This window comes from Halomonas shengliensis (genome assembly GCF_900104135.1).
In the GTDB taxonomy this organism is placed as follows: domain Bacteria; phylum Pseudomonadota; class Gammaproteobacteria; order Pseudomonadales; family Halomonadaceae; genus Halomonas; species Halomonas shengliensis.
On the sequence record NZ_FNIV01000010.1, the window covers coordinates 1 to 55,720 of the forward strand.

Annotated in this window: 53 protein-coding genes (1 of these 53 cut by a window edge); 26 read left to right on the forward strand and 27 right to left on the reverse strand. The window is 69.1% G+C overall.

The annotated features are described in order from the left end of the window. From BLP95_RS13240 to BLP95_RS13260, 5 genes are all read left to right on the forward strand, one after another. Positions 1–264 (forward strand): FAD-binding protein (locus BLP95_RS13240; protein ID WP_218118544.1); only part of this gene is annotated, 264 nt, incomplete at its 5' end. 228 nt (positions 265–492) lie between these two features. Next, on the forward strand, positions 493–2,703 hold the full coding sequence (locus BLP95_RS13245) for an OsmC domain/YcaO domain-containing protein (protein ID WP_089680155.1): 2,211 nt from the start codon (positions 493–495) through the stop codon (positions 2,701–2,703). A gap of 220 nt (positions 2,704–2,923) precedes the next feature. Continuing rightward, positions 2,924–3,988 carry an efflux RND transporter periplasmic adaptor subunit gene (locus tag BLP95_RS13250; RefSeq protein WP_089680157.1) on the forward strand — a complete coding sequence of 355 codons (1,065 nt, stop codon included), beginning with the start codon at positions 2,924–2,926 and terminating at the stop codon, positions 3,986–3,988. Continuing rightward, positions 3,985–7,026 carry an efflux RND transporter permease subunit gene (locus tag BLP95_RS13255; protein ID WP_089680159.1) on the forward strand — a complete coding sequence of 1,014 codons (3,042 nt, stop codon included), beginning with the start codon at positions 3,985–3,987 and terminating at the stop codon, positions 7,024–7,026. The genes BLP95_RS13250 and BLP95_RS13255 overlap by 4 nt, the downstream gene beginning before the upstream one ends. A gap of 48 nt (positions 7,027–7,074) precedes the next feature. Continuing rightward, positions 7,075–8,991 carry an ABC transporter ATP-binding protein gene (locus tag BLP95_RS13260; RefSeq protein WP_089680161.1) on the forward strand — a complete coding sequence of 639 codons (1,917 nt, stop codon included), beginning with the start codon at positions 7,075–7,077 and terminating at the stop codon, positions 8,989–8,991. On the opposite strand, the gene BLP95_RS13265 is transcribed toward BLP95_RS13260, so the two are convergent. Beyond that, on the reverse strand, positions 8,986–9,456 hold the full coding sequence (locus tag BLP95_RS13265; RefSeq protein ID WP_052004270.1) for a universal stress protein: 471 nt from the start codon (positions 9,454–9,456) through the stop codon (positions 8,986–8,988). The genes BLP95_RS13260 and BLP95_RS13265 overlap by 6 nt on opposite strands. After that, positions 9,428–11,047, reverse strand: a complete 1,620-nt coding sequence (locus BLP95_RS13270) for a BCCT family transporter (protein ID WP_089680404.1) — start codon at positions 11,045–11,047, stop codon at positions 9,428–9,430. Before BLP95_RS13270 ends, BLP95_RS13265 begins: the two co-directional genes overlap by 29 nt. 219 nt (positions 11,048–11,266) lie before the next feature. Between BLP95_RS13270 and BLP95_RS13275 the strand changes: the two genes are divergently transcribed. The 4 genes from BLP95_RS13275 (at position 11,267) to BLP95_RS13290 (ending at position 14,077) form a co-directional block, all read left to right on the forward strand. Next, positions 11,267–11,722 carry an aminoacyl-tRNA deacylase gene (locus tag BLP95_RS13275; protein WP_023006721.1) on the forward strand — a complete coding sequence of 152 codons (456 nt, stop codon included), beginning with the start codon at positions 11,267–11,269 and terminating at the stop codon, positions 11,720–11,722. Between the two features lie 166 nt (positions 11,723–11,888). Beyond that, the gene (locus BLP95_RS13280; protein WP_089680163.1) at positions 11,889–12,572 is read left to right on the forward strand and encodes a DNA-3-methyladenine glycosylase I; all 684 of its coding nucleotides are present in this window, start codon (positions 11,889–11,891) and stop codon (positions 12,570–12,572) included. 117 nt (positions 12,573–12,689) lie between these two features. Further along, positions 12,690–13,256, forward strand: coding sequence for a tellurite resistance methyltransferase TehB (tehB, locus tag BLP95_RS13285; RefSeq protein WP_089680165.1), 567 nt, complete (start codon positions 12,690–12,692; stop codon positions 13,254–13,256). 95 nt (positions 13,257–13,351) lie between these two features. After that, a complete protein-coding gene (locus tag BLP95_RS13290) occupies positions 13,352–14,077 on the forward strand; it encodes an aspartate/glutamate racemase family protein (RefSeq protein ID WP_089680167.1) in 726 nt (241 codons plus the stop codon). 132 nt (positions 14,078–14,209) lie between these two features. Here the strand turns inward: BLP95_RS13290 and BLP95_RS13295 are convergent, their stop codons facing one another. Further along, a complete protein-coding gene (locus tag BLP95_RS13295) occupies positions 14,210–14,599 on the reverse strand; it encodes a tyrosine-type recombinase/integrase (RefSeq protein WP_342670389.1) in 390 nt (129 codons plus the stop codon). Between BLP95_RS13295 and BLP95_RS13300 the strand changes: the two genes are divergently transcribed. Together BLP95_RS13300 and BLP95_RS13305 are read left to right on the forward strand one after the other, a co-directional pair. Beyond that, positions 14,598–15,590, forward strand: coding sequence for an IS30 family transposase (locus BLP95_RS13300; protein ID WP_089680406.1), 993 nt, complete (start codon positions 14,598–14,600; stop codon positions 15,588–15,590). The genes BLP95_RS13295 and BLP95_RS13300 overlap by 2 nt on opposite strands. 38 nt (positions 15,591–15,628) lie before the next feature. Next, positions 15,629–16,264, forward strand: coding sequence for a hypothetical protein (locus BLP95_RS13305; protein WP_176760294.1), 636 nt, complete (start codon positions 15,629–15,631; stop codon positions 16,262–16,264). Positions 16,265–16,423: 159 nt separating this feature from the next. Here the strand turns inward: BLP95_RS13305 and BLP95_RS13310 are convergent, their stop codons facing one another. The 8 genes from BLP95_RS13310 to BLP95_RS13345 all read right to left on the reverse strand — a co-directional run bounded on the left by BLP95_RS13310 (position 16,424) and on the right by BLP95_RS13345 (position 25,625). Continuing rightward, on the reverse strand, positions 16,424–17,323 hold the full coding sequence (locus BLP95_RS13310) for a hydroxymethylglutaryl-CoA lyase (protein WP_089680171.1): 900 nt from the start codon (positions 17,321–17,323) through the stop codon (positions 16,424–16,426). 4 nt (positions 17,324–17,327) lie between these two features. Further along, the gene (locus tag BLP95_RS13315; RefSeq protein ID WP_089680173.1) at positions 17,328–19,379 is read right to left on the reverse strand and encodes an acetyl/propionyl/methylcrotonyl-CoA carboxylase subunit alpha; all 2,052 of its coding nucleotides are present in this window, start codon (positions 19,377–19,379) and stop codon (positions 17,328–17,330) included. Next, the gene (locus BLP95_RS13320; protein WP_089680175.1) at positions 19,376–20,224 is read right to left on the reverse strand and encodes an enoyl-CoA hydratase-related protein; all 849 of its coding nucleotides are present in this window, start codon (positions 20,222–20,224) and stop codon (positions 19,376–19,378) included. The genes BLP95_RS13315 and BLP95_RS13320 overlap by 4 nt, the downstream gene beginning before the upstream one ends. 15 nt (positions 20,225–20,239) lie before the next feature. Further along, on the reverse strand, positions 20,240–21,847 hold the full coding sequence (locus BLP95_RS13325; RefSeq protein WP_089680177.1) for a carboxyl transferase domain-containing protein: 1,608 nt from the start codon (positions 21,845–21,847) through the stop codon (positions 20,240–20,242). A 10-nt stretch (positions 21,848–21,857) separates the two neighbouring features. After that, positions 21,858–23,027: an isovaleryl-CoA dehydrogenase gene (locus tag BLP95_RS13330; RefSeq protein ID WP_089680178.1), complete on the reverse strand. Its 1,170-nt coding sequence runs from the start codon at positions 23,025–23,027 to the stop codon at positions 21,858–21,860. A 278-nt stretch (positions 23,028–23,305) separates the two neighbouring features. Further along, entirely contained in the window at positions 23,306–24,142 is an 837-nt protein-coding gene (locus BLP95_RS13335) for an ABC transporter substrate-binding protein (protein WP_218118545.1), read from the reverse strand. Positions 24,143–24,198: 56 nt separating this feature from the next. Continuing rightward, positions 24,199–24,924: an ATP-binding cassette domain-containing protein gene (locus BLP95_RS13340; protein ID WP_089680180.1), complete on the reverse strand. Its 726-nt coding sequence runs from the start codon at positions 24,922–24,924 to the stop codon at positions 24,199–24,201. After that, a complete protein-coding gene (locus tag BLP95_RS13345) occupies positions 24,921–25,625 on the reverse strand; it encodes an ABC transporter permease (RefSeq protein WP_089680182.1) in 705 nt (234 codons plus the stop codon). Before BLP95_RS13345 ends, BLP95_RS13340 begins: the two co-directional genes overlap by 4 nt. 125 nt (positions 25,626–25,750) lie before the next feature. Between BLP95_RS13345 and BLP95_RS13350 the strand changes: the two genes are divergently transcribed. After that, positions 25,751–26,629 carry a helix-turn-helix transcriptional regulator gene (locus BLP95_RS13350; protein WP_089680184.1) on the forward strand — a complete coding sequence of 293 codons (879 nt, stop codon included), beginning with the start codon at positions 25,751–25,753 and terminating at the stop codon, positions 26,627–26,629. Between the two features lie 222 nt (positions 26,630–26,851). After that, positions 26,852–27,229, forward strand: a complete 378-nt coding sequence (locus tag BLP95_RS13355; RefSeq protein ID WP_089680186.1) for a group I truncated hemoglobin — start codon at positions 26,852–26,854, stop codon at positions 27,227–27,229. Between the two features lie 49 nt (positions 27,230–27,278). Here BLP95_RS13355 and BLP95_RS13360 read toward each other — a convergent pair whose 3' ends face one another. The 3 genes from BLP95_RS13360 to BLP95_RS13365 are packed head-to-tail and all read right to left on the reverse strand — an operon-like array spanning position 27,279 to position 29,130. Then, the gene (locus BLP95_RS13360) at positions 27,279–27,752 is read right to left on the reverse strand and encodes a LabA-like NYN domain-containing protein (RefSeq protein WP_089680188.1); all 474 of its coding nucleotides are present in this window, start codon (positions 27,750–27,752) and stop codon (positions 27,279–27,281) included. Positions 27,753–27,799: 47 nt separating this feature from the next. Then, positions 27,800–27,925, reverse strand: coding sequence for a hypothetical protein (locus BLP95_RS17190; RefSeq protein WP_281187381.1), 126 nt, complete (start codon positions 27,923–27,925; stop codon positions 27,800–27,802). Further along, a complete protein-coding gene (locus tag BLP95_RS13365) occupies positions 27,922–29,130 on the reverse strand; it encodes an MFS transporter (RefSeq protein WP_089680190.1) in 1,209 nt (402 codons plus the stop codon). Before BLP95_RS13365 ends, BLP95_RS17190 begins: the two co-directional genes overlap by 4 nt. Before the next feature lie 200 nt (positions 29,131–29,330). On the opposite strand from BLP95_RS13365, the gene BLP95_RS13370 reads away from it, so the two are divergent. Further along, the gene (locus BLP95_RS13370; protein ID WP_089680191.1) at positions 29,331–29,522 is read left to right on the forward strand and encodes a hypothetical protein; all 192 of its coding nucleotides are present in this window, start codon (positions 29,331–29,333) and stop codon (positions 29,520–29,522) included. Positions 29,523–29,530: 8 nt separating this feature from the next. Here the strand turns inward: BLP95_RS13370 and BLP95_RS13375 are convergent, their stop codons facing one another. The 13 genes from BLP95_RS13375 to BLP95_RS13435 all read right to left on the reverse strand — a co-directional run bounded on the left by BLP95_RS13375 (position 29,531) and on the right by BLP95_RS13435 (position 44,049). Beyond that, positions 29,531–29,908, reverse strand: a complete 378-nt coding sequence (locus BLP95_RS13375) for a Na+/H+ antiporter subunit G (protein WP_245678761.1) — start codon at positions 29,906–29,908, stop codon at positions 29,531–29,533. Further along, positions 29,905–30,174 carry a K+/H+ antiporter subunit F gene (locus BLP95_RS13380; RefSeq protein ID WP_089680193.1) on the reverse strand — a complete coding sequence of 90 codons (270 nt, stop codon included), beginning with the start codon at positions 30,172–30,174 and terminating at the stop codon, positions 29,905–29,907. Before BLP95_RS13380 ends, BLP95_RS13375 begins: the two co-directional genes overlap by 4 nt. After that, entirely contained in the window at positions 30,171–30,677 is a 507-nt protein-coding gene (locus BLP95_RS13385) for a Na+/H+ antiporter subunit E (protein WP_089680195.1), read from the reverse strand. The genes BLP95_RS13380 and BLP95_RS13385 overlap by 4 nt, the downstream gene beginning before the upstream one ends. After that, a complete protein-coding gene (locus tag BLP95_RS13390) occupies positions 30,674–32,197 on the reverse strand; it encodes a monovalent cation/H+ antiporter subunit D (protein ID WP_089680197.1) in 1,524 nt (507 codons plus the stop codon). Before BLP95_RS13390 ends, BLP95_RS13385 begins: the two co-directional genes overlap by 4 nt. Then, entirely contained in the window at positions 32,194–32,532 is a 339-nt protein-coding gene (locus BLP95_RS13395) for a Na+/H+ antiporter subunit C (protein WP_089680199.1), read from the reverse strand. Before BLP95_RS13395 ends, BLP95_RS13390 begins: the two co-directional genes overlap by 4 nt. After that, positions 32,532–35,327: a monovalent cation/H+ antiporter subunit A gene (locus BLP95_RS13400; RefSeq protein ID WP_089680201.1), complete on the reverse strand. Its 2,796-nt coding sequence runs from the start codon at positions 35,325–35,327 to the stop codon at positions 32,532–32,534. The genes BLP95_RS13395 and BLP95_RS13400 overlap by 1 nt, the downstream gene beginning before the upstream one ends. Positions 35,328–35,472: 145 nt before the next feature. Beyond that, positions 35,473–36,582: a pyridoxal phosphate-dependent aminotransferase gene (locus BLP95_RS13405; RefSeq protein ID WP_089680203.1), complete on the reverse strand. Its 1,110-nt coding sequence runs from the start codon at positions 36,580–36,582 to the stop codon at positions 35,473–35,475. A 29-nt stretch (positions 36,583–36,611) separates the two neighbouring features. Continuing rightward, on the reverse strand, positions 36,612–37,541 hold the full coding sequence (locus BLP95_RS13410) for a DMT family transporter (RefSeq protein WP_089680205.1): 930 nt from the start codon (positions 37,539–37,541) through the stop codon (positions 36,612–36,614). 8 nt (positions 37,542–37,549) lie between these two features. Next, the gene (locus BLP95_RS13415) at positions 37,550–38,944 is read right to left on the reverse strand and encodes an FAD-binding oxidoreductase (RefSeq protein ID WP_089680207.1); all 1,395 of its coding nucleotides are present in this window, start codon (positions 38,942–38,944) and stop codon (positions 37,550–37,552) included. A 31-nt stretch (positions 38,945–38,975) separates the two neighbouring features. Next, the gene (locus BLP95_RS13420) at positions 38,976–40,589 is read right to left on the reverse strand and encodes an ABC transporter ATP-binding protein (protein ID WP_089680209.1); all 1,614 of its coding nucleotides are present in this window, start codon (positions 40,587–40,589) and stop codon (positions 38,976–38,978) included. 21 nt (positions 40,590–40,610) lie between these two features. Further along, positions 40,611–41,447 carry an ABC transporter permease gene (locus BLP95_RS13425; protein WP_089680210.1) on the reverse strand — a complete coding sequence of 279 codons (837 nt, stop codon included), beginning with the start codon at positions 41,445–41,447 and terminating at the stop codon, positions 40,611–40,613. After that, the gene (locus BLP95_RS13430) at positions 41,444–42,421 is read right to left on the reverse strand and encodes an ABC transporter permease (protein ID WP_089680211.1); all 978 of its coding nucleotides are present in this window, start codon (positions 42,419–42,421) and stop codon (positions 41,444–41,446) included. The genes BLP95_RS13425 and BLP95_RS13430 overlap by 4 nt, the downstream gene beginning before the upstream one ends. Positions 42,422–42,495: 74 nt before the next feature. Continuing rightward, on the reverse strand, positions 42,496–44,049 hold the full coding sequence (locus BLP95_RS13435) for an ABC transporter substrate-binding protein (protein ID WP_089680213.1): 1,554 nt from the start codon (positions 44,047–44,049) through the stop codon (positions 42,496–42,498). Positions 44,050–44,208: 159 nt separating this feature from the next. On the opposite strand from BLP95_RS13435, the gene BLP95_RS13440 reads away from it, so the two are divergent. The 12 genes from BLP95_RS13440 to BLP95_RS13495 all read left to right on the forward strand — a co-directional run. Further along, complete coding sequence (locus BLP95_RS13440; RefSeq protein ID WP_089680216.1) at positions 44,209–44,913, forward strand: GntR family transcriptional regulator; 705 nt, start codon at positions 44,209–44,211, stop codon at positions 44,911–44,913. A gap of 126 nt (positions 44,914–45,039) precedes the next feature. After that, a complete protein-coding gene (locus tag BLP95_RS13445) occupies positions 45,040–45,834 on the forward strand; it encodes an AraC family transcriptional regulator (RefSeq protein WP_089680218.1) in 795 nt (264 codons plus the stop codon). 147 nt (positions 45,835–45,981) lie between these two features. Then, positions 45,982–47,049 (forward strand): TRAP transporter substrate-binding protein DctP, encoded by a 1,068-nt coding sequence (gene dctP / locus BLP95_RS13450; RefSeq protein WP_089680220.1) that lies wholly within the window; start codon positions 45,982–45,984, stop codon positions 47,047–47,049. Positions 47,050–47,151: 102 nt separating this feature from the next. After that, positions 47,152–47,703, forward strand: coding sequence for a TRAP transporter small permease (locus BLP95_RS13455; RefSeq protein WP_023006746.1), 552 nt, complete (start codon positions 47,152–47,154; stop codon positions 47,701–47,703). Continuing rightward, positions 47,700–48,974, forward strand: a complete 1,275-nt coding sequence (locus BLP95_RS13460; RefSeq protein WP_089680222.1) for a TRAP transporter large permease — start codon at positions 47,700–47,702, stop codon at positions 48,972–48,974. Before BLP95_RS13455 ends, BLP95_RS13460 begins: the two co-directional genes overlap by 4 nt. 31 nt (positions 48,975–49,005) lie before the next feature. Continuing rightward, positions 49,006–50,040, forward strand: a complete 1,035-nt coding sequence (locus BLP95_RS13465) for a histone deacetylase family protein (RefSeq protein ID WP_089680224.1) — start codon at positions 49,006–49,008, stop codon at positions 50,038–50,040. Positions 50,041–50,066: 26 nt separating this feature from the next. Continuing rightward, entirely contained in the window at positions 50,067–50,423 is a 357-nt protein-coding gene (locus tag BLP95_RS13470) for a RidA family protein (RefSeq protein ID WP_089680226.1), read from the forward strand. Position 50,424: 1 nt separating this feature from the next. After that, positions 50,425–51,366, forward strand: coding sequence for a bifunctional Delta(1)-pyrroline-2-carboxylate/Delta(1)-piperideine-2-carboxylate reductase (gene lhpI / locus BLP95_RS13475; RefSeq protein WP_089680228.1), 942 nt, complete (start codon positions 50,425–50,427; stop codon positions 51,364–51,366). After that, a complete protein-coding gene (locus BLP95_RS13480) occupies positions 51,363–52,496 on the forward strand; it encodes a class II histone deacetylase (RefSeq protein ID WP_089680230.1) in 1,134 nt (377 codons plus the stop codon). Before lhpI ends, BLP95_RS13480 begins: the two co-directional genes overlap by 4 nt. Beyond that, entirely contained in the window at positions 52,493–53,461 is a 969-nt protein-coding gene (locus tag BLP95_RS13485; protein WP_089680232.1) for a branched-chain amino acid transaminase, read from the forward strand. The genes BLP95_RS13480 and BLP95_RS13485 overlap by 4 nt, the downstream gene beginning before the upstream one ends. A gap of 62 nt (positions 53,462–53,523) precedes the next feature. After that, positions 53,524–54,549, forward strand: a complete 1,026-nt coding sequence (locus BLP95_RS13490; RefSeq protein WP_089680234.1) for an Lnb N-terminal periplasmic domain-containing protein — start codon at positions 53,524–53,526, stop codon at positions 54,547–54,549. Between the two features lie 118 nt (positions 54,550–54,667). Then, positions 54,668–55,720, forward strand: partial view of a hypothetical protein gene (locus BLP95_RS13495; protein WP_089680237.1) — the 5' portion only. 69 nt of this gene lie beyond the right edge of the window; only the first 1,053 of its 1,122 coding nucleotides appear in the window; the start codon lies at positions 54,668–54,670; its stop codon lies beyond the right edge, outside the window.

Consider the following 55,720-nt stretch of genomic DNA (forward strand, 5'->3'; position numbering starts at 1 on the left):
GCCATCGGCGCCTCCCGCGCCGCGGTGGACGCCGGCTTCGTGCCCAACGACATGCAGGTGGGTCAGACCGGCAAGATCGTCGCCCCCGAGCTCTACATCGCCGTGGGCATCTCGGGCGCCATCCAGCACCTGGCGGGTATGAAGGACTCCAAGGTGATCGTCGCCATCAACAAGGACGAGGAGGCGCCGATCTTCCAGGTGGCCGACTATGGCCTGGTCGCGGATCTCTTCGAGGCGCTGCCGGAGCTCGAGCAGAAGCTGTAAAGGCGACCTTCCCAGGCGTCGTAACGAAGGCCGGCTCCCTCTGGGGCCGGCCTTCTGCGCAATGACCGTTTCAAAGGCTGTGGTTTTAATCGTGTGCAAGTGGCGCCAGGAAGAGATCTTGGGTGGCAGGAGCTGTGGTTGCTTTAGTGAGCCTGCATGACGAACGGCGGTCAAAGCCGCATAATGTCAGGTTTCGTTCGCCCACGCCCAACGCTCCCCCGGTGCCCCATGGAAATCAAGGTCAACTATCTCGACAACCTCCGCCTGGAGGCCAAGTTCGACGACTTCACGGTCATCTCCGACCAGCCCATCCGCTACAAGGGCGACGGCTCGGCGCCGGGGCCCTTCGACTACTTCCTGGCCTCCTCGGCGATGTGCGCGGCCTACTTCGTCAAGGTCTACTGCAACGCGCGTGACATCCCCACCGAGAACATCCGGCTGTCGCAGAACAACATCGTCGACCCGGAGAACCGCTACAAGCAGGTGTTCAAGATCCAGGTGGAGCTGCCGGAGGACATCTCCGACAAGGATCGCCAGGGCATCCTGCGCTCCATCGACCGCTGCACCGTGAAGAAGGTGGTGCAGGAAGGCCCCGACTTCGACGTCGAGGTGGTGGAGAACATCGACGAGGACGCCCAGGCGCTGCTGATGGGGGTGCCCAAGGGGGCCGAGCGCGGCGAGGGCACCTGGATCGAGGGCAAGGACCTGCCGCTGGAGCAGACCATCGCCAACATGTCGGGGATGCTGGCCGAGCTCGGCATGAAGATCGAGATCGCCTCCTGGCGCAACATCGTGCCCCACGTCTGGTCGCTGCACATCCGCGACGCCGCCTCGCCGATGTGCTTCACCAACGGCAAGGGCGCCACCAAGGAGAGCGCGCTGTGCTCGGCGTTGGGCGAGTTCATCGAGCGCCTCTCCTGCAACTTCTTCTACAACGACCAGTTCTTCGGCGAGGCGATCGCCGACGCCGAGTTCGTCCACTACCCGGACGAGAAGTGGTTCCAGCCGGGGCCAGACGACGCCCTCCCCGAGGGGATCCTCGACGCCCACACCCGCGAGATCTACGACCCCGAGGGGGAGCTTCGCGGCTCGCACCTGGTCGACACCAACTCCGGCCGGGCGGATCGCGGCATCGTCTCGCTGCCCTTCGTGCGCCACTCCGACGGCGAGACCGTCTACTTCCCCTCGAACCTGATCGAGAACCTCTACCTCAGCAACGGCATGAGTGCCGGCAACACCCTGGCCGAGGCCAAGGTGCAGTGCCTCTCGGAGATCTTCGAGCGGGCGGTGAAGAAGCAGATCATCGAGCAGGAGCTGGTGCTGCCCGATGTGCCCGAGGAGGTGCTGGCGCGCTACCCCGAGATCGTCGAGGGCATCGCGGCGCTGGAGGCCCAGGGCTTCCCGGTACTGGTCAAGGATGCCTCGCTCGGCGGCCAGTTCCCGGTGATGTGCGTCACCCTGATGAACCCCAGGACCGGCGGGGTCTTCGCCTCCTTCGGCGCCCACCCCAGCTTCCATGTGGCCCTGGAGCGCAGCCTCACCGAGCTGCTCCAGGGGCGCAGCTTCGAGGGGCTCAACGACTTCCCGGCGCCCACCTTCAACTCCCTGGCGGTCACCGAGCCCAACAACTTCGTCGAGCACTTCATCGACTCCTCCGGGGTGATCTCCTGGCGCTTCTTCAGCGACAGCGCCGACTTCGACTTCTGCGACTGGGACTTCTCCGGCAGCAATGCGCAGGAGGCCGAGGCCCTGTTCGGCATCCTCGACGAGATGGAGCTGGAGGCCTACGTGATGATCCACGAGGACCTCGGCGCGCCGGTGTGCCGCATCCTGGTGCCGGGCTTCTCGGAGGTCTACCCGGTGGAGGACCTGGTGTGGGACAACACCAACATGGCGCTGGACTACCGCGAGGAGATCCTCAACCTGCACCGCCTCGACGATGACCAACTGGCCGACCTGCTGGAGCGCCTGGAGGAGAGCCAGCTCGACGAGCACATGACCATCATCAGCCTGATCGGCATCGAGTTCGACGAGAACACCGAGTGGGGCCAGCTCACCATCCTCGAGCTCAAGCTGCTGATCGGCCTGGCCCTGGGCCGCCACGAGGAGGCCCTGGAGCGGGTCGAGATGTTCCTGCAGTTCAATGACAACACCGTGGAGCGCAACCTCTTCTACCAGGCGGTGCAGGCGGTGCTGGAGATCGTGCTGGACGACGAGCTCGACCTCGACGACTTCCGCCGCAACCTCGGGCGCATGTTCGGCGAGGCGACCATCGAGGCGGTGATCGGCTCGGTGCAAGGGAGTGTGCGCTTCCACGGCCTCACGCCCACCGGCATGGACCTGGCGGGGCTGGAGAAGCACCAGCGGTTGATCGAGAGCTACAGGAAGCTCCACGCCCACCGCGCCGCCCGGGCCGGGATGGCCGGCACGCGCCCCTAGCCAGGCGTGACCCGGGGGCGGCACGACAGGCGCTCTCCGGGTTGCCGGGAATGCCGGAAGGCGTCTGCGGCCGAATGTCCCGCTGTCGCGAGGGGAAAGATCGTTTAAAGTGTGCGTTTGAACCCCGGGTGGCACTCCCTGTGGTCGGCCTCGTCCCCTAGGTCGAGCCTTGCTCTGGCGTCCGCACGGGGTAGTGCCACCGTCGCGACAAGGATGCTCGATGCGCTACCTCCCCTTCTGCTCGCTGTTGATGCTGCTGCTGGTCGGCTGCCAGGAACCGGCCTCCGAGTCCCCGGCGCAGGCGGACGCCCGCCTGGTCAGGATGGCCCCGCTCACCGCCGATGCCGCCACCACCCTGTCGCTGACCGGGGTGCTGCGCGCCCGCTACGAGACGCCCCAGGCCTTCGAGGTCGGCGGCCAGATCGCCACGCGTCATGTCGACGCGGGGCAGCGGGTGACCCAGGGCGAGGTACTGTTCACCCTCGACCCCAGCGACCTGGAGGAATCCCTGGCTGCCGCACGGGCGGAGCTGGCCGCGGCCGAGGCGTCGCTCGAGGTCGCCGAGGCGGAGCTGTCTCGCGCCGAGCGGCTCCTGGCCAGGGACTACTTCAGCCAGCAGGCGTTCGAGCGTGCCGAGCTCGGCGTGCGCGAGTCGGCTACCCGCCGCGACGCCGCCGCGGCCCGGTTGGCCCAGGCCCGCAATGCCCTGGAGGATGCCACCCTGCGTGCCGAGGCCGACGGCATCCTGATCGAGGTCAGCGGTGAGCCGGGGCAGGTGGTGGGCGTCGGCCAGGCGGTCGCCACCCTGGCCCAGGCGGGGCCGCGGGAGGTCGAGGTCCACTTCCCCGCCCGCGTGCGTCCGCCCGAGGCCGGCGAGCTGCTGGCGGGCGAGCGCCGCCTTCCCCTGAGCCGCCGCGAGGTGGCGGGGGCCGTCGACCCGGCCAGCCGCACCTGGCGCGCGCGCTATCGTCTCGAGGCGCCGCTCGACGAGTACCGGCTTGGGGATGTGGTCCAGACGCGCTTCACCCTGGAGGAGGCGCCTCCGCAGGCCCGTTTCCGGGTGCCCATCGCGGCCCTGGACGAGCGCGGCGAGGGGCCAAGGCTGTGGCGGATCGTCGAGGGCGAGGCGCAGCCGCTGCCGGTGACCCTGCATCGCATGACCCGCGAGCACGCCTGGGTCAGCGGCGAGGGGCTTGAGACGGGCCAGACGGTGATCGGCCTGGGCACCCACCTGCTTACCCCGGGCATGGCGGTGCGGGCGCTGGGCGAGGAGGGCTCGGAGTGAGCTTTCCCAACCTCTCGGCGCTGGCGGTGCGCGAGCGGTCCGTCACCCTGTTCTTCCTGTTGATCTCGCTGTTGGCCGGCCTCTACGCCTTCGCCTCCATGGGGCGGGCGGAGGACCCGGACTTCACCGTGCGGGTGATGATGGTCTCGGCGGCCTGGCCCGGCGCCTCGCCCAAGGAGATCCAGCAGAGCGTGGTCGACCCGCTGGAGAAGCGCATCCAGGAGGTCGAGGACCTCTACCGCATCGAGACCACCATCCGTCCCGGGCGCGCCGACCTCAAGGTGGAGTTCGAGGACGACACCGCCGCCGAGGTCATGGAGCAGCGCTTCTACCAGGTGCGCCGGCGGATGCAGGATGCCGCGCCCCACCTGCCCGAGGGGGTGGTGGGGCCGCTGATCAACGAGGACTTCGGCGACGTCTACTTCTCGCTGGTCGCCCTGAGCGCACCGGGACTGCCGATGCGCGAGCTGGTCCGCGAGGCGGAGGCGATCCGCGATCGCCTGCAGCGCGTGGCGGGGGTCAACAAGGCGCAGGTGCTGGGCGAGCGCGAGGAGCGCATGCATCTCGACTTCGACCTGGCCCGGCTGCAGGGCCTGGGCGTCTCCTCCCAGGCGGTCTTCGAGGCCATCGAGGCGCACAACCGCCTGCTGCCCGCCGGCAGCGTGGACAGCGAGGGGCCGCGCCTCTTCCTGCGGGTCGATCACGACCTCTCGGAGCCCGAGGCCCTGGCCGAGGTGCCCATCCGCATCGGCGAGCGGCTGGTTCGCCTGGGCGACATCGCCGAGGTCTCCCGTGGCTACGAGGACCCGCCGAGCTACCTGGTGCGTGCCTTCGGCGAGGAGGCGCTGCTGCTGGGCGTGGTGATGGAGGATGGCGTCAACGGCCTGGCCTTCGGCGAGCGCCTCGACGCCTTCTGGGCGCAGGAACGCGAGCGCCTGCCGTTGGGCATGTCGCTCGACGTGATGACCAACCAGGCCGACGCCATCGCCGGCGCCGTCAACCTCTTCCAGGTGAAGTTCCTGGTCGCCGTGGTGGTGGTGATGCTGGTCACCATGCTGGCGGTGGGGCTGCGCGCCGGCATCGTGGTGGGCATCGCCATCCCGGTGACCCTGGCGCTCACCTTCGTGGCCATGCTGGCCATGGGCATCAACCTCGACCGCATCACCCTCGGCGCGCTGATCATCGCCCTAGGGCTGCTGGTCGACGATGCCATCATCGCCATCGAGATGATGATCGTGAAGATGGAGGAGGGCTGGGACCGCCTCGCCGCCGCCTCCCACGCCTGGAAGGTCACCGCGGCACCGATGCTGTTCGGCACCCTGGTCACGGTGGCCGGCTTCGTGCCCATCGGCTTCGCCCGGTCGGCGGTGGGGGAGTACGCGGGCAACATCTTCTGGGTGCTGGGCATCGCGCTTACGCTGTCGTGGATCGTGGCCGTGGTGTTCACCCCCTACCTCGGCGTCAAGCTGCTGCCCGAGCAGCAGGCGACCCATGGCCAGCATGAGGCCTACCAGTCGCGCGGCTATCGGCGCCTGCGCGGGGTGATCCGCACCTGCGTGCGCTTCCGCAAGAGTGTGGTGGCGGTAACGCTGGCGCTGCTGGTGGCCGCCGTGGCGGGCATGGCCGGGCCGGTGGAGAAGCAGTTCTTCCCCAGCTCCGACCGCCCCGAGGTCCTGGTCAGCGTCTATCACCCCCAGGGCACGGCCATCGGCGCGACCGACGCTACCACCCGGCGTCTCGAGGCGCTGATCCATGAGGCCGAGGGGGTCGAGTCGCTCTCCGCCTATGTGGGGGCCGGCGCGCCGCGCTTCTTCATCTCCGCCAACCCCGAGCAACCCAACCCGGCCTTCGCCAAGCTGATCGCCGTGACGCAAGGTGTCGAGTCGCGCGAGCGGCTGATCGAACGGCTCGAGGCGCGCATCGCGGCCGGCGACTTCCCCGAGGCGCGGGTGCGCGTGGAGCGGCTACTCTACGGTCCGCCCGTGGAGTGGCCGGTCACCATCCGGGTGGTGGGCGACGATGCCGACCGCCTGCGCCAGATCGGCCATGAGGTGCGCGAGGTGATCGCCGCCAACGAGGCCACCCGGGACCCGCACCTGGAGTGGGACGAGCGGGCGCCGCGGCTGCACCTGGCGCTCGACCCCCACCGCCTGCGGTTGATCGGCCTGACCCCGGACGAGGTGGCGCGCCAGCTGCAGTTCCAGCTGGATGGCATCACCATCACCGAGCTTCGCGACGGCATCCGCCTGGTGCCCGCCGTGGGGCGCGGGGCCGCCCGGGACATCGAGGAGGTGCAGAGCCTGGAGGTGGTCAACCGCGACGGCCGCCGTGTGCCGCTCACCCAGTTGGGGGAGCTGGAGACAGTGTACGAGGAGCCGGTGATCCGGCGGCTCGACCGCGAGCCCTTCCTGGCCGTCAACGCCGATATCCAGGGCGCCCAGCCCAACGACGTGACCCAGGCGGTATGGGAGGCGCTGGGCGAGGTGCGCGAGAAGCTGCCTGCCGGCTACCGGCTGGAGATCGGCGGCTCGGTGGAGCAGTCGGACAAGGCCGAGGCCTCGATCCAGGCGCTGCAGCCGCTGATGGTGGTGCTGATGCTGATCTTCATCATGCTGCAGATGCGCTCCTTCGCCGGCACCTTCATCGTGGTGGCCACCGCCCCGCTGGGGCTGATCGGTGCGGTGGCCGCCCTGCTGCTGTTCCAGCAGCCGTTCGGCTTCGTGGCCACCCTGGGGCTGATCGGCCTGGCGGGGATCCTGATGCGCAATACCCTGATCCTTACCCAGCAGGTGGCGGACAACGCCAGGGACGGGATGGCGATGTTCGATGCCGTGGTGGAGGCGGCCGTGCAGCGCGCCCGCCCGGTGATCCTCACCGCCCTGGCGGCGATGCTGGCCTTCATCCCGCTGACCCTGGACAGCTTCTGGGGGCCGCTGGCCTATGTGCTGATCGGCGGCGTGGCCGTCGGCACCCTGATCACGCTGCTGTTCGTGCCGGCGCTCTATGCGCTCTGGTACCGCATCGCACCCCGGGCGTAACCTTGACCTCGGGACCCGTCGCGCTCCCCCCGACAACGGACTGCCGCCATGCTTCGCTCTTGCCTTCATGCCCTCTTTCGCCGCTTCGAGACCCTGGTGGACCCCTACCCGGCGGGCCGGCCCGGCACGCCGCCGCGGGGGCTCTTCGCCTTCATCCTGCACTTCTCGCGGCCGGTGTTGCCGCTGCTGGTCGTGATGTCGCTGCTCACCGCCCTGGTCTCGGCGGCGGAGGTGGTCTTCTTCGGCTACATGGGCGACCTGGTGGACTGGTTGGCCACCGCCGAGCGCGAGGGCTTCTTCGCCGAGTACGGCTGGCGCCTGGCCGGCATGGCGGCGCTGGTGGTGGTCGGCCTGCCGCTGATCACCCTGCTGCAGGCGCTGGTGACCCACCAGAGCATCTTCGGCAACTACCCGATGATCGGCCGCTGGCTGGCGCACCGCCACATGCTGGGCCAGAGCCTGGCCTTCTACCAGGACGAATTCGCCGGGCGGGTCTCCCAGAAGGTGATGCAGACGGCGCTGGCGATCCGCGAGACGGTGATGAAGCTGATGGACCTGATGGTCTACGTCATCGTCTACTTTGCCGGCGCCATGCTGCTGATGGGCGGCGCCGAGCCCTGGCTGATGCTGCCGCTGGTGCTGTGGCTGGTCGGCTATCTCGCCATCATGCGGGTCTTCGTGCCGCGCCTGCGTCGGGTCTCCATGGAGCAGGCCGACGCCCGGGCGGTGATGACCGGGCGCATCGTCGACAGCTACAGCAACATCCAGACCATCAAGCTGTTCGCCGACACCCGCCGCGAGCAGGCCTATGCCCGCGACGCCATGGAGGGCTTCATGACCACGGTGCATCGCCAGATGCGCCTGGCCACCGGCCTCACCGTCAGCCTGACCCTGCTCAACTCGCTGCTGCTGGCCGGGGTGGCGGCCATGGCCATCGGCGCCTGGTACCTGGAGGCGGTGTCGCTGGGCGTCATCGCCGTGGCCATCGCCTTGGTGATGCGCATCCGCTTCATGTCCAACTGGATCCTGTGGGAGGTGGCGAGCCTGTTCGAGAACATCGGCACCGTGCAGGATGGCATCAACACCATCGCCCGGGAGCCCGCGGTGACCGACGCCCCCGACGCCGGCGAGCTCGCCGTGCCCCATGGCGAGATCCGCTTCGAGGCGCTGCGCTTCGGCTACGAACGCCCGGACGGCCCAGCGAAGCGGTTTGTCGATAGAGAGGGCCGTAGGGTCTTCGATGGCCTGGAGCTGACCATCGCCCCGGGCGAGAAGGTGGGGCTGATCGGCCGCTCCGGCGCCGGCAAGTCGACGCTGGCCAACCTGCTGCTGCGCTTCTACGACCTGGAGGGCGGACGCATCCGGATCGACGGCCAGGACATCGCCGGGGTGACCCAGGAGTCGCTGCGTCGAAGCATCGGCATGGTCACCCAGGACACCTCGCTGCTGCATCGCTCGGTGCGCGACAACATCCGCTACGGCAGCCCGGAGGCCAGCGAGGCGCAGATCCGGGAGGCGGTGCGCCGCGCCCATGCCGACACCTTCATCGACGACCTGGTGGACCTGCAGGGGCGCCGCGGCCTGGATGCCCACGTCGGCGAGCGCGGTGTGAAGCTCTCCGGCGGCCAGCGCCAGCGCATCGCCATCGCCCGGGTGCTGCTCAAGAACGCCCCCATCCTGGTGCTCGACGAGGCCACCTCGGCGCTGGACTCCGAGGTGGAGGCGGCGATCCAGGAGCAGCTCTACACCCTGATGGAGGGCAAGACGGTGATCGCCATCGCCCACCGCCTCTCCACCATCGCCATGCTCGACCGCCTGGTGGTGATCGACGAGGGGCGTATCGTCGAGAGCGGCACCCACCGCGAGCTGCTGGCGCGAGACGGCCTCTACGCCGCCCTGTGGCGCCGCCAGTCCGGCGGCTTCATCGGGGTGGAGGTCGACGGAGAAGCCGTCGGCGCCTCATGAACGAGGTGCCGACCCCTCGTCGCCGTGCGGGTCGGCCTTCTCCAGCGCGGGGAGCACCAGCACCCGGCACGGGGCGTTGACCGCCACATACTCGACGGTGGCGCGGCGCAGGGGCCAGCGGCCGCTGCTTCCACGGGACACCAGCACCATCAACTCGGCGCCGAGCTGGGCCGCCAGGCCCACCAGCTTCTCGCCGGCGTTGCCCGCCACCACATGCAGGCTGGCCTCGCGATCCAGGGGCAGGTACTTGCGCACCAGCAGGTCCAGCGTCTTGTGTACCTCCGCCTCCTTCTCCTCGGGGGCCTCGCCGGTCACGTGGGGGAAGAAGCCTCCACCGCCGGGGTGGTAGACGCTGGCCAGGTGGAGCTCGCCGTCCTCGGCGAGCATCTCCATGGCGGCGGCGATGGCGCACTTGCCCTCGCCATCGTCTTCCGGGTCAATGGCGAGCAATAGTTTCCGGTACATCAGCGGTCTCCTGTGTGGTCGCAGCGGTGCCCTCGACCTCGGGCAGGGCCCTGCCCTGGACCAGGTCATCCACGCCGTAGCCGCGATAGTCCGCCCGCAGGGTCCTGAACAGCGCGATCGCCATGAAGGCCAGCAGAATGCAGAACGGCAGGCCCAGGGCGGTGATCACATTCTGCAGGGCGTCCAGCCCGCCGGCCAGCAGCAGCGTGGCGGCGATGCCTCCCTGGGCGGCGGCCCAGAAGATCCGCTGGCGCACCAGGGAGGGCTGGTCGTCGCGCCGGGTCAGCATGTCGATCACCAGGGAGGCGGAGTCCGACGAGGTGGTGAAGAAGATCACGATGATGGCCACGCTCAGCGCCGAGGCCACACTGGTCAGGGGCAGTCCCTCCAGGAAGGCGAAGATGGCCACCGAGGGATCCTGCTGTACCTGGGCCGCCAGCGCTGCCTGGCCGCTCATCTCCGCCTGGATGGCGGATAGCCCGAAGATGCCGAACCACACCAGCGTGAAGGCCGTGGGGGCGAACAGCACGCCACCCACGAACTCGCGAATGGTCCTGCCCCGGGAGATGCGGGCGATGAAGATGCCCACATAGGGCGCCCAGGAGATGGTCCACGCCCAGTAGAACAGGGTCCACTGGCGCTGCCAGTCGCTCTCCCGGAAGGTTTCCGTCCAGAAGGCTAGCCAGGGCAGGGTGCCGAGGTAGGCGCCCACGCTCTGAACCATGCCCTCGGCGATGAACACCGTGGGGCCGACCAGCAGCACGAAGCCCAGTAGCAGCATGGCCAGCACGATGTTGACCTGGGAGAGGCGGCGAACGCCCTTGTCCAGCCCCAGGGCCACCGAGGTGGCGGCGATGCCGGTGATCACGGTGATCAGGGCGAGCTGGACCAGCGCGCTGGAGGGCACGCCGAACAGGTAGCCCAGGCCGCTGTTCAGCTGCAGGGTGCCCAGCCCCAGCGAGGTGGCGACCCCGAACAGGGTGCCCAGCACCGCGATCACGTCGATCGCCCAGCCCCAGGGGCCGAAGGCCCGCTCGCCCAGGATCGGGTAGAAGAGGCTGCTGATGCGCATCGGCAGGCGATGGCGGTAGGCGAAGTAGCCGATCGCCAGGCCGGGCATGGCGAAGATGGTCCAGGTGTGCAGGCCGAAGTGGTAGAGGGCGATGGTCATGGCATCGCTTGCCGCCTGTTCCGAGCCTGGGGTGACGCCGTCGAAGGGTGGGGCGGCGAAGTGGGAAATCGGCTCCGCCACGCCCCAGAACATCAGGATGGTGCCGATGCCGGCGGCGAACAGCATGGTGAACCAGGTCAGGTTGGAGTAGTCGGGCCGGCTGTCGTCGGCGCCCAGGCGGATGTTGCCGTAGCGACTGACGGCGAGCGCCAGCAGGAAGATCAGCAGGGCGCTGACGGCGAGGATGTAGAACCAGCCCAGGTGACCGGCGACCCAGCCGGTGAGCAGGCCGAAGCTCTCGGCGACGGCCGCGTCGAAGGGGATCGCGATGGCCACGAAGAGCATCGCGATGCCGGCCGAGGTGAAGAACACACCGGGGATGGTCTGGAGCCCGAGCCGACGCTGTAGCCATGTCAGCACACGCGCCTCCATTGCGTTGGTCAATGCCGATGGCGGAGCCTCCACGCTAGCATAGGGCGTGAGTCGCTGCAGGCGAGTGCCGCCCAGCCCGGGCCATCGAGGAACGGTCCTACGGCACGCGGGGTTGGACCAGTCGATCCGTGAAGCCCGCCGCTGCGATGCTGACTACCCTTGTAGAGATAGCAGTGCTCTGTCGCAGCAACGAGAAAGGTGAACGCCATGTCCATGGAGCGAGTGAGACAGCATCTCGATGAACAGAACATCAAGTATTCCATCCTGCAGCACTCTCCCGCCTATACCGCGCAGGAGGTCGCCGAGTCCGTCCATGTGACCGGCAGGCACTTCGCCAAGTGCGTGATGGTGAAGATCGACGGACGGCTGGCGCAGGTGGTGCTGCCGGCACCCGATCAGGTGGACCTCACGCGCATGGCGCACTCCGTCGGCGCAACATCCGTCGAGCTGGCCAGGGAGGAGGAATTCAAGGAGAGTTTCCCGGATTGCGAAGTCGGCGCGATGCCGCCCTTCGGTAACCTTTTCGGGATGGAGGTATTCGTCTCCCCGCATCTGACCGCCGCCGATCGCATCGCCTTCAATGCCGGCAGCCACACCGACGTCATGCAGCTGTCCTTCGGGGACTTCCAGCGGCTCGTGGATCCCATCGAAGTGGCGTTGTGATGGTGGCCGGACCTGCTCGCCGTCTCGGTCTGCGGCTACCGGAGCTTGCCAACGAGTGAGATACTGGCGGCCTCGCCGACTCTGAATGGCTCCGCCATGGTGCAATGGCGCGCTCGGAGGAATGTCTTGACCCGGCATGGGTCGGCACAGGCTGAAAGGAACAGACATGGCACTGGACTACGGATGGCTCCACGATACCGTGCGCCGGCGTTTCGACTCCGACGCCGCCATGGAAGCCTTCCTGCCCCGGGCGCTTGCGCCCGACGAACTCAAGGGGCTGGGGGATGACCGCTACCTCTCCGCCATGAGCCGGCGGGTGTTCCGCGCCGGCATGCAGCACTCGGTGGTGGATGCCCGCTGGACCGCCTTCGAGGCGGCCTTCTGGGGCTTCGTGCCCGAGACCCTGGTGCTGCTCACCCCGGAGCAGATCGAAGGCTTTATGCAGGATGAGCGCCTGATCCGCCATCGCACCAAGCTGCAGACCATCCCCCGCAACGCCCAGTTCATCCTGGATATTCGCCAGGAGCAGGGCGGAAGCTTCGGCGCGTTCATCGCCGACTGGCCGGGCACCGACATCGTCGGCCTGTGGCGCCTGCTGGCCAGGCGTGGCGCGCGCCTGGGCGGGCGCTCCGCCGCCGGCTTCCTGCGCCTGGTGGGCAAGGACACCTTCCTGCTGACTAGCGATGTGGTGGCCCGCCTTGTCGCCGCCGGCATAGTCGACCGCTCGCCCAGCAGCCAGCGCGACCTGCAGCGGGTGCAGGAGACTTTCAACGAACTGCACCAGGCCTCTGGCAGGCCGCTGTGCCAGCTCTCGGCGATGCTCTCCTTGAGCATCAACCCCCGCTTCTAGCGCACGCCGACCAGGCGCTGACCCGAGCGATCCTTCGCGGTGTTGCCTGCTACGGTTTCGCTGCGCCCTGAAAAGAGTAAAATCAATGCTCTTTATGGAAAGGCAGGGGGAGATACGATGTCGTCTGATCTGAACAGCCGTTATGGCCTGAATCCCGCGCACAGTGAAGTGGTCGAGACATGCCGGCTGGTGGCGCCGTGCCGCGCCCTGGACATGGGCTGCTCCAACGGGCGCAATGCCCTCTACCTGAGCCAGCTCGGCTTCGACGTGACCGCGGTGGATAACAACCCCGGCGCCATCGACATGCTGCAGCAGATCGTCGGCTGCGAGGGGATCGAGAATATCGACGCCCAGGTGTACGACCTCAATCGTGCCGCCCTGGACACGGACTACGGGCTAATCGTCTGCACCGTCACCCTGATGTTCCTCGACCCGTCGCGTGTCGAGGCGGTGATCGCCGACATGCAGGCGCACACCCTGCCCGGCGGCTACAACACCATCGTCTGCGCCATGGATACTCAGGCCTACCCCTGCCCGGTTGGCTTCCCCTTCACCCTCGGTGAAGGGCAGCTGCGCGAGGCCTACGCGGGATGGGAGCTGGTCAAGTACAACGAGGATGTGGGCACCATGCACAATGGCGCGAGCTTGCAGTTCGCCACCCTGCTGGCGCGCAAGCCCGAGTAGCCCCACCAGGCCCCGAGTCACTCAACGGTTCGGGGCCTTGCCTTGAGGCGCCTTCCTGCATAACGCTCTGGGGGTCGGGTCAAGGAGGGGAGAGGATGAAGACCATAGGGCTGATCGGCGGCATGAGCTGGGAATCGACCCAGACCTACTACCGGCTCATCAACCAGGGCGTGAAGGCCCGCCTGGGCGGGCTGCACTCCGCCAAGTTGGTGCTCTACAGCGTGGACTTCGCCGAGATCGAGGCGCTGCAGCGCCGCGGCGACTGGGCGGCAACGGCACAGATTCTCGGTGAGGCGGCCCGCTCCCTGGCGGCGGCCGGCGCCAACTTCCTGGTGCTGTGCACCAACACCATGCACAAGGTCGCCCCGCAGCTCGAGCAGGCCGTGGCGATCCCCCTGCTGCATATCGCCGATGCCACGGCCAATGAGCTGCACCGCCAGGGCGTGACCCGGGTGGGGCTGCTCGGCACCCGCTTCACCATGGAGCAGGCCTTCTACCGCGAGCGCCTGGAGGCGCAGGGCATCCAGGTGCTGACTCCCGACGCCGCCCAGCGCGAACGGGTCCACACCGTCATCTACGACGAGCTGTGCCGCGGCGAGATCCGCACCGACTCCAGGGCCGACTATCTCGAGATCGTGGGCTCGCTGGCCGGGCAGGGCGCCCAGGGCGTCATCCTCGGCTGCACGGAGATCGGGCTGCTGATCGAGGCCGACGATACGGACGTTCCCCTCTTCGACACCACCGCTATCCACGCCGAACAGGCGGTGGAAGCGGCGCTTGCGACCAAACTTGACTTTGCAACCCCGCAACGGCTCACATAGGCTCTGCTAATGAATCTCCAGCAGGGAGCCAGGAAGGCACACCGCGACACCCAAGGACTACCGCATGGATGGCTGCAAGTCTGAACATGCCTAGGTAGGGGCGGTAGCATGTCTCGGCTCCCAAATACACCCTCACCCAAGAGGGCTTCTTACGCCTGCAAATCCCTTGCCCAACACATGAGTATAGATTTGAGTCGTTTCCACGCTCTTATGGCCGAGCAACTCCTGTACCGTGCGGATATCCGTGCCCTGGTTCAGCAGCTGAGTGGCGAAACTGTGCCGGAGGGTATGGCAAGAGCCTGGACGGGTAAGTGAAGCAGCACGCATGGCCTGTCTCACCGCTCTTTGCACCGCTGATAGATGGATATGATGTAGCACGACCTTGCCGGTTTCATCGAAGCAAGGGCGGCTGGAGGGACCTGGATTCATAGAATAACCGCAGCACTTTGTACTGCACGGTAGAGGCAGGAGGGCCAGCGCCGGTACCCTTCTCGGCTCACCGACCAAAGTGATGCAGAGCATGGGATACCGACAGCTGACCCAGACCCAACGATACCAGATCCACGCCCGCTATGACTTGGGCATCAGCCAGCGTCAGATCGGCAGGGAGCTGGGCATCCATAGCAGCACAATCAGCCGTGAGCTGCGCCGCAACGCCACCGCCAGTGGATACGAACCAGAGCAGGCGCAGCTCCGTAGTGATCACCGGCGTCGCACCGCCTGGAAGTGGACGAAGCGCTTACCTAGCATGATCTCCGCCGTCGCCGGCAGGCTGCGTGAGGAGTGGAGTCCCGAGCAGATCAGTGGCTTCATCGCGCCCCTGGCGGGAGTCAGCGTGAGCCACCAGTGGATCTATTCCTTGATCTGGGATGACAAGGCCCGCGGCGGTGACCTCTGGCAACACCTCCGCCAGCCCAAGCGCCGCAGCAAGCACCGTGCCCAGGCCAAGAGCGCAGGGCTCGGCAAGATTCCCAACCGCGTGGGCATCGAGCACCGCCCAAATGAGGTCAATGCCCGGCGCTTCATCGGCCACTGGGAGGGCGACACCGTGATCCAGGGCCACAAGCAATCAGGGCTGGTTACGCTGGTCGAGCGGCGTAGCGGCTACCTGCTGGCAGCACGGCTGCCCAGGATCTCGGCAGAGCTGACGAAAGCGGCCACGATCCGCCTGCTGAAGCCTCGCCGGGGTGCTGTCCAGACCATCACGCTGGACAATGGCTCTGAATTCGCCGACCACGAGACCGTGGCCAAGGCGGTGACAGCAACGACGTACTTCTGTGATCCCTACTGCTCCGGGCAGCGTGGGACCAACGAGAACACCAATGGCCTGCTACGGCAGTACTTCCCCAAGGGAACGGATTTCCGCCAGGTCACCGATGCCGAGTTGCGCAAGGTGGTCAAGAAGCTGAATGACCGCCCGCGAAAACGGCTCGGCTATCGGACACCGGCACAGGTGTTCCTGGGGGAATACTCAGGGGCCCTGAATACCGCAGGTGCTGCGCTTATTGCTTGAATTCAGGAGTTAACCGTTTCTTCCAGCATTGGGTAAGGATGCTTGAGGACGAGCTAAAGGAAAAAGAACAGACCATCATCGAAATAATGGCCCGGCTCGATTTGCAAGACGAAAAAATCCAAGATCGCATCGAAAGCAGAGAATACCAATCGCTTCTCAAGAAAACATTCCGAGAATGGTCAGGTGCTGAAAGCGAAGACAAGAGGGAATATATCAGAAATATCCTCGCCAATGCTGCTGCGTCAGAGGTGTCTAGTGACGATGTTGTCCGTCTCTTCATTGACTGGATAAAACTCTACTCAGAGCTGCATTTTCGGGTAATCGCTGCAGTTTATAACTCAGCAGGCATTACTCGTGGAGAGATATGGCGAAAGATTGGGAAGGGCAAAGTCCGGGAGGATTCTGCAGATGCTGATCTGTACAAATTACTATTCCGTGACTTAAGCACGGGTGGGGTTGTACGACAACATCGCGAAACCGATTATCATGGCAATTTCATTCAAAAACGGCCTCAGAAGAAATCACGCGGCAGTGGGCCAAAGCCAATGAAATCAGCATTCGATGAAGAAGATCAATATGAGTTAACCGAACTGGGTCAACAACTCGTCCACTATGCAATGACAGATCTCCCTGTTCGAATTGAGTATGACCCTGAGTTTACGGATACGGAGTAGTGTGGCTAATGACTCGTAACAAAGCCAAGCACGGCGACAGCTTTTTCGTTGCGGCTTCGCCTCCACTACAAAGCTGCGCGTGTTGGCGGCGTTAAACCGCCCACAAACAAAGCCCCGAGTCAGTCACCTGGCTCGGGGCTTTGTTTGTGGGCGTTGCGATTACTTGGCGGCCAACGCCACCCCTACCTTGGAGCGGTTGGGCCGACCGATGGCCTGGGTAATCCAGGTGCCGGTGGCGGCCAGGGCGTCGAGGTCGATGCCGGTCTCGATGCCGAGGCCGTTGAGCAGGTAGATCACGTCTTCGCTGGCCACGTTGCCGGAGGCGCCCTTGGCGTAGGGGCAGCCGCCGAGGCCGGCGACGGAGCTGTCCACCACCGCGATGCCTTCCTCCAGTACCGCGTAGAGGTTGGCCAGCGCTTGGCCGTAGGTATCGTGGAAGTGGGCGGCGAGCTGGGCCATGGGCACCTCGTGGCTCACCGCCTCGAGCATGCGCTTGGCCTTGAGAGGGGTGCCCACGCCGATGGTGTCGCCGAGCGACACCTCGTAGCAGCCCATCTCATAGAGCGCCTTGCTCACTTCGGCCACCTTGGCGGGGGCGATCTCGCCCTCGTAGGGGCAGCCCAGCACGCAGGAGACGTAGCCGCGCACCCGCACGCCGGCCTGCTGTGCGCGCTCGAGCACCGGCTCGAAGCGGGCGAGGGACTCGGCCACCGAGCAGTTGATGTTCTTCTGGGAGAAGGCCTCGGAGGCGGCGCCGAACACCGCGACCTCCTCGACGCCGCACTCCAGCGCCGCTTCCAGCCCCTTGAGGTTGGGGGTCAGCGCCGCGTAGGTCACGCCGTCGCGGCGGGTGATGCCGGTCATCACCTCGCGATGGTCGGCCATCTGCGGTACCCACTTGGGCGAGACGAAGCTGGCCGCCTCGATGTAGCGGATGCCGGCCGCGCCCAGGCGGTCGATCAGTGCCAGCTTGGTGGCGGTGGTGATCGGCTCGGGCTCGTTCTGCAGCCCGTCGCGAGGGCCGACCTCGACCAGGCGGACGTGTTTCGGGAATGCCATCGTCTTACTCCTCCGCGGCGAATTCGAGCAGCACGTCGCCCTGGCCCACGGTGTCGCCGGCGGCGAAGTGGAAGCTCTCCACGTGGCCATCGGCGGGGGCGGCCATGGTGTGCTCCATCTTCATGGCCTCCATCACCATCAGCGGCATGCCTTTCTCCACCTTCTGGCCCGGCTCCACCAGCAGCGCCACCACGGTGCCGTGCATGGGCGCGGTGAGGGTGGATTCCGCCTCGTGCTGGCCGTGGTCGATGGCGTCGATGCGGCGCCAAAACAGGCGGGTCTCGCCGGCGGCGTCGGCCATCACCACCACGCCGTTGTCGGCCAGGCGTGCCTGCAGGCGGCGGCGGTGGCCGTTGAGGGTGACCGCCACGGCGTCGCCCTCCAGGTGCTGGATGCGCGCGGTGAGGGTCTCGTCACCGATCACCAGTTGCCAGGGATCGGCGTCGGTCTCGCGGCGGCCCTCCACGATCACCACGTCCTCGGCGTCCGGCGCCTGGGCGCGGGTCAGGTCATGGCCGGTGGCGCACAGCGCGAGGCGGATGGTGTGGGGGGCGTTGAGGCGGAAGCCGTCGTGGCGGTCCCAGGGGGAGTCGCTCTCGCATTCCCGGGAGAGCTGCTTGAGGCCGATCAGCGCCGCGGCGGCGTAGGCCTCGGTGGTGACCTCGCGTGGGGCGAACAGGGTCGCCTCGTGCTTCTCGATGAAGCGGGTGTCGAGCTCGCAGCCCTTGAAGGCGGGGTGCGTGGCCAGGCGCTGCAGGAAGGCGCGGTTGGTGACCACGCCCTGCACGTCGAGGGCGGCCAGCGCGCGGTTGAGGGTGGCCAGCGCCTGGTCGCGGTCGGCGCCATGGACGATCAGCTTGGCGAGCATCGGGTCGTAGTGCATGGAGACGGCGTCGCCGCTCTCCACGCCGCTGTCCAGGCGCACCTTGTCGGCATCCAGGCCGGCGCCTTCCAGGTCCAGGGCGAAGCGGGTCAGGGTGCCGGTGGCGGGCAGGAAGTCCTGCTCCGGGTCCTCGGCGTAAAGGCGCGCCTCGAAGCTGTGGCCGGTGATGGTCAGCTCGTCCTGGGCCAGGGGCAGCCGCTCGCCCATGGCCACGCGCAGCTGCCACTCCACCAGGTCCTGGCCGGTGATCATCTCGGTGACCGGGTGCTCCACCTGCAGGCGGGTGTTCATCTCCATGAAGTAGAACGACCCGTCGGCATCCAGCAGGAACTCCACGGTGCCGGCACCCACGTAGCCGATCTCGCGGGCGGCGCGCACCGCGGCCTCGCCCATCTCGCGGCGCAGTTCGGCGGTCATGCCCGGGGCCGGGGCCTCCTCCAGCACCTTCTGGTGGCGGCGCTGCACGGAGCAGTCGCGCTCGAACAGGTAGACGCCGTTGCCGTGGCTGTCGCAGAACACCTGGACCTCGACGTGGCGCGGCTGGGTCAGGTACTTCTCGATCAGCATGCGCTGGTCGCCGAAGGCGGCCTGGGACTCGCGGCGGCAGCCGTCGAGGGCGGCCTGGAAGTCGGCGGCGGATTCCACCACGCGCATGCCCTTGCCGCCGCCGCCGGCGCTGGCCTTGAGCAGCACCGGGTAGCCGATCTTGTCGGCCTCGGCCTTGAGCAGGGCGTCGTCCTGGTCGTCGCCGTGGTAGCCCGGCACCAGCGGCACGCCGGCGTGGTGCATGCGCGCCTTGGCGGCGGACTTGTCGCCCATGGCGGCGATGGCCGAGGCGGGCGGGCCGACGAAGGTGATGCCGGCCCTCTCCAGGGCGTCCACGAAGGGGCCGTTCTCGGAGAGGAAGCCGTAGCCGGGGTGGATGGCGCCGGCGCCGGTGCGGCGCGCGGCCTCGATCACCGCCTCGACCTTGAGGTAGCTGTCGCGGGCGGCGGCGGGGCCCAGGCGCACGGCCTCGTCGGCCTCGCGCACGTGGCGGGCGTTGGCATCGGCGTCGGAGTAGACGGCCACGGTGCGCAGGCCCATGGCGCGGGCGGTGCGCATCACCCGGCAGGCGATCTCGCCGCGGTTGGCGACCAGCAGGGTGTCGAACTTGTTCGGATCGGTAGTCATGAGCGGGGCTCCGCGTCGGAAGGACGGTCGTGTGGCGCAGAGGGCTGGGTCCAGGCGGGGCGGCGCTTCTCGAAGAAGCTGGCCAGGCCCTCCTGGCCTTCATCGCTGACGCGCAGCTCACTGATCACCGTGCAGGTGTGCTCGCGGGTGGCATCAGAATCGGGGGCCCGGGCGACCTCGGCGAGCAGCGCCTTGGTGGCGCGCTGGGCCTGGGGCGAACCGGCCAGCAGGGTCTCGAGCATGGCGGACACGGCGTCGTCGAGCGCCTCAGGCGCGACCACCTGGTGGGCCAGGCCCAGGGCCAGGGCGGTGGGGGCGTCCATCACCTCGGCGGAAAGCGCGTAGCGGCGCATCTGGCGCGAGCCGATGGCGCGCTGCACATAGGGGCTGATCACCGCCGGGGAGAGGCCGATCTTCACCTCGGAGAGGCAGAACCTGGCTTTCTCGGAAGCGACGACGATGTCGCAGCAGGCGGCAAGGCCCACGGCGCCGCCGAAGGCGGCCCCCTGCACGCGGCACAGGGTGGGGCAGGGCAGGGTGTCGAGGCCGTGCATCAGGGCGGAGAGCTTGCGCGAGTCGGCCAGGTTGCCGTCGAGGTCGTACTCGACCATGCGCTTCATCCAGTTGAGGTCGGCCCCGGCGGAGAAGCTCTTGCCCTCGGAGCCCAGCACCACCACGCGCACCTCGCCGGAGGCGGCAGCGGCATGCAGCCGCTCCAGATGAGCGTTGAGCTCGGCGATCAGGTGGTCGTCGAAGGCGTTATGGACCTCGGGGCGCTCCAGCGTCAGCCAGGCGACACCGCGCTCGTCGAGCTCCAGCCGGGAGAAGGTCTCTTGTGTTGCCATGGTGGAAGTCCTCCCTTACATCCGGAACACGCCGAATTTCGTTTCCTCGACCTCGGCGTTCATGGCCGCGGCGAGCGACAGGCCCAGCACGTCGCGGGTCTGGGCGGGGTCGATGACCCCGTCGTCCCACAGCCTGGCGCTGGCGTAGTAGGGGTGGCCCTGATGCTCGTACTGCTCGCGGGTGGGCGCCTTGAAGGCTTCCTCTTCCTCCGCCGACCACTCGCGGCCTTCGCGCTCGATCTGTTCGCGCTTGACCTGGGCCAGCACGCCCGCCGCCTGCTCGCCGCCCATCACCGAGATGCGCGCATTCGGCCACATGAACAGCAGGTTGGGGTCGTAGGCGCGGCCGCACATGCCGTAGTTGCCGGCGCCGAAGCTGCCGCCGATCAGCACGGTGAACTTGGGCACCTTGGCGCAAGCCACCGCGGTGACCAGCTTGGCGCCGTGCTTGGCGATGCCCTCGTGCTCGTACTTGGAGCCCACCATGAAACCGGTGATGTTCTGCAGGAAGATCAGCGGGATCTTGCGCTGCGCACACAGCTCGATGAAGTGGGCGCCCTTGACCGCGGACTCGGAGAACAGCACGCCGTTGTTGGCGACGATGCCCACCGGGTAGCCGTGGATATGCGCGAAGCCGGTGACCAGGGTGTCGCCGTAGTAGCGCTTGAACTCGTCGAAGTCGGAGTCGTCGACGATGCGGGCGATCACCTCGCGCACGTCGTAGGGCTTCTTGAGGTCGGTGCCGACGATGCCGTAGAGCTCGCCCGGGTCGAGGCGCGGGGCCCTGGGCTCCTGCATCCTGAGCTGGCCGCGCTTCTGCCAGTTGAGCCGCGAGACGCTGGCGCGGGCCAGCTGCAGGGCGTGGGCGTCGTTCTCGGCGTAGTGGTCGGCCACGCCACTCTTCTTGGCGTGGACGTCGGCGCCGCCCAGGTCCTCGGCGCTGATGCTCTCGCCGGTGGCGGCCTTCACCAGGGGCGGGCCGCCCAGGAAGATGGTGCCCTGCTCGCGCACGATGATCGACTCGTCGGCCATGGCCGGCACATAGGCGCCGCCGGCGGTGCAGGAGCCCATCACCACGGCGATCTGCGGGATGCCCTCGGCGGAGAGGGTGGCCTGGTTGTAGAAGATGCGCCCGAAGTGGTCGCGGTCCGGGAAGACCTCGTCCTGGCGGGGCAGGAAGGCGCCGCCGGAGTCGACCAGGTAGATGCACGGCAGGCGGTGCTTGCGGGCGATCTCCTGGGCGCGGATATGCTTCTTCACGGTGAGCGGGAAGTAGGTGCCGCCCTTGACGGTGGCGTCGTTGGCGACGATCACGCACTCGACGCCCGAGACGCGGCCGATGCCGGTGACCACGCCGGCGGCGGGCACCGCGGAGTCGTAGACCTCATGGGCGGCCAGCGCCGAGAACTCCAGGAAGGGGGAGCCCTCGTCGATCAGGTGGTCGATGCGGTCGCGCACGAACAGCTTGCCGCGGCTCTCGTGGCGGGCGCGGGCCTTCTCGCCGCCGCCCTGGGCGATGGCGGCGGTCAGCTCGCGCAGCTTCGCCACCTCGGCGCGCATCGCCGCCTCGTTGGCCTGGAAGCCCTCGCTGCGCGGGTTGATCTGGGTGCTCAGAGTGGCCATCGGTAACCCCTTACTTGGACTCGTTGAACAGCTCGCGGCCGATCAGCATGCGGCGGATCTCGCTGGTGCCGGCGCCGATCTCGTAGAGCTTGGCGTCGCGCAACAGGCGGCCGGTGGGGTACTCGTTGATGTAGCCGTTGCCGCCCAGCAGCTGGATGGCGTCCAGCGCCACCTGGGTGGCCTTCTCGGCGCAGTAGAGGATCACGCCGGCGGCGTCCTTCCGCGAGGTCTGGCCGCGGTCGCAGCCGGCCGCCACGGCATAGAGGTAGGCGCGGCAGGCGTTCAGGGTGGTGTACATGTCGGCGATCTTGCCCTGCACCAGCTGGAACTCGCCGATGGACTGGTTGAATTGCTTCCGCTCGTGGACGTAGGGCACCACGATGTCCATGGCGGCCTGCATGATGCCGATGGGGCCGGCGGCCAGCACGGTGCGCTCGTAGTCCAGGCCGCTCATCAGCACGCGTACGCCCTTGCCGACCTCGCCGAGCACGTTCGCTTCCGGCACCTCGCAGTCCTCGAACACCAGCTCGCAGGTGTTGGAGCCGCGCATGCCCAGCTTGTCGAGCTTCTGGGCGGTGGAGAAGCCGGGCATGCCCTTCTCGATGATGAAGGCGGTGATGCCCTTGGAGCCCGCCTCGGGGTCGGTCTTGGCGTAGACCACCAGCACGTCGGCGTCGGGGCCGTTGGTGATCCACATCTTGTTGCCGTTGAGGATGTACTTGTAACCCTCCTTGCGGGCGCGCAGCTTCATGGAGACCACGTCGGAACCGGCGCCCGGCTCGGACATGGCGAGCGCCCCGACGTGCTCGCCGCTCATCAGCTTGGGCAGGTACTTGGCCTTCTGCTCGGCATTGGCATTGATCTTGAGCTGGTTGACGCAGAGGTTGGAGTGGGCGCCGTAGGAGAGGCCCACCGAGGCGCTGGCCCGGGAGATCTCCTCCAGGGCGATGCAGTGCGCCAGGTAGCCCATGCCGGTACCGCCATCCTCCTCGGAGACGGTGATGCCGAGCAGGCCCATGTCGCCGAACTTCTGCCAGAGGTCGTTGGGGAACTCGTTCTTCTCGTCGATCTCGGCGGCGCGCGGGGCGATCTCGTCGCGGGCGAAGGCGTTGACCTGCTCGCGCAGCATGTTGAGCTCTTCGTCGAGGCCGAAGTCGAGGGGCTTGTAGGGCGTATGCATGGGCGGAACTCCGTTCTTCTCGTGCGTGCTGATCGTGGGCGGTGGCGCCGTTCATGCCGCCAGCTGGCGGGCGCGACGGTGGCGCACACGTCGGCCAGTCGGGGGTAGTGAACCGTGATGGCACAAGACTAGGATAGGTTTACGTTAACGTAAAGTGCAGCTGGCGCCGTGTTCGACGAATGGTGTAGAGGCTAAGGGCGGAGGGCGAGGCAGGCCCGGCGAGACCAAAAAAGGGGCGGCCCGATGGTCGCCCCAAGTGAGGAGAGGGTGGGAAAGGGTTATTCGGCGTTGGGGAAGAACAGCTGCTGGCCGTTCACGGTGAAGTCACCGATGGCCTGCTGGCCTTCCGCAGAGAGCAGCCACTGGTGCCACTGCTCGGCCAGATCGTGCTTGAGGTGCGGGTGGCGCTCCTCGGAGATCAGGAGGCTGCCGTACTGGTTGAAGAGGGCCTCGTCGCCCTCGAACAGCAGCTCTAGGTTCTGGGGGTTCTCGAAGGCCACCCAGGTGGCGCGGTCGCTCATCACGTAGGCGTCCATGCCGGCGGCGGTGTTGAGGGTGGGGCCCATGCCGCTGCCGAGTTCGCGGTACCACTCGCCGCCCGGCTCGACGCCGGCGGCCTCCCACAGGCGCAGCTCGGCGCGGTTGGTGCCGCTGTCGTCACCGCGGGAGGCGAAGGGCGCCTCGGCCTCGGCGATCAGCTGCAGCGCCTCGGCGACGGTCTCGGCATCCGCGATGCCGGCCGGGTCGCCGCCGGGGCCGATAATCACGAAGTCGTTGTACATGACGTTGGCGCGCTCGGTGCCGTAGCCCTCCTCGACGAAGCGCTCCTCGCCGGCGGTGTCGTGGACCAGCAGGCTGTCGGCATCGCCGCGGCGGGCGATCTCGAAGGCCTGGCCGGTGCCCACGGCCACCACGCGCACCTCGATGCCGGTCTTGTCGGTGAACTGCGGGATGATGGCGTCGAACAGTCCCGAGTTCTCGGTGGAGGTGGTGGAGGCCAGGGTGATGTACTTCTCGCCATCCTCACTCTCGCTGCCCTGGGCGTGGGCCTGGGCGGCCATCGAGAGCCCCAGGATGCCGATGGCGGTGAGGGCGATGCGTGTCTTGTGGTGCATGGTCGCTTCCTTGTTATGACGGGACATGGAGTGCCGGTGGGATTCGGAGCGCCGGGCTAGAGCACCAGCTCTCCGCGGATGAAGGCCCGCGCCTCCCTCGAGGCGGGGGCCGTGAAGAAGGTGGCGGCGTCGCCGTGCTCGATCAGCCGCCCGGCGTTGAGGAACAGCACCTCGTCCGCCAGGCGCCGGGCCTGGTGCAGGTCGTGGCTGCTCATCAGGATGCGCGTGCCGCGGCGATGGAACTCTTGCACCGCATCCTCCACCGCCTGGATGGCGGCGGGGTCCAGCGCCGAGGTGGGCTCGTCGAGGAACAGCACCTCGGGGTCGAGCAGCCAGGCCCGGGCCAGCGCCAGGCGTTGCTGTTCGCCGCCGGAGAGCACCCGTGCCGGGCGTTTCTCCAGCGCCGCCAGGCCGAAGCGCTCCAGCGCCTCGCGGGCGCGGGTGCGTCGCTCGGGGCGTGGCGTGCCGTTCACCGCCAGGGCGTAGGTGAGGTTGGCCAGCGCCGAGCGCTTGAGCAGCACCGGGCGCTGGAACACCATCGCCTGGCGCGGGGTGCGCCCCTGCCAGTCCACCCGGCCCGCCGAGGGGGCCAGCAGGCCGTGGGCCAGGCGCATCAGCAGGCTCTTGCCGGCGCCGTTGGGCCCCATCACCAGGGTGCGTCGGCAGCCGGTGAGGCGCAGGTCCAGCGGGCCCAGCAGGCGCTGGCCACGGTGGGTGAAGGTGACGCCCTGCAGCTCGAGCGGCGGTGTCCCGGTGAGGGTCGGGGTGGCCATGTCGTTCATCCCAGCCTCCTCCGCGATGTCTCGCCCACCAGGTAGGCGCCGGCGTTGACCAGCGCCACCAGCCCCAGCAGCACGATGCCCAGCCCCAGCGCCAGCGGCAGGTCGCCCTTGCTGGTCTCCAGCACGATGGCGGTGGTCATCACCCGGGTGACGCCGTCGATGTTGCCGCCCACGATCATCACCGCCCCCACCTCGGCGCTGGCGCGCCCGAAGCCGGCGAGCACCACCGTGACCAGCCCCAGGCGGGCGTCCCACAGCAGGGTGGGGATCATGCGTAGCCGTGAGAGCCCCAGGGAGGTGAGCTGCTCTCGATACTCGTGATGCAGCTCCTCTACCTGCTGGCGCGCCAGGGCGGCGATGATCGGCAGCACCAGTACCACCTGGGCCACCACCATGGCGGTGGGGGTGAAGAGCAGCCCCAGCTCGCCCAGCGGCCCGGCGCGGGAGAGGAGCAGGTAGACACACAGCCCCGCCACCACCGGCGGCAGGCCCATCAGGGCGTTGAGGGCCACCACCACGGCGCCGTGGCCGGGGAAGCGCCACAGCGCCAGCGCCGCGCCGAGCGGCAGGCCCACCAGGGTGGCGATCGCCACGGCGGTCAGCGATACCCGCAGCGACAGGGCCACGATGCCCAGCAGGTCGGGATCGAGGCCGAGGATCAGGTCGAGGGCGGTGGCGAAGGCGCCGGCGTCGCTGGCCATGGGGGTCTCCATCAGTTAACTGGCATCTTGTGCGTTACCAAGGCAGACTTCATCCAACGATGGAATTCATGCAGCCATATGCCACTGAATGCACCTTCGGTCGCTATTTCCCTTGAGGAGTCGCCGTGCACGCCTACCTGACCACCGCCGAGGTGGCCGACTACCTGCGCCTCAAGGAGCGCAAGGTCTACGATCTGGTTCGCCAGGGGGAGCTTCCCTGCGTGCGGGTGACCGGCAAGCTGCTGTTCCCGCGCCAGAGCATCGACCTGTGGCTGATGAACCATCTGGAAGGTGATCAGGCCTCGGCACGCCCGGTGCCGGTGGTGCTGGCCGGCAGCCAAGACCCGCTGCTGGAGTGGGCGGTGCGCGAGAGCGGCTCCGAACTGGCGCTACTCTGCCAGGGCAGCGGCGATGGCGTGCGCCGCCTGCTGGCCGGCCAGGCCATGCTGGCCGGGCTGCACCTGCTGGACGACGAGACCGGCCGCTACAACGAACCGGCCCGCCTGGGGCTCGCCGGGATGCGTGACCTGGTGCTGGTGCGCTGGGCGATACGGCGTCAGGGCCTGCTGCTGGCGCCGGGCAATCCGCTGGGCATCCGGCGCCTGGCGGACCTGGCGCGCCCCGGGGTGCGCGTCGCCCACCGCCAGCCCGATGCCGGGGCGAGCCGGCTGCTGGAGTGGCTGCTCTCCCGGGCCGGCCTGCCCGCGGAGCGCCTCGACTGGGCGCCGCATCCCGCGCTTTCCGAGGACGACCTGGCCCTGGCGGTGCGCCAGGGCGAGGCGGATGCGGGCGTGGGGGTGGAGGCGGCGGCCCGGCGCCAGGGGCTCGACTTCCTGCCCCTGCATGAGGAGTGCTTCGACCTCGCCCTGCGCCGGCGCAGCTATTTCGAGCCGCCGGTGCAGCGGCTGCTCGCCTTCGCCCGCGAGCCCCGCTTCATCGAGCGCGCCGAGGCACTGGGCGGCTACGACCTCCAGGAACTGGGCCGGGTGGTCTATAACGCCTGACACAGATACGGACACGGACCTCGGGCCGGGTGCGGCCGATGCAAGACGATCCGCCGGGATGTTGCCTGCTTTTCATTTGACCCAGGTGCATAGAGAGCCACGCTCAAGTGAGACCCAGCGCTACGGATCGGGATGCCATGGCAGGCAAGGCGTGAAGGGAAGGTGACGCGAAGGAGAACCCCACCCTGATCAGCATGGCGCCGATGGGTCGGGAGGTGTGAGATGAGTGATACAACCCTGTACCAGCGCCTGGGCGGCGACAGCGGCATCGCCGCCCTGGTGGAAGACATCGTCGAGGCGCATCTGCAGAACCCAGCCATCCAGGCCCGCTACCTGCCGGCCAAGGACGACCCGGCCCACTTCGAGGAGCTGAAGGGACACCTGCGCGACTTCCTCTCCGCCGGCAGCGGCGGCCCGGCGACCTACCGCGGCAGGAACATGCTGGAGGCGCACCGTGGCATGAACGTCAACGAGGTTGAATACATGGCCGTGCTCGACGATATCCAGCGCGTGCTGGAGCGCCATGGCGTGGACGAGCCGACCCGCCAGGAGATGCTCGGCATCACCTACTCGCTCAAGGACGAGATCCTGCACGTCTGACGAAGCTGACGTGCGCCGCGTGCCCGGCGCCTCAGGGCGTCGGGCATCCCTACATCAGCAGGTCGCCCTCCAGGGGCACGAAGCGCGTGGCCGACTGGATCAGGGCGCTGGCGGTGAGGGCGGGCACCCCATAGACCTCGACCTCCACGCCATGCTCCTGGCGCAGGGCGTCCGCCAGCAGCGCGAAGTCTCCGTCGCCGGAGGCAAGCACCACCACGTCGACGTCGTCGGCATGCTTCACCGCGTCCAGGGTGATGCCCACGTCCCAGTCGCCCTTGGCCGAGCCGTCGGCCCGCTGGATGAAGGGCTTGAGCCTCACCTCGAAGCCGATCCCGCGCAGGATGTTCTGGAACTGGCGCTGCTTCGCGTCGCCGCGATCGATGGCATAGGCCAGCGCCTTGACCACCCGGCGATCCCGGGTGGCCCGGGCCCACAGGGCGTTGTAGTCGATATGGCGCCCATAGGCGTGGCGCGCGGTGTAGTAGAGGTTCTGCACATCCACCAGCAGCAGTACGCTCTGCATGACGGGACTCTCTTGGCAGGAGGGTGGCAGCGGGACGGGCCTGGCGGTCAGCACAGGCGGCTGCCGAGCAGCAGCAGGGCGCCGTCGAGACGGTGCCAGCCCCACCATACCAGCGCCAGGGCGGCGGCGGTGACCAGCGCCGCGGTCAGGCGCAGGGCCAGTCGACGGCTCATGCCTGCGCCTCCCGGGGCACGCCGCGCGTCACCGGGGCCTCGCTGATCCACCAGTGCAGCGCGGCGGCCACCACCCCGAGCAGGATGGCGAGCTTCCAGACCACGTCGTAGTCGCCCTGCAGGTCGTAGAGCAGCCCGCCCAGCCAGACCCCCATGAAGGAGCCGAGCTGGTGGAAGAGGAAGACGATGCCACCCAGCATGGAGAGGTGCTGCACGCCGAACACCGAGGCGACGATGCCGTTGGTGAGCGGCACCGTGGAGAGCCACAGCAGGCCCATGGCGATGCCGAATATATAGGTGCTGGCGGGGCTCAGCGGTGCCATCAGGAAGAGGCTGATGACCAGCGCCCGGGTGAGGTAGATGCCGCTCAGTAGTCGGGGCTTGGCATAGCGGCCACCCAGCCAGCCGGCGGTATAGGTGCCGGCGATGTTGAACAGGCCGATCAGCGCCAGGGTGGTGCTGCCCACCTGGACGGCGATGCCGTTGTCGTAGAGGTAGCCCGGCAGGTGCACGCCGATGAACACCACCTGGAAGCCGCACACGAAGAAGCCCAGGCAGAGCAGCCAGAAGCCGCGATGATTGGCGGCCTCGTTGAGCGCCGCCCCCAGGCTGATGTCGCTGGCGGCCTTGGCCGAGGGGCGGTCGCGCAGCATCAGCCCCAGCGGCAGCATCAGGGCGCCGATGGCGGCCATGGCGAGCAGCGCCGCCGACCAGCCGAGCCACTCCAGCAGCCCCAGGGTGCCGGGCAGCATGGCGAACTGGCCGAAGGAGCCGGCGGCGCTGACGATGCCCATGGCCATGCTGCGCTTCTCCGGGGCCACGGCGCGGCCCACCGCACCCAGCACCACCGAGAAGGTGGTGCCGGAGAGCCCCAGGCCGATCAGCACCCCGGCGGAGAGCGTCATGCCCAGCGCCGACTCCGAGAGCCCCATGAACAGCAGTCCCAGCGCGTAGAGCGCCCCCCCGGCCACCACCACCCGGGCAGCGCCGAAGCGGTCCGCGAGGGCGCCGGCGAAGGGCTGGGAGAGGCCCCACAGCAGGTTCTGGATGGCCAGGGCGAAGGCGAAGACCCCGCGGCCCCAGCCGAGCTCGGCACTCATGGGCTCAAGGAAGAGCCCGAAGCCGTGGCGCAGGCCCATGGCCAGGGTCACCACCAGGCTGCCGAGCACGAGGATCATCAGGGAGTGGCGGCGCAGTGAATCCATCGTCGTTCCGTTCTTGTGGGGGTAAGTGGCAGCCATGGGTGCGGTTTGCAGGCTAATAGGTGCCACTATCGCCCGATGCCGACTGGCTGGCTAGCGTCTCTTTATGGCGACAGCGGCGTCGCCGACGCGCCACATGTGCCGAGGTTGCCGGCTTGGCTAGAATGCGCGGCGTCACGCCACACCACGATCAAGGAGGATTCATGTCCCGGCGCGCGTTTCTCCCCTTTGCCCTCGTCCTCGCGGCGACCATGCTGACCGGCTGCAGCTATACCCCGGCCCGCATCGACCCCGAGCCGCTGATCGTCATCGGCGACGATCGCGGTGGCTATCATTCCCGCTCCCACGGCGGCTACTTCTGCCCGCCGGGCCAGGCCAAGAAGGGGCGCTGCTGAGGGCGCCTTCACCCATCGCCATGGCCACCTTCCCCCGGTGGCCGATCCCCGGGCAGGTGGCGGGTGCCGGCCACGCCCGGCAGTCGCCGACGCAGGGCGGCCTTGCCCATCATGTGGGCGCTGACCGGGGCGGTGGCGAACAGGAAGATCGTCACCAGCGCCTCCTGCACCGAGATGCCGTCCTGCTGATAGCTGAAGGTGAGCAGCGAGCCGATCAGGGTGCAGCCGACCCCCAGGGTGCTGGCCTTGGTGGGACCGTGCAGGCGGGTGTAGAAGTCGGGCAGCTTGGCCAGGCCCCAGGAGCCGATCAGCGCCACCAGGGCGCCGAACAGCAGGAACAGGGCGACCACGAGCTGCAGCAGCCACGGCATGTCGATGCTGGTCATTCGATGACGTCCCCCCGCAGCAGGTACTTGCTCATGGCCACGGTGCCGACGAAGCCCATCAGGGCGATCAGCAGGGCCAGCTCGAAGAGCACGCCGAGCCCCATGCGCAGGTCGGCCAGCACGATCAGCGCGATGCTGTTGATCATCAGGGTGTCCAGCGCCAGGATCCGGTCGACGATGTCCGGGCCCACGGCCAGCCGGTAGAGGTTGAGCAGGGCGGCGACGGCGAACAGCGCCATCGCGACGGGTATCACCACGGCGATCATCGAAAGATCTCCTCGAGCGGCTTCTCGTAGCGTTCACGGATGGCGGCGATGGCCTCGGCCTCGTCCTCCAGGTGCAGGGCGTGCACCAGCAGGGTATTGGCCTTCGCGTCATGGTGGAGCGACACGGTGCCCGGCGTCAGCGAGATGGTGCTGGCCAGGATGGTGATGGCGAAGTCGTCCTCCAGGGCGAGCGGATAGGTGAAGAAGCCCGGCTTCAGGTGGCGGGCAGGGCGCAGGATGCGCAGCGCCACCACCAGGTTGGAGCGCAGGATGTCCACCAGCAGCACCAGCAGGTAGCGCAGCAGCGGCAGGGGGCGACGGATCCTCGCCTCCTCGGGCCAGAAGCCGTGGGTCACGAAGGGAATGGCCACCCCCAGGGCGAGGCCCAGCAGGGCATGGGCCACGCTGACCTCGTTGACCATCAGCAGCCACAGCAGCGCCAGGAAGACCGAGAACAGCGGGTGCGGCAGCCAGTGTAGCCAGCGGCGGGCGGATGGCGTCATGGCGACACCTCCTGGACGGCGGCGCGGGCATCCGGCAGCACGGCGTCGATGTAGGCGTGGGGGTCGAGCAGCTGCTCCGCGGTCAGCGCGAGGTAGCCCATCACCGGCTCGCCGAAGGCCGCCAGGGCGCCGTTGAGGCCGACCATGGTGGCCACCAGGGTGAGCAGCCCGGGACGCAGCGGATAGGGCCTGGCCATCTCCCCCGGGCGCCAGAACCAGCTGCTGCCGGTGCGGCTGATGGCGATGATCACCAGCAGCGCCGAGGCCAGCAGTATCCCCCATAGCCACAGCGCCCGCGGTTCGGCGGCGCTGGCCTGGAGGATCCACGCCTTGCTGACGAAGCCGCCGAAGGGCGGCAGCCCCGCCATGGCGATGCCGGCGACGAAGAACAGCGTGCCCAGCCGCCAGCGATGCCCGATGGGGCCGGTCGCCGCGAAGCGGTCGTAGCCCGACTCGCGCTGCTGGCCCAGCAGGTCGGCGAGCAGGAAGAACACCGCGGCCATGCCGGTGCTGTGGATCAGGTAGAAGAGCGCGGCGCCCAGGGCGGCCGGGGTCACCAGGCTGATGGTGGCCAGCAGAGTGCCCACCGAGAGGATCACCAGGTAGGCGGTCAGGGTGCGCAGGCTGTCCGAGCCCAGCGCCCCGATGCCGCCCAGCGCCAGGGTCAGCAGCGCCAGGGGCCACAGCCAGCCCCAGGCGGTCGCGGCGACGGGGGACTCGCCCAGCGCGAAGACCAGCAGGAAGACCCGCAGGATGGCGTAGACCCCGACCTTGGTCATGATGGCGAAGAGCGCGGCCACCGGGGCACTGGCGGCCGAGTAGGCCCGTGGCAGCCAGAACAACAGCGGCAGGATCGCCGCCTTGATGCCGAACACCACCAGCAGGATCAGGCTGGCGGCGGCGAGCAGCGGGGCGTCCTCGGGCGGGGCCTCGGCCACGCGCAGCGCCAGGTCGGCCATGTTGAGGGTGCCGGTGAGGCCGTAGAGGGTGCCCAGCGCGATCAGGAACAGCGCCGAGCCCGCCAGGTTGATGATCACGTAGTGCAGCCCGGCGCGGCTGCGGGCGCGGCCGCCGCCGTGGAGCAGCAGGGCGTAGGAGGCGATCAGCAGGATCTCGAAGAACACGAAGAGGTTGAACAGGTCGCCGGTGAGGAAGGCGCCGTTGAGGCCGGCCAGCTGGAACTGGAAGAGGGCATGGAAGTGGGCGCCGCGCCGGTCGGTGCCGCCGCTGGCGTAGATCAGGCAGCACAGCCCCAGCACCGCAGTCAGCGCCAGCATCACGGCGGCCAGGCGGTCGAGCACCAGCACGATGCCGAAGGGGGCCGGCCAGTCGCCCAGCTGGTAGAGCAGGTGCTCCCCCGAGCCCGCCGTGGCCAGGGCCCAGATGCCCAGCAGCACCAGCCAGGCGGTGCTGGCGAAGCCCAGCAGGCGCTGCAGGGGGAAGGGCGCGCGGTAGAACAGCAGCTGGCCGGCCCCGGTGATCAGCGGCAGCAGGATGGGCAGGATCAGGGCATGGTTCATGCGCGGTCCTCGTCGGGGTTCTCGCCGTCGACATGGTCGTTGCGCAGCTCCACCGCGGCCTTGAGGGCCAGCACCACCACGAAGGCGGTCATGGCGAAGCCGATGACGATGGCGGTGAGCACCAGGGCCTGGGGCAGGGGATCCGCGGCGCGCTCCGCCAGGCCGACGATGGCCGGGGCCCCGGCGACCAGGCGCCCCGAGGCGAACAGGTAGAGGTTGACCGCATGGGAGAGCAGCGTCAGCCCCAGGATCACCGTGAAGGTGCGGGCGCGCAGCAGCAGGTAGACGCCGCAGGTGGTGAGCACGCCGAGGGTGAGCGCGTAGAGCAGTTCCATCAGCCGATCTCCTCGCCGGGGCCGGCCACGGTCATCAGCTTGCCGAGGTTGGCCAGGATCAAGAGCGTCGCGCCGACCACGGTGGCGTAGACGCCGAGGTCGAAGAGCATGGCTGTGGCCAGCTCGACCTCGCCGACCAGCGGCAGGTGCAGGTGGCCATGGGCCGAGGTGAGGAAGGGGAAGCCGAACAGCCAGCTGCCGAGGCCGGTGGCGGTGGCGATCAGCACGCCGGCACCGATCAGCGGCCGGAAGGCGGTGAGCATGCGCGCCTGGGCCCACACCAGCCCGCCGGCCATGTACTGCAGGGTCAGCGCCACCGCGGTGATCAGCCCGGCGATGAAGCCGCCGCCAGGAAGGTTGTGGCCGCGCAGGAAGATGTAGGCCGAGACCAGCAGGGCGATGGGCAGCACCAGCCGTGCCACGGTGCGCAGCATGATGGGGTATGGCTCGGCGACCCAGTGGGCGGGGTTGGTCTCGACCACCCGCTCCTTGAGGTGCAGGTCGCGGGTGAAGGCGAACACCGCCAGCGCGGCGATGCCCAGCACGGTGATCTCGCCCAGGGTGTCGAAGCCGCGGAAGTCCACCAGGATGACGTTGACCACGTTGCTGCCGCCACCCCCGGGCACGCTGTTGGCCAGGAAGAAGTCGGCGATCGTCTGCTGGGGGCGGGTCAGGATGGCGAAGCTGAAGGCCGCCACGCCGACGCCCATCAGCCCGGCGATGGCCAGGTCACGGCCCATGCGCAGCCGGGTCGAGCCCCGGGGCGAGGTCTGCGGCAGGAAGGAGAGCGCCAGCATCATGATCACCACCGCCATCACCTCCACCATCAGCTGGGTCAGGGCGAGGTCGGGGGCCGAGAAGCGGGCGAAGGTGACGGTGACGAAGAGCCCGCTGACCCCCAGCAGCAGCAGCGCCGGCAGGCGATGGTGGTGGAAGACCACCACGCCGATGGCGGAGAGGCACAGCAGCACGGCGGCCAGCAGGGTCAGCGGGTCGAGCGGGGAGAGTGCCGCGCCGCCGTGCCAGTGGGTCACGCCACCGAGCGCGAGCCCCACCAGCACCACCACGGTGGCCATGATGAAGGTCAGGTAGCGCTGCAGCGAGCCGTTCTCGAGCTGGAAGACGCGGCGCTGGGAGAGGGCGATGGTGCGGCGCATCAGCCAGTCGAAGATCTCCTTGGCGTCGACCTGGGGCAGCCGCGCGTGGAGGCGGAACAGCGGGTCGCGCCAGTGGTAGAAGAGCACGCCGCCGGCCAGGGCGAACAGGCTCATCAGCATCGGCACCCGGCCCCCGAGGGCAGCGATGTCGTAGGGCGTGACCATGGCCTGGCGTGCCGCGGCGAAGGCGGGGTGGACCAGGCCGGCGTAGAAGGCCTGCGGGGCGAGCCCCACCAGCAGGGTGGCCAGGGTCAGCAGCGCGATGGGCGACAGCGCCGCCGCCCGCGGCGAGGTGGGGGGCCACACCGGCAGGTCGATCGGTCGGCCGTTGAAGAAGACGTTGTGGAAGATGCGGATCGAGTAGGCCACCGAGAACAGGGCGGCCAGGGTCACCCAGAGGGGAATCACCACCACCGCCCAGTCGGGGGCCGTGACCTGCAGGCTCTCGGCGAACAGCATCTTCTTGCTCAGGTAGCCGCTCATCAGTGGCAGGCCGGCCATGGCGGCGGCGGAGACGGCCGAGAGCCCCATCAGTGCCGGCATGAAGCGCCACATGCCGTTGATCCGGCGCATGTCGCGGGTGCCGGTGGCGCGATCCACGTAGCCCGCCATCATGAACAGCGGCGCCTTGAATAGCGCATGGCACACCAGGTGGAAGAGCGCCGCCGCCACGGCCATGGGGGTGCCCAGCCCCAGCAGCAGCATGACGAGCCCCAGGTGGGAGACCGTGGAGTAGGCCAGCAGCCCCTTCATGTCGTGCATGAACATGGCCACGAAGGCGCCCACCATCAGCGTCAGCATGCCGGTCAGGGTGACCAGGTGGAACCACGGTGCGGTGTCGCCCAGCGCCGGGTGCAGCCGGGCGACCAGGAACAGCCCCGCCTTGACCATGGTCGCGCTGTGCAGGTAGGCGGAAACCGGCGTCGGCGCCGTCATGGCGTGGGGCAGCCAGAGGTGGAAGGGGAACTGGGCCGACTTGGTGAAGGCGCCGAGCAGGATCAGGTTGAGCATCAGCGCGTAGTGCTCGTGGTCGCGGAGGCGCTCGCCCGCCGCCAGCACCGCGGAGAGCTCGTAGCTGCCGGCGGCCTCGCCCAGCAGCACCACGCCGGCGAGCAGCGCCAGGCCGCCGCCACCGGTGATCACCAGCGACATGCGGGCGCCGAGGCGCGCCGCGTGGTCGTGGGTGTGGTAGCCGATCAGCAGGAAGGAGACCAGGCTGGTCAGCTCCCAGAACACCAGCATGAACAGCAGGTTCTCGGAGAGCACGATGCCCAGCATCGCCGCCATGAACAGCAGGATCAGGGTGAAGAAGCGCGCCGAGGTGGCGCTGCCCTCGAAGTAGTAGCGGGCGTAGAGCAGGATCAGGCAGCCGATGGCGGTGATCAGCAGGGCGAACAGCAGCCCCAGGCCGTCGAGGCGGAAGGCGATGTCGAGGCCCAGCGAGGGCAGCCAGGCGAGCCGCTGGACCACGGCCTCGCCGCCGGCCGCCATGTGCGGCAGCCAGCTCAGCAGGATCAGCAGGGTCAGGGTGGCGGGGATGGCGGCCACCGCGGCCAGCAGGCGCGACGACTGGCCCCGCATCAGGGCGGGCAGGCAGGCCCCCGTCAGGGGCAGCAGGATGATCAGCGCCAGCGGCATCAGACTCGCCTCCCTGTCCGGCAGTGGTCGCTTCCCACACTATAGCGACCGCGCCGGCTAGGGCAGGCGCCGGGTTCAACGCTGCGGGCCGCCAGGCGCCTTGGCCGCTCCTGGCGCCTGGCAGGTCAGGAGCGGCGCTTGGGGGTCAGCCGCCGCTTGCCAGCGCCCTCTCCAGGGTCGCCAGCTGCCCGGGGACCAGGGCATCCTCCACCGCGGTGATGCGCAGCACATGGCCCAGCGCCGGGTCGGCGGGGCGGGCGATCAGCTTGCCCTCGTCGAGCAATGCCTGGTGGACGCGGCCGGCCAGCTCGGCGCTGGGCAGGCGCAGGCCGACGAAGTTGGTGGCGCTGGGCAGCACGTCGGCGCCCAGCTCGCGCAGGTGCGCGGCGAGGCGCTCGCGGCGCTGGCGCACCGCGGCCACATGGGCGGCGACCTCCTCGGGGGCGTCCAGCACCGTCTCGGCGGCGGCCTGGGTGAGCGTCGAGACCGCATAGTGGATGCGCACCTTCATCATCACCGCCAGGGTCTCGGGGTCGGCGATGGCGTAGCCGACCCGCAGCCCGGCCAGGCCATGGGCCTTCGAGAGGGTACGCAGGCGCACCGTCCCGGGCAGGACGCGGCGGCCGAACTCGCCGTCGGCATCCTCGCGGAAGTCGTGGTAGGCCTCGTCGAGCAGCAGCCAGCAGTCGTCGGGCAGTGCCTCGCGCAGGGCCAGCACGTCCGCGTCGCGGTGCAGGTGGCCACCCGGGTTGTCGGGGTTGGCGAGATAGACCAGCCGAGCGCCCTCCCGATGGGCGGCGTCGGCCAGAGCGTCGAGGTCCGGCGCCAACCGGCCCGGCCCCTCGGCGTAGGGGACCTCGACCAGGCGGGTGCCCTCGCCGCGGGCGAAGTAGCCGAAGGTGGGGTAGGTGCCGCGGGTGCCGACCACGACGTCGCCCGGCGTCACCAGGGCCCGCAGGGCCAGGGCGATCAGGCTGTCGGCGCCGGCGTCCACCAGCATCGCCTCCAGCGGGATGCCCTTCTGCTCGGCCAGGCGCTGGCGGATGCCCAGCGCCTCGCTGTCGCCGTAGCTGTAGACGTGGGCCGCCATGGCATCGCCGAAGCGCTCGCGCAGGGCACGGTGGGGCATGTCCAGCCCCTCGTTGGAGCCCAGCTGGTGGGGAATCTCGCGGCCCAGCCGCCGCTCCAGCACGCGCACGCCGGGGAAGGGGTTGTGGGGGCCGTCGCCGGTCAGGTGGTCGGGGTAGGTCGGCATCGCTGTCTCCCTGTGGGGTGGTCTTCGATTCATGGTGCCGCGGGCCTGTGCAGCATGACAATGGCCACGGCGGCGAGGGTCAGCAGCAGGGCGAGCAGCACCCGCGGCGAGAAGGGCTCTCCCAGCAGGAGAATGGCGCTGGAGACTCCGACGCTGGGGATGATGAGCGTCGACAGGGTGGCCTGGCCCACGCTCAGGCGGTTGACGTTCAGGAACCACAGGATCTGGGCGGTGGTCACCGAGAACAGCAGGTGGTAGCCCAGCGCCCACCAGGTGCTGGCCTGCCAGGTGGCGGGCGCCGGCGGCGTCTCCTTCCACACCATCATCACGATCATCGGCAGGGCGCAGAAGGCCAGCTGCCAGCCGGTGATGACCACCACATGGCTCTGCCAGACGCCGCGTCGCTTGATCAGTACCGTGCCCAGCGCCCACGAGAGCGCGGCCCCCAGCATGATCAGCGGCCCCGCGAGCCCCTGGCTGCCATCGGCCAGGGCCGCCGGACCCAGCAGGGTCAAGAGCCCGGCCTGGCCACAGGCGAGCCCCAGCCATTGGCCCCGGGTGATGCGCTGGCCCAGCAGCCACCAGGCCAGCAGCAGCGCCCAGCAGGGCATGCTGAAGGCGATGATGGCGGCCTGCGAGGTAGGCATGCGCAACTGGCCGAAGGCGGTGGCGAGGTTGAAGCCGAGGATGGTGAAGGCCCCGGTGACGATCAGCCACGGCCACTCGCCGGGCGGGACCCTGAGTGGCAGCCGGCGCAGGCAGGCCCAGGCCAGCAGCATCAGGGCGCCGGACGTGAAGCCGATGGCACGCAGGGTGAAGGGCGGCAGCTCCATCAGGATGAAGCGTACCGCCGGCCAGTTGCCGCCCCAGAACAGGCCGATCGCGGCGATCAGGGCCACGCTGCCGAGCAGGGTGGGCGTCTCCCGGGCAGGGAGCGGAGGAGCGGTTTGCGGGCGCATGGCGTGGGTCACGCCGCCCCGGGGGGCAGCACCTTGTGGCGATTGAGCAGGTCGAGGGGGTCCAGCGCCTGCTTGAGGGTGCGCATCAGGGCGATCTCCTCGGCGTTGCGCGACAGCGACAGGAAGTCGCGCTTCTCCAGGCCGATGCCATGTTCGGCCGAGATGGAGCCGCCGAGGGGCGAGAGAGGGGCATAGACGGCCGTCTCCACCGCGCGGCGCACCTCGGGGTCGGCGCTGCCGACCCCGACCGAGAGGTGCAGGTTGCCATCGCCCAGGTGGCCGAAGGCGACCACGCGGCCCTCCGGCCAGGTGTGATGGATCGCCGCCTCCACCTCGGCCACGTAATCCTCCATGGCGGGAATCGGCAGGCTGACGTCGAAGGTGAACAGCGGCGCCAGGGCCTGGATCAGCCCCTCGATGTCCTCGCGGATGGCCCACAGGCCCTGGCGCTGGGTGTCCGACTGGGCGAGCACGGCATCGACCACCAGCCCCTGGTCGAGGGCGCCTTCCAGGGCGCGGGCGAAGAGCTCGGCATGGCTGTCGGGGGCGCAGCCCAGCGACTCGACGATGACGTAGAAGGGCGCAGATGGCGCCAGGGGCGGCAGGTGCCGACCGCTGGTCTCGGTGAGCAGGCGGTAGTGGCTCTGCCACATCGCCTCGAAGGCCGCCAGGCTGCCGCCAAGCTCGCGCCCCATGTGGCCCAGCAGCCCGGTCAGCGCGGTGAAGTCGGGACACGCCACCAGCGCGGTCTGCACGTCGGGGGTGGCGGGCTGCAGGCGCAGCACCGCGCGGGTGACGATGCCGAGGGTGCCCTCGCTGCCGATGAACATCTGCTTGAGGTCGAAGCCGGCGTTGTTCTTGAGCATATGGTTCATCGAGCCCACCACGCGGCCGTCGGCCAGCACGGCCTCGAGTCCCAGCACCTGCTGGCGCATCATGCCGTAGCGGATCACCCGGATGCCCCCGGCGTTGGTGGCGATGTTGCCGCCGATGGTGCAGCTGCCGCGGGCGCCCAGGTCGACGGGGAACTGCAGCCCGATCTCCTCGGCGGCCTCCTGGACCCGTTGCAGCGGGACGCCCGCCTGGGCCGTCAGGGTGCCGCCCACCGGGTCGAGGGCCTCGATGGCGTTCATGCGCTCCAGGGAGATCACCAGCTCGTCCGGGGCGGCCTCTGCCCCGTGTACCAGACCGGTGAGGCCACCATGGGTGACCACCGGCTGTCGGGCGGCGTGGCAGGCGCGCATCACCGCGGCGAGCTCGGCGGTGGTGGCGGGGCGGACGATGGCCGCGGCGCGGCAGGGTGACCCGGTGAGCCAGTCGACGCGGCGCGCCGTCACGTCGTCGCCGACCAGCACGTTGGCGGGGCCGACCCGCTCGGCAATCTCCTTCAGCAGGGCATCCATGCGTCTCTTCGCCTCCTTGTCAGGCATCGTGTCAGGCATCGGCCAGCTCATGCTCGCGGCCGGGGATGGCCTCGAGAAGCTGGCGGGTGTAGGCCTCCCGGGGGGCCAGGAACACCTCCCGGGCCGGTCCCTGTTCGACCACTCGCCCGTGCTGCATCACGATGATCCGGTCGCAGATCTGGGCGGCGACGCGCAGGTCATGGGTGATGAACAGCAGCGACAGCGAGAGCTTCTGCTTGAGCTCCTCGAGAAGGTCGAGGATCTGCGCCTGGATCGACACGTCCAGGGCGGAGACCGCCTCGTCGGCGACGATCAGCTCCGGGTTCATGGCCAGGGCGCGGGCGATGCCGATACGCTGGCGCTGCCCCCCGGAGAATTCATGGGGGAAGCGATCGGCGGTGCCCCCGAGCCCGACCAGCTCGAGCAGCTCATCGGCCCGCGCCAGGGCCTCGGGCCTGGCCATGCCGTTGGCGATGGGGCCCTGGGCGATGGCCATCCCCACGCGGGTGCGCGGATTCAGCGAGGCATAGGGATCCTGGAAGATCATCTGCACCCGATGGCGCTCGCGACGCAGCGCCTCCCCCCTGAGGTGCATGAAGTCGGTGCCGGACAGGCTCAGGGTGCCGCGGTCGGGGCGTTCCAGGCGCACCACGCAGCGCCCGAGGGTCGACTTGCCGGAGCCGGACTCGCCGACGATGCCGATGGTCTCGCCCTTGACCAGCGAGAAGGAGACGTCGCGCAGGGCATGCACCTCGCGGGACGGCTTGAAGAGCCCGCCCCGGGAGCGGAACACCTTGTCGAGGCCCGAGACCTCGAGCAACGGGGTGTCGGTCTCGGCGCCCCGGGCCTCGGGGATCACGTCGCTGGGGATCGCCTCGATCAGGTCGCGGGTGTAGGGGTCCTGGGGCGAGCTGAGCACCGTCTGTGCCGCGCCGAGCTCGACGATTCTCCCGTGGCGCATCACGCAGACGCGATCGGCGATCTCGGCCACCACCCCGAAGTCGTGGGTGATGAACATCACCGCCATGCCGTGGCGACGCTGGAGGTCGCCGATCAGGTCAAGGATCTGCGCCTGGGTGGTCACGTCCAGCGCCGTGGTGGGCTCATCGGCGATCAGTAGCTCCGGTTCGAGGGCCAGCGCCATGGCGATCATCACCCTCTGGCGCTGGCCGCCAGAGAGTTCGAAGGGGTAGGCGCGGATGGCCTTCTCCGGCTGGGGGATGCCGACCTCGACCAGCAGTTCGAGCGCGCGGGCCTGGCGCTCCTTCGGGGTCAACCGGTTGTGGGCCTCGAAGACTTCGCCGATCTGGTCGCCGACCCGCATCAGCGGGTTCAGGGCGGTCATCGGCTCTTGGAAGATCATGCCGATGCGCAGCCCACGCAGGTCGCGATGCTGCTTCTCGGTCAGCGAGAGCAGGTCCTGGCCGTCGAAGTCTATCTCCCCCCCAGTGGCGCGCACGCCCTTGGGGAGCAGGCCCATCAGGGCGTTGGCGGCCATCGACTTGCCGGAGCCGGATTCGCCCACCACGCACATGATCTCGCCGCGCGCCACGTCGTAGCTGATGTCTTCCACGGCGTAGTCGCGATCGGCGCCGGCGGGCAGGGCGATGCTCAGGTGGCGAATGCTCAGCAGGGTGTCACGCATGGGGGGCTCCTTGGACGCCGTTCATGAGCGCTCGCGGGCGAGCTTGGGGTTGAGGGCGTCGTCGAGACCTTCGCCCACCAGGTTGAGCGCCAGCACGGTGAGCAGGATCGCCACGCCGGGGAAGAAGCTCAGCCACCAGGCCTGGCGGATGACCGTGCGCGCCGCGCCGATCATGTAGCCCCAGGACATCACGTTGGGATCGCCCAGGCCGAGGAAGGAGAGGGCGGACTCCAGCAGGATGGCGGTGGCGACCATCAGCGAGGCCAGCACGATGATCGGCGACAGGGTGTTGGGCAGGATCTGGCGCAGGATGATGGTGGTGTTGGTCTGGCCGACCAGGCGGGCGGCCTCGACGTACTCGCGGTGGCGCAGCGACATGAACTCCGCGCGCACCAGGCGGGCCACCGGTGGCCAGCTAACCAGGGCGATGGCCAGCACGATGGAGGTGATGCTGGGCTGCATGATCGCCACCAGCACAATGGCCAGGGCGAAGTTGGGGATGGTCTGGAAGAACTCGGTGAAGCGCATCAGGGCATCGTCGACGAGGCCACCGTAGTAGCCGGCGATGGCGCCCAGCGGCACGCCGATGGCCAGGGCCACGGTGGTCGAGACGAGGCCGATGAGCAGCGACACCCAGGCGCCGTGCATCAGGCCGGCGGCGACGTTGCGGCCCATGGTGTCGGTGCCCAGCGGGAAGCCGTCGGTCTGAAGCGGTGGCAGGAAGGGACGCTGCACCATGCGCCAGGGCGACTCGGGAAACAGCAGTGGCGCCAGGATGGCCATCAGGATGATCCCCACCAGGATGATCAGGCCCACCAGGGCGCCACGGTTCTGGGCGAAGCGGGCGAAGAAGCTCATGACGCCTCCTTGATGCGCGGATCGGCCAGGCGGTAGACGAGGTCGGTGATGATGTTGAAGACGATCACCAGGGCCGCCGAGAAGAAGAAGATCCCCAGCAGCAGGTTGTAGTCGCGCTGCTGCAGGGCCTCGAACATCAGGCGGCCGATGCCGGGCCAGGCGAAGACCGTCTCGGTGAGGATGGCGCCGCCGACCATCTGGCCCGCCTGCAGGCCGGCCAGGGTGATGATCGGCAGCAGGGCGTTGCGCAGGATGTGGCGGCGCTGGATCACGCTGTTCTTGAGCCCCTTGGCGCGGGCCGTCTTGACGAAGTCCTGCTGGGCCGCCTCGAGCATCGAGGCGCGGGTCATGCGGGTGTAGATGGCCATGAAGAACAGCGCCAGGGTGGTGGCCGGCAGGATCAGGTGCTTGCCGACGTCGAGGGCGAAGGCGAACCCCTCGAGGCCGGCCCCCACCGTGTACATCCCGTAGGCGGGCAGCCAGTCGAGGTAGACCGAGAACAGCACCACCGCCATCAGCGCCACCCAGAACAGCGGGGTGGCGTAGAAGATCAGCGCCAGCGCCATGATGATCGAGCCCGAGGGCTTCTTGACGCGTGCCGCGGCCAGCGACCCGGCGACGATGCCCAGCACCAGCGACAGCACGAAGGCGGTGCCGGTCAGCAGCAGGGTGGCCGGCAGGCGCTCGAGGATCAGGTCGAGCACCGGCACCTGCTGGCGGTAGGAGAAGCCGAAGTCGAGCATGGCGACCCCGGAAACATAGCGCCACAGCTGCACGTGGAGCGGCTGGTCGAGGCCGAAGCGTTCGGTCAGCTGGCGCAGGAACTCGGCATCCGTGGCCCCGGCCTCGCCGGCCAGGATGGCGGCCGGGTCGCCGGGGGCCAGCTGGATGAGGAAGAAGTTGAAGATGATGATCATGAACAGCACGATCACGGCCTTCAGCAGCCGTGAAACGATCAATCTGGCATACAGCATGCCATTACCCCCTGACGGCGTGGGACGGTCGTGGAACGGCAGGGGGGCAGCCGCGCCGGCTGCCCCCTGCGGGGTTACCTGTCGAGCCAGGCGTCCTTGAAGCCGTCGTTCACGCCCACGCCCGAGGTGACCAGGTTCTTGACGTCGCAGCGATAGATGGTCGGGAAGCCGAGCTCCAGCAGCCAGCCCACCGGGACATCCTCCTGGAGGATCTCCTGGACCTCGTGGTAGAGCGCCTCACGTTTCTCGTCAGGGAAGGCGGTCGCCGCCTGGTTGAAGAGCTCGTCGACCCGCGGGTTCTCGTAGCCCTCGACGTTGTTCCAGGGGGAGCCTCTCTCGATGTTGCTGGAGAGGTAGGTGCGCGAGATGCCCAGTGCCGGGTCGCCATACTGGTAGAGGTAGGTGAAGGCGAGGTCGTAGTCCCAGTCGCCCAGGCGCTGGTTCCAGCCGCCGACGTCGGTGGCCTCGGTGCGCACGTTGATGCCGACCTCCTTGAGGTTCTGCTGCACCGCCTCGGCCCAGCGCGTCCAGGTCTCGCCGTAGGGCAGCGGCAGCAGGCGGACCTCCTCGCCGTCATAGCCCATCTCGTCGAGCAGTTCGCGGGCGCGTTCCGGGTCATGGTCGTAGGGGGTGAGGTCCTCGTTCTGGAACTTGGCGTTGGCGCCGAACGCCCCCAGCGGCACCTTGCCGAGACCGTTCCACAGCACGTTGCGGGCGAACTCGCGGTCCATGGCGTACATGACCGCCTGGCGGAAGCGCTTGTCGGCGGTGGGGCCCTCGCGGTTGTTCATCCACAGCATGGCGAAGGGGCTGAAGTATTCGTGTCCGGCCTCCGTCACGCAGGTGTTGTCCAGCTCGGTCAGGCGCGGGATGTCGAAGTTCTCCACGGTGCCGTAGGGCAGGACGTCGACGGTGCCGTTTTCGTAGGCCACGGCCCGCGAGGCGCCGTCGGGGATGATGTGCCAGTTGATGCCATCGAGGTAGGGCAGGTCCTCCTCGTAGTAGTCCTCGTTCTTGACCAGCTGGATCACCGTGCCACGGTCCCAGTTCTCGAACTTGAAGGGGCCGGTGCCGATGGGGTGGTTGTTGGCCTCGTTGTCGCGGAACTCGGTCCCGGCATAGATGTGCTCGGGGACCATGGTGAAGGTGCCGGCCTCGAAGGAGATCAGGAAGGGGCCGAAGGGTTCCTTGAGGGTGAAGACCACGGTGTGGTCGTCGGTAGCCTCGATGGACTCGACGTGCTGCAGCACCGCGCGGGCGCTGGGGTTGAGCTCGCGGTGGAAGACATCGGCGGAGAACACCACGTCCTCGGCGGTGAAGGCCTCGCCATCGTGCCAGGTGACCCCCTCGCGCAGGTGGAAGGTCCAGGTGCGCCCGTCGTCGCTGACCTCCCAGGACTCGGCCAGCTGGGGCTGGGGCTCGAGGTCGGTGGTGTAGCGCAGCAGGCCTTCGTAGATGTTACCGGCGACCGTGCGGGTCGGGGCATTCTGGATCATGCCCAGCACCAGGCCGGGGGGCTCGGGCTGGATGATGGTGTCGATGATGCCGCCCGACTTGGGGTCCTCGGCATGGGCAGGGATGGCGGCGAGTGCCGCGGCGGCGATGGCGATGGCCAGAGGTGTCTTCATGATGCTGTCCCCTTGTGGAGATTGTTGTTGGCGATGGGCAGTCACCCGATTGAACCTAGCAGCCAGGCGCCAAACTGTCGACAGTCGTCAATCGACGGTCGACACACGGCCCTGCCTTGTCATACTGGGAGAAGTCCTTCCGTCAGGAGACAGTCCCCCATGCCGCCATCCTCGTCATCGGCGCCCGACAGTTTCATCCAGCAGCACAACCTGGTGGAGCAGGTCGCCGACTTCCTGACCCAGGCCATCATCGGTCAACGCTTCGCCCCGGGTGAGCGCTTGTCCGAGGTGCAGCTGGCCCGGGACCTCGGGGTCAGTCGTGCCCCGGTGCGCGAGGCCGCGCGCCTGCTCGAGAGCCGCGGACTGTTGATCTCACGGCCACGACGCGGCTTCTTCGTGCGCTCCCTGGATGCCGAGGAGCTCTGCGATATCTTCGACCTGCGCCTCTGCCTGGAGCGCCATGCCATGGAACGCCTGGCCGGCGCCTGTTCGCCGGAGGCCCTGGCGGCGCTGCATCGGCAGGTCGAGCAGCTGTGCGACGCCTCGCGCAGCGGTGACGAGGGCCGCCGCATCGAGGAAGACCTCGCCTTCCATCGCCTGCTGATCGCCACGGCCGGCAATCGTCGCCTGCTCAAGGCGTTCGACAACCTGGCCCACGAGCTGCGGCTCTGCATCACCCTGATCACTAAGACCCACGAGGCGCCAGAGAGCATCGCCGACAGCCATCACCGGCTGCTCGAGGCGCTGGCCGCCGGCGACCCGGTCCGCTGTCGAGAGGCCATCGATTATCACATCGGGGTGGCGCGTGATTATGTCGTGCGTGGCCTCGGCGAGCCGGCCAATGCCGCTGGTCGCGGGGAGTGACAGGGGCGTGGGGGTCCCCCTGTGACAGGGAAAGCCCGCGGCGTTGAAAGTCCGCGGGGCCCTCCCGCTTGCGGGATGCCTCGCCGCGAGAGACTGTAGTCCGTTTAGGACAGATGGGATGTCGCCATGCCCGAGCTCGCCCTCTGCACCAAGACCCTGGATCCGGTCCACGTCGACCATAGCCATGACTTCCACCAGCTGATCCTGACCACCGGTGGCGCGACCGAGCTCGCCATCGAGGGGCAGGGGGACCGCGTCACCGCGGCCCGAGGCTGCCTGATCCCCTCGGCCCACCGCCACGACTACCGCGGCGATGGCCGTCACCGCACCCTGGTGCTCGATGTGCCCCTGGCCAGCGTGTCGCTGCTGCGTGCCGGCGATGACCTGTCGCGGCTCTTCGAGCGTCCGCGCTTCTTCGGCGTGCCGCCGCGGTTGCAGCGCCTCGCCGCCAGCCTCTCGGAGCAGCTCGAGCAGTGCCCCGCGCTGCACAGCGAGGTCGCCGCGCTGCTGCTGCGGGCCATCCACCTGCACCTGGCCGAGACCGCGCTGGCGCCGGATGCCGGCTTCCCCCTGGCGCGTCGCCGCGGCGATCGCCTCGATCTGGAGCGCATCGACGCCTGGGTGGACCGCCACCTGGCCGACGAGATCCGCGTCGAGCAGCTGGCGACCCTGTGCGCCATGAGCGTGGGCCACTTCCATGGGCGCTTCCGCGAGCGCCTGGGCATGACGCCCCAGGCCTATGTGCAGGACCGGCGGCTGCGCCATGCGCGCACCCTGGTCGGCCACAGCGAGCTGAGCCTGGGCCATGTGGCGAGCCTGGTGGGCTTCCGCGACCAGGGCAGCTTCTCCCGGGCCTATCGGCGCCGCTTCGCGATCTCGCCCTCCGCGGACCGCGCCCGGGCCCGCGAGGGCGGCGAGTAGCTGGCGAGCCTGGGGCAAGCGGCTCGGACTCTCGGGCAAGCAGCTGGCCGTGGGGCGGCCTAGTCTGACAGCAGGGCGGTGCCCTGACGCCGCCGTCGGTTCCTTGCAAGCCGCACCACCAACAACGACAACCCGAGAGGCAACACCATGCGCAACCGGATGCTTTCCCGCCTGCCCGCCCTGGCGGCGCTGCCGCTGGCCCTGGCCGCGGCCCACGCCCAGGCCGAGGAGATGGCCATCGCCACCATCCTTCCCGAGGACATGAGCAACAACGAGGTCTACCCGGCGCTGATCCACTTCAAGAACCTGGTGGAGACCCGCACCGACGGCGAGATCACGGTGTCGATCTTCGGCAACAGCCAGCTGGGCTCCGAGGTGGAGACGGCCCAGGAGGTGCAGGGCGGCATGACCCTGCAGTCCACCATCATCACCACCGGCGCCATGTCCTCCTTCTACGACGACTACCAGCTGATGACGGCGCCCTTCATCTTCGACAACTGGCGCCAGGCCTGGGCCTTCTTCGATGGCGAGTGGTTCGCCGACTTCATGTCGGGCACCGTCGAGGAGACCAACATGCGCTACCTGGGCACCTTCGACGACGGCGGAGGCTTCGTGGCCTTCACCAACAACGAGCGCCCGATCAAGACCGTCGAGGACCTCGAGGGGCTCAACATCCGCACCGAGGAGAACCCCGGCCACGTGGCGATCATGAAGGCGCTGGGCGCCTCGGCCACGCCGCTGCCCTGGGGCGAGGTGATCACCGCGCTGGAGACCGGCCTGGCCGACGGCCAGTTCAACGCCCCGGTGCTCAACACCACCTTCAACTTCGACGAGGTGACGGACTACACCACCCTTACCGGGCACGTCTACAACAGCGCCGCCTGGCTGGTCAGCGAGGAGTGGTTCCAGAGCCTCACCGAGGCGCAGCAGGAGGCCATCGTCACCTCCGCCCGCGAGGCGGTCGCGATCGGTCACGGCATGTCCGGGGCGCTGGCCACCGCCAGCTGGCAGGAGTCCTGCGAACGCTTCGAGGAGTGCTACATCATGCCCCCGGAGGAGCGGGCGCGCATGGCCGAGATCGCCACCCCGGCCTGGCGTGACTGGATCGTCAACGACTTCGGCATCGAGGCCGAGAAGGTCGACGCCTTCCTGGCCGAGGTCGCGCGGGTCGGCGAGGAGGTCGCCGAGAGCGACATCGCCAACTACGGCCAGTAGGCACCCAGCCGGGTGACCTGATCCCGAGCCGGCAGGCGCCCTGGCGCCTGCTGTGCGGTTCGGCCGCCACCCGGCGGCCGTCGATGCGTACGAGGTAGCGCGATGTCACTCCTCCACCCCCTGCGCCGCCTGAGCGATATCGTGAACCAGGCGGCGATCGTGACCTGCGTGGTCTGCGTGCTGGTGATGCTGGGCATCTCCTTCACCGCCTTCGTCTACAAGCTGGCCACCGGCAGTACCCTGAGCTGGACCTACTCCCTGGCCCGGCTCTTCCTGCCCTGGATCGGCTTCCTCTCCATGACCATCTCCCTGCGCTACGGCGAGCACGTGGCGATGACCCTGCTGGTGCGCAGCCTGCCACGGGCGCTGCTGACCCTCTCCGCGGCCGCCTGCCTGGCGGTGGTAGGGCTCTTCGGCGCGCTGCTGCTGTGGTATGGCTGGGACTACTTCCTGGGGGCCAACCAGGTCTACATGGTCTCCGACCAGATCCAGGTGCCCGCCAAGTTCACCGCCATCGTGGTGCCGGTGAGCGGCGCCATCATCCTGCTGCACCTGGTGCAGGGCTTCGACCTGCTGGAGCATTTTATCGACGACGACAGCGCCATCGACGAGCTGATCGAGGGCGAGTCCGGCCATGCGGAGGAGCGCCCATGACCCCTGCCATCCTGGCCTTCGTGGTCCTGCTGCTGCTGGGCACGCCGGTGGCCATCGTCATGGCCCTCTCGGGGCTTGCCGGCGGCTTCGCAATGGGCGGCGAGCGCATGCTGGGCATCCTCGCCGACCGCATGTTCTCGGGCGTCTCGGGCTTTTTGCTGATCGCCGTGCCCTACTTCATCTTCACCGCCGAGTTGATGAACCAGGGCGGCCTGACCCAGAAGCTGATCACCTTCAACAATGCGCTGTTCGGGCGGGTGCGCGGGGCGCTCTCCCACGTCAACATCTCGGTGTCGGTGTTCTTCGCCGGCCTGACCGGGGCGGCGATCACCGACACCGTGGCCATCGGCAAGATCATGATCCCGGAGATGAAGAAGCAGGGCTACGACGCCGAGTACGCTGCGGCCATCACCGCCTGTTCCTCGATCATCGGGCCGATCATCCCGCCCAGCGTGGTGATGGTGGTCTACGCCACCCTGCTGCGGGACATCTCGGTGATCGACCTCTTCGCCGGCGGCATCATCCCGGGGATCCTGATGGCCCTGGCGCTGCTCGGGGTCAGCCTCTTCCTGGCCTGGCGCCGGGGCTATCCCAAGCAGGCCCCGACGCCCTTCAAGGTGGCGGTGCTGTCGTTCTTCTTTGCCCTGCCGGCGATGATCGTGCCGCTGATCATCCTCGGCGGCATCCTCTCGGGGCTGACCACCATCACCGAGGCCTCCGGCTTCGCCGCCATCTATGCGCTGGTGGTGGGGGTGGTGTTCTACCGCAACCTCAGCTGGCAGAAGGTGTGGCATGCCCTGGTGGTGACGGTGCGCTTCTCCGGGGTGGTGTTCTTCCTGCTCGCCACCTCGGCGGTGCTGGGCTGGTTCGTGACCCGCTCGGGCATCGCCCGGGATGCCGCCGGCATCATCACCGCGCTGAGCGACTCCACCTTCGTGCAGCTGCTGGCGGTGTGCCTGCTGCTGATCCTGATCGGTACGGTGATGGACGTGCTGCCGGCGCTGGTGGTGGTGGCGCCGGTGCTGGTGCCGGCGATGATCCAGCTGGGGGTGGACCCGCTGCACTTCGCCATCCTGATGATCGTGGTGCTCAACATCTCCAACGTCACGCCGCCGGTGGGGATGACGCTGATGACGGCGGCGAGGATCGCCAACGTGCCCTACGAGCGCGCCATCATCGCCTCGCTGCCGTTCTATGTCGCCTATATCGCGGTGATCCTGCTGCTGGTCGCCTTCCCGGCGCTCTCCACCTGGATCCCCTCGCTGCTGTGACCGTCATCCCGGGCCCAAGGAGCCAGCCACGATGAAGCTCTTCTACCATCCGGACCAGGAGCGCCATGCGCCACCCAGCTTCCTGCTGCGCGGCCGCGCGGTGGCCTCCCCCGAGGGGCCGGTGCGCGCCGAGATGCTGGCGCGGGGCCTGGCCGACATCGGCCGCTCGCTGACGCCGCCCACCGGAGGCGACAGCGACCTGCTGCGCGAACGGCTGGCACGGATCCACACCCCGCGCTACCTGGCGTTCCTGGAGACCATCCATGCGCGCTGGCGCGCGCTCCCCGATGCCGCCGAGATCGTCGCCCCCAACGTCCACCCCTGTGGCGGCGGGCATCACTACCCACGCCACCCGGTGGGGCAGGTGGGCTGGCACATGCACGACATGGCCTGCCCGATGACCGCCGACAGCTTCACCGGCATCCTGGCCAGCGCCCTCACCGCCGAGGCCGCCGCGGAGTGCGTGGCGGCCGGCGCCTCGAGCGCCTACGCGCTGTGCCGCCCGCCCGGCCATCATGCCGGGCCGGATCGCGCCGGGGGCTTCTGCTTCCTCAACAACGCCGCCCTGGCCGCCGAGGTGCTGCGCGAGCACCATTCCCGGGTGGCGATCCTCGACGTCGACCTCCACCACGGCAACGGTACCCAGGACATCTTCTACGCCCGAGGCGATGTCTGGACCGGTTCGCTGCACGCCGACCCCGCGGACTTCTACCCCTTCTTCTGGGGCGGCGCCGACGAGGTTGGCGAGGGCGAGGGGCGTGGGGCCAACCACAACCTGCCGCTGCCCCTGGGCAGCGGCGCGGGCGCCTTCATGGAGGCCCTGGAGACGCTGATCGCGTCCCTCGAGGCCTTCGCCCCCGAGGCCCTGGTGGTGGCGCTGGGGCTCGATGCCCATCACGCCGACCCGCTGGCCGGACTGGCGCTCGAGACCGATGACTTCACACTGCTTGGCCGCCGCCTGGCGGCCATCGACCTGCCCACGGTGCTCATCCAGGAGGGGGGCTACCCCACCGAGCACCTGGGCGCCAACCTGGCCGCCTTCCTGGGCGGCTATACCGCAGCCTGACTGCCACCCGAACGAGGGACCACGCCATGACCGTCAGCTATCACGACACCAACGCCCGCATGAGCCAGGCCACGGTGCACAACGGCACCGTCTACCTGGCCGGCCAGGTACCCGACGACACCAGCGCCGACATGCGCGGCCAGACCGAACAGGTACTGGCCAAGATCGACCGCCAGCTGGCCGCCGCCGGCACCAGCAAGGAGCACCTGCTCAGCGCCCTGGTATGGGTCACCGACATGGGCGAGTTCGCCGAGATGAACGCCGCCTGGGACGCCTGGGTCGTGCCGGGACGCCCGCCGGCGCGGGCCGCCACCGAGGCCAAGCTGGCGCTGCCCGAGTTCAAGGTGGAGGTCATGGTCACCGCGGCGATCCCGGAGGCGTGAGATGGATGTGATCACCGCCGAGCAGGTCGCCGCCTCGCTCTCCTGGCCGGCGCTGGTGGAGCGCCTGGCCGCCACCTTCCGCGCGGGGGTGGAGTCCCCCCCGCGCCACCACCACGCCATGCACCGCCCCGATGGCGAGGCCACCATGCTGCTGATGCCGGCCTGGGAGCCGGCCGGCTACATCGGCGTGAAGATGGTCAACGTCTTTCCCCAGAACGCCGACCACGGCCTGCCAGCCATCGCCGGGGTCTACCTGCTCAGCGAGGGCGCCCACGGCCGGCCGCTGGCCTGCATCGATGGCAGCGAACTGACCCGGCGCCGTACCGCGGCGGCCTCGGCCCTGGCGGCCCGGGAGCTCGCCCGCGAGGACGCCGAGACCCTGCTGGTGGTGGGCACCGGCAAGCTGGCGCCCATGGTGATCGAGGCCCACGCCGCGGTGCGCCCGATCCGTCGCGTGCGGATCTGGGGCCGCCAGGCGGCGAAGGCCGAGCGGCTGGCCGCCGACTATGCCGACCGCTTCGATACCGCCGCCGTCACCGACCTGGCGGCGGCCACCAGAGAGGCCGACATTGTCAGCTGCGTGACTCTCTCCGAGACGCCGCTGATCCACGGCGAGTGGCTCGCCCCGGGCAGCCACCTCGACCTGATCGGCGCCTTCCGCCCGACCATGCGCGAGACCGACGGCGAGTGTCTGGCGCGCAGCGAGGTGTTCGTGGACACCTACGCCGGCGCCCGGGGCGAGGCGGGGGACATCCACCAGGCCGTGGAGGAGAGCGCCTTCCGCTTCGAGGCCATCCGCGGCGAGCTGGCCGAGCTGCTCAGGGGGGAGGTGCCCGGCCGTTCGTCGGACGACGCCATCACCCTGTTCAAGTCGGTGGGGGCGTCGCTCGAGGACCTCGCCGCCGCCATCGAGGTGTGGGAGCGGCGGGAGGGGCGCTCATGACGCCGCGCAGCGGCTTCTTCTGGCACGAGCGCTGCTTCTGGCATGACCCCGGCGCCATCGGCGTGTTCTCGGCGCCGGGCGAGTACCTCCAGCCCCAGCCCGCCTCCGAGAGCCCGGAGAGCAAGCGGCGGCTGAAGAACCTGCTGGAGGTCAGCGGGCTGATCGACGAGCTCTCGGTGCGCAAGGCGCCGCCGGCAAGCCAGGAGGCGCTCGCGCGCTTCCATACGCAGCGCTACCTGGAGGCCCTTGCCGCCGGCGACGCCGGGCGCGGCGGCGATGGCGGCGACTGCGCCCCCTATACCCCCGGCAGCCTGGCCGCCGCGCGGCAGTCGGCGGGGCTCGCCATCGCCGCGGTGGAGGCGGTGGCCGGGGGCGAGCTGGACACCGCCTATGCGCTATGCCGCCCGCCGGGCCATCATGCCGAGGCCGACCGCGGCCGCGGCTTCTGCCTGCTCGGCAACATCCCGGTGGCGGTGATGCAGGCCCGCGCCGCGGGGAGGGTGCGGCGGGTGGCGATCCTCGACTGGGACGTGCACCACGGCAACGGCCAGCAGGCGGCCTTCTATGCCGAGCCCGAGGTGTTCACCGTCTCGATCCACCAGGCCGGCAACTACCCGCTGGACAGCGGCGCCTTCAAGGAGCAGGGGATGGGGGCCGGCGCGGGCGCCAACCTCAACCTGCCGCTGCCGCCGGGCTGCGGCATCGGCGCCTATGAACACGCCATGGACGCGCTGGTGCTGCCGGCCCTCGAGGCCTTCGCCCCCGAGCTGATCGTGGTGGCCTGCGGCTATGACGCCTGCGCCAAGGACCCCCTCGGCAAGATGCTGCTCAACAGCGCCGCCTTCGCGAGGATGACCGCCCAGGTGAAGGCCCTCGCCGAGCGGGTCTGCGCTGGGCGCCTGGTGATGGTGCATGAGGGCGGCTATTCCGAGGGCTATGTGCCGCTCTGCGGCCATGCGGTGATCCAGACGCTTGCGGGCAGTGCCACCGCGGTGCCCGACCCCCAGAACGACGAGATCGCCGCCTGGGCCTACCAGGCGCTGCAGCCCCACCAGCGCGCGCTGATCGACGGCTGGCGTGCTGCCTGGTTCGGCGGCCGTCGCCCACCACGAGACGAGGAGAGACCATGACACCCCTGCATGACCGCGACGGCTGGATCTGGCTGGACGGCGACTGGCTGCCCTGGCGCGAGGCGCGGGTGCATGCCCTGACCCACAGCCTGCACTACGGCATGGGCTGCTTCGAGGGGGTGCGCGCCTACCAGGGGCCCGGCGGGACCCATCTCTTCCGGGTGGCCGAGCACACCCGGCGGCTGCTGGATAGCGCCCATGCCCTGGATATACCGTTACCTTTCGATGCCGATACCCTGATCCAGGCCCAACGCGAGAGCCTGGCCCGCAACGCCCTGGCCAATGCCTACCTCAAGCCGACGGTGTTCCTCGGCGCCGAGGGGCTCGGGCTGCGGGCGAAGGGGCTCACCACCCACGTGATGCTTCCCGCCTGGGACCTCGGCGACTATGTCTCGGCCCAGGCCGCGGCCATCGGCCTGCGCGCCCTGACCTCCTCCTGGGCGCGCCACCACGTCAACATCAGCCTGTGCCGGGCCAAGACCAACGGTCACTACGTCAACTCGATGCTGGCGCTCAATACCGCGGTGAAGGCGGGCTTCGACGAGACGATCATGCTCGACCCGGAGGGGTACGTGGCGGAGGCCTCGGCGGCCAACGTCTTCCTGCTGCGCGACGGCGAGCTGCACACCCCCGAGGTGACCTCCTGCCTGGAGGGCATCACCCGCGACAGCGTGATCCGCCTGGCCCGCGAGGTGCTCGGCATCCCGGTGGTGGAGCGGCGCCTCACCCGCGACGCGCTCTATCTCGCCGACGAGGCCTTCGTCACCGGTACCGCCGCGGAGATCCTGCCGTTGCGAGAGCTGGATGGCCGCCATATCGGCGGGCGTGCCGGGGCGCCCGCGGTGGGCGAGCCCATCGCCCACGATTCCGTGACCGCGCGCCTCCAGCGGCTCTACCGCGACGTGACCCGTGGCGTGCCGGGGCCGGCCCTGGAGGCCTTCGGCGACTGGCTGACGCCCGCCTGATGCGTTGAGCCCCGAGGCGAGCCGGCGTGATAGCCTGGCGCGAGACCGAAGGGAGCTCGCCCATGTCGCTACTGCTGGATCTCGCGCTACGCCTGGCCCTGGTGGGGAGCGCGCTGTGGGGGGCCCTGGCGCTGGGTTTCCGCTTTCCTGCCGCCCCCGCCCGGCGCCGCCTGGTCGGCCTGGGCTGGTTGCTGCTGCTCGGCCTGCTGCTGTCCTGGCACTGGCAGGGCGCGAGGATCGGCCCGTCACTCTGCCTGGCGGTGGCCATGGGCACGCTGCTCTGCTGGTGGCGACGGCTGCAGCCGGCCCGCGACCTCGACTGGGCCGATGACGTGGCCCGCCTGGCCACCGGCCGGGTCTCGGGCGACCGACTGGTGCTCGACCGGGTGCGCCGCTTCGACTGGTGCAGCCGGGACCAGGCCCGCACGGCGTGGGAGCGGCGCGAGTACGACCTGACGCGACTGGCGTCCCTGGACCTGATCGTCTCCGCCTGGGGGCGCCCCGGCATCGCCCATGTGTTGCTCTCCTTCGGCTTCGCCGACGCGGCCGGTGAGGTCGACGACTTCGTGGCCTTCTCGGTGGAGGTGCGCCGCGAGCGCCACGAGCCCTTCTCGGAGCTGGGTGGCTTCTTCAAGCGCTTCGAGCTCGCGATCATCGCTGCCGACGAGCGGGATGCGGTGCGCCTGCGCAGCAATGTGCGGGGTGAGAGGGTGACGCTCTACCGGACCATGCTGGGGGAGTCCGAACGGCGCCGGCTGCTGCTGGCGCTGGTGGAGGAGGCTAATCAGCTGGCGCTGGAGCCGCGCTTCTATCACACCATCCGGGCCAACTGCACCACCCTGGTGTTCTCCCTGATGCGGCGCATCACCGAGGGGCTGCCCCTCGACCACCGGCTGCTGCTCACCGGCCTGCTGCCGGGCTATGTCCACGACCACGGCGGCCTGGTGCCGGGCCATTCGCTGCGCGAGCTCAGCCGCCGCGGGGAGATCACTCGGCGCGCTCAAGCCTGCCACGACGCTCCCGACTTCTCCCGTCGCATCCGCGAGGGGGTGCCGGGGTGGTTTGACGGATCCGCCCCCCTGGCATAGCTTCAAGTCAGGCCGGGGTGACGGAGCGCGCTGCGGCCGGATGGTAAGCCTGCCATCGAGGATTCTGCCGGGTGTTTCACCCGCCAACCCACGGCGGAGCCGTGGAAGGAAGGCAGTGATGCCGGTCCCTTCGAGCATGGCGCAGTCCCGTTACCAGTTGGTCGTGACCGCGCCGGGAGATGTCACCCCCGCCGCCCTGGCGGCCGTCGCCGAGGGGTTGTCGCGTCCCGTGCCGGATGTCGCCGGGGCGATCCTTCGCGCTCCCTGCGTGCTGGTCGACGACCTCGACGCCGAGACCGCCTCCGCCCTGGAGCGCCTGCTCCTCGGCCTGGGCCTGGAGGCCGGCATCACCCCCCATGCCGACCCCGTGGCCCCCCCCGTTGCCCTGGATGTGGCGGTTCGCGTCCTCGACGTCGCGTGCCTCCCCGAGATCACCGAGGGGCTCGCGGCCTTCCTGGGCACCTCCCCGCAGCAGGCCTTCGCCCTGCTGGCCACACCGCCGGGCCTGGTGCTCGGCGGTGTGGGGGAGGCGGCGGTGGCCTCCCTCGCCCGTCGGCTGGGAGCGGGGGCCGAGGTGATCGCGGCGCCCCGGGATGACGGCCCCTTCGACCTGCACCTCGCGCCCGGTGCCAGCCTGCCGAACCGGCTACTCCCGCGGCTGGGTATCGCCTCGGCCTCCCGGCGCGAGGGCGTCCTGCCGCTGGGGCTCTCCCACCATGAGGCGCGCGGCCTGTGGGCCTCGCTCGGCCGCACTGCCGGCGTCCAGCTGGTGAACCGCGCGCTGCTGCGCTGGGACCTGGTGCTGACGACCGCTGCCCCCGTCGACAGCTGCCATGACCCCGTGACCCTCGACTGGCTGTCGCGCCGGTTCGGCATTCCCGAGGCCCTGGCCCCCCGCGTGCTGACTCAGGCCCCGCTCGCACTGGCCGAGGGGTGGAAGACGCCGGAGGCCGAGCAGGCGCGGGACGAGGCGCTTGGGGTGGGGCTTGACGTGACCCTGGAGCCCGCGGGCTTCTCGCGTGCCGGCGTGGTGCTCGTCACCCCCGGCGAGGAGGCGGCGCTGCGCTCGGTATTGGCCCGCCATGCCCTGTCGGTGCCGGCCCGCCTGCCCGCGGTGCTGGCGGCGGATCTCGCCGACCTCGAGGCCAGGCTGCTGGCCCATGAGCTGGCC

Coding starts and splice junctions, on each gene's coding strand:
- BLP95_RS13300 (WP_089680406.1), top strand. CDS start 14,598: ATGGGATACCGACAGCTGACCCAGACCCAACGATACCAGATCCACGCC.
- BLP95_RS13245 (WP_089680155.1), top strand. CDS start 493: ATGGAAATCAAGGTCAACTATCTCGACAACCTCCGCCTGGAGGCCAAG.
- BLP95_RS13465 (WP_089680224.1), top strand. CDS start 49,006: ATGAAGCTCTTCTACCATCCGGACCAGGAGCGCCATGCGCCACCCAGC.
- BLP95_RS13395 (WP_089680199.1), bottom strand. CDS start 32,532: ATGGAACTGCTCTACGCGCTCACCCTCGGCGTGCTCACCACCTGCGGC.
- BLP95_RS13480 (WP_089680230.1), top strand. CDS start 51,363: ATGACGCCGCGCAGCGGCTTCTTCTGGCACGAGCGCTGCTTCTGGCAT.
- BLP95_RS13400 (WP_089680201.1), bottom strand. CDS start 35,327: ATGCCGCTGGCGCTGATCATCCTGCTGCCCCTGACGGGGGCCTGCCTG.
- BLP95_RS13370 (WP_089680191.1), top strand. CDS start 29,331: ATGTCCCGGCGCGCGTTTCTCCCCTTTGCCCTCGTCCTCGCGGCGACC.
- BLP95_RS13315 (WP_089680173.1), bottom strand. CDS start 19,379: ATGACTACCGATCCGAACAAGTTCGACACCCTGCTGGTCGCCAACCGC.
- BLP95_RS13455 (WP_023006746.1), top strand. CDS start 47,152: ATGTCACTCCTCCACCCCCTGCGCCGCCTGAGCGATATCGTGAACCAG.
- BLP95_RS13440 (WP_089680216.1), top strand. CDS start 44,209: ATGCCGCCATCCTCGTCATCGGCGCCCGACAGTTTCATCCAGCAGCAC.
- BLP95_RS13345 (WP_089680182.1), bottom strand. CDS start 25,625: ATGGCCAGCGACGCCGGCGCCTTCGCCACCGCCCTCGACCTGATCCTC.
- BLP95_RS13305 (WP_176760294.1), top strand. CDS start 15,629: ATGCTTGAGGACGAGCTAAAGGAAAAAGAACAGACCATCATCGAAATA.
- BLP95_RS13335 (WP_218118545.1), bottom strand. CDS start 24,142: ATGCACCACAAGACACGCATCGCCCTCACCGCCATCGGCATCCTGGGG.
- BLP95_RS17190 (WP_281187381.1), bottom strand. CDS start 27,925: ATGAGCCGTCGACTGGCCCTGCGCCTGACCGCGGCGCTGGTCACCGCC.
- BLP95_RS13295 (WP_342670389.1), bottom strand. CDS start 14,599: ATGCTCTGCATCACTTTGGTCGGTGAGCCGAGAAGGGTACCGGCGCTG.
- BLP95_RS13430 (WP_089680211.1), bottom strand. CDS start 42,421: ATGCTGTATGCCAGATTGATCGTTTCACGGCTGCTGAAGGCCGTGATC.
- BLP95_RS13310 (WP_089680171.1), bottom strand. CDS start 17,323: ATGGCATTCCCGAAACACGTCCGCCTGGTCGAGGTCGGCCCTCGCGAC.
- BLP95_RS13365 (WP_089680190.1), bottom strand. CDS start 29,130: ATGGATTCACTGCGCCGCCACTCCCTGATGATCCTCGTGCTCGGCAGC.
- BLP95_RS13410 (WP_089680205.1), bottom strand. CDS start 37,541: ATGCGCCCGCAAACCGCTCCTCCGCTCCCTGCCCGGGAGACGCCCACC.
- BLP95_RS13435 (WP_089680213.1), bottom strand. CDS start 44,049: ATGAAGACACCTCTGGCCATCGCCATCGCCGCCGCGGCACTCGCCGCC.
- BLP95_RS13355 (WP_089680186.1), top strand. CDS start 26,852: ATGAGTGATACAACCCTGTACCAGCGCCTGGGCGGCGACAGCGGCATC.
- BLP95_RS13415 (WP_089680207.1), bottom strand. CDS start 38,944: ATGGATGCCCTGCTGAAGGAGATTGCCGAGCGGGTCGGCCCCGCCAAC.
- BLP95_RS13460 (WP_089680222.1), top strand. CDS start 47,700: ATGACCCCTGCCATCCTGGCCTTCGTGGTCCTGCTGCTGCTGGGCACG.
- lhpI (WP_089680228.1), top strand. CDS start 50,425: ATGGATGTGATCACCGCCGAGCAGGTCGCCGCCTCGCTCTCCTGGCCG.
- BLP95_RS13290 (WP_089680167.1), top strand. CDS start 13,352: ATGAAGACCATAGGGCTGATCGGCGGCATGAGCTGGGAATCGACCCAG.
- BLP95_RS13360 (WP_089680188.1), bottom strand. CDS start 27,752: ATGCAGAGCGTACTGCTGCTGGTGGATGTGCAGAACCTCTACTACACC.
- BLP95_RS13390 (WP_089680197.1), bottom strand. CDS start 32,197: ATGAACCATGCCCTGATCCTGCCCATCCTGCTGCCGCTGATCACCGGG.
- BLP95_RS13375 (WP_245678761.1), bottom strand. CDS start 29,908: ATGACCAGCATCGACATGCCGTGGCTGCTGCAGCTCGTGGTCGCCCTG.
- BLP95_RS13260 (WP_089680161.1), top strand. CDS start 7,075: ATGCTTCGCTCTTGCCTTCATGCCCTCTTTCGCCGCTTCGAGACCCTG.
- BLP95_RS13330 (WP_089680178.1), bottom strand. CDS start 23,027: ATGCATACGCCCTACAAGCCCCTCGACTTCGGCCTCGACGAAGAGCTC.
- BLP95_RS13485 (WP_089680232.1), top strand. CDS start 52,493: ATGACACCCCTGCATGACCGCGACGGCTGGATCTGGCTGGACGGCGAC.
- BLP95_RS13420 (WP_089680209.1), bottom strand. CDS start 40,589: ATGCGTGACACCCTGCTGAGCATTCGCCACCTGAGCATCGCCCTGCCC.
- BLP95_RS13340 (WP_089680180.1), bottom strand. CDS start 24,924: ATGAACGACATGGCCACCCCGACCCTCACCGGGACACCGCCGCTCGAG.
- tehB (WP_089680165.1), top strand. CDS start 12,690: ATGTCGTCTGATCTGAACAGCCGTTATGGCCTGAATCCCGCGCACAGT.
- BLP95_RS13405 (WP_089680203.1), bottom strand. CDS start 36,582: ATGCCGACCTACCCCGACCACCTGACCGGCGACGGCCCCCACAACCCC.
- BLP95_RS13280 (WP_089680163.1), top strand. CDS start 11,889: ATGGCACTGGACTACGGATGGCTCCACGATACCGTGCGCCGGCGTTTC.
- dctP (WP_089680220.1), top strand. CDS start 45,982: ATGCGCAACCGGATGCTTTCCCGCCTGCCCGCCCTGGCGGCGCTGCCG.
- BLP95_RS13425 (WP_089680210.1), bottom strand. CDS start 41,447: ATGAGCTTCTTCGCCCGCTTCGCCCAGAACCGTGGCGCCCTGGTGGGC.
- BLP95_RS13380 (WP_089680193.1), bottom strand. CDS start 30,174: ATGATCGCCGTGGTGATACCCGTCGCGATGGCGCTGTTCGCCGTCGCC.
- BLP95_RS13265 (WP_052004270.1), bottom strand. CDS start 9,456: ATGTACCGGAAACTATTGCTCGCCATTGACCCGGAAGACGATGGCGAG.
- BLP95_RS13445 (WP_089680218.1), top strand. CDS start 45,040: ATGCCCGAGCTCGCCCTCTGCACCAAGACCCTGGATCCGGTCCACGTC.
- BLP95_RS13385 (WP_089680195.1), bottom strand. CDS start 30,677: ATGACGCCATCCGCCCGCCGCTGGCTACACTGGCTGCCGCACCCGCTG.
- BLP95_RS13325 (WP_089680177.1), bottom strand. CDS start 21,847: ATGGCCACTCTGAGCACCCAGATCAACCCGCGCAGCGAGGGCTTCCAG.
- BLP95_RS13275 (WP_023006721.1), top strand. CDS start 11,267: ATGTCCATGGAGCGAGTGAGACAGCATCTCGATGAACAGAACATCAAG.
- BLP95_RS13470 (WP_089680226.1), top strand. CDS start 50,067: ATGACCGTCAGCTATCACGACACCAACGCCCGCATGAGCCAGGCCACG.
- BLP95_RS13490 (WP_089680234.1), top strand. CDS start 53,524: ATGTCGCTACTGCTGGATCTCGCGCTACGCCTGGCCCTGGTGGGGAGC.
- BLP95_RS13250 (WP_089680157.1), top strand. CDS start 2,924: ATGCGCTACCTCCCCTTCTGCTCGCTGTTGATGCTGCTGCTGGTCGGC.
- BLP95_RS13320 (WP_089680175.1), bottom strand. CDS start 20,224: ATGGCAACACAAGAGACCTTCTCCCGGCTGGAGCTCGACGAGCGCGGT.